General features: G+C 68.3%; 56 protein-coding genes, 1 tRNA gene and 1 riboswitch (1 of these 58 running past the window's edge). Of the genes, 44 read left to right on the top strand and 13 right to left on the bottom strand.

Annotated elements, in window-relative coordinates; translation table 11 throughout:
- Positions 1-1,616: the 5' portion of a non-homologous end-joining DNA ligase gene (ligD, locus tag AC3WS6_RS13470; RefSeq protein WP_492501551.1), read on the bottom strand. The gene continues 367 nt to the left of window position 1, outside the view; 1,616 of the gene's 1,983 nt are visible here — the first part of the coding sequence; the start codon lies at positions 1,614-1,616; its stop codon lies off the left edge, out of view.
- A gap of 58 nt (positions 1,617-1,674) precedes the next feature.
- On the opposite strand from ligD, the gene ku reads away from it, so the two are divergent.
- On the top strand, positions 1,675-2,529 hold the full coding sequence (gene ku, locus AC3WS6_RS13465) for a non-homologous end joining protein Ku (RefSeq protein WP_492501550.1): 855 nt from the start codon (positions 1,675-1,677) through the stop codon (positions 2,527-2,529).
- A gap of 42 nt (positions 2,530-2,571) precedes the next feature.
- Here the strand turns inward: ku and AC3WS6_RS13460 are convergent, their stop codons facing one another.
- Positions 2,572-3,342, bottom strand: a complete 771-nt coding sequence (locus tag AC3WS6_RS13460; protein ID WP_492501549.1) for a DedA family protein — start codon at positions 3,340-3,342, stop codon at positions 2,572-2,574.
- Positions 3,343-3,408: 66 nt separating this feature from the next.
- Positions 3,409-3,490: transfer RNA gene (locus AC3WS6_RS13455), tRNA-Leu, on the bottom strand.
- Between the two features lie 120 nt (positions 3,491-3,610).
- On the opposite strand from AC3WS6_RS13455, the gene AC3WS6_RS13450 reads away from it, so the two are divergent.
- Genes AC3WS6_RS13450 through AC3WS6_RS13420 form a run of 7 tightly spaced genes read left to right on the top strand, consistent with a single transcriptional unit; the run spans position 3,611 to position 8,080 of the window.
- A complete protein-coding gene (locus tag AC3WS6_RS13450; protein ID WP_492501548.1) occupies positions 3,611-4,795 on the top strand; it encodes a TadA family conjugal transfer-associated ATPase in 1,185 nt (394 codons plus the stop codon).
- Positions 4,792-5,649, top strand: coding sequence for a type II secretion system F family protein (locus AC3WS6_RS13445; RefSeq protein WP_492501547.1), 858 nt, complete (start codon positions 4,792-4,794; stop codon positions 5,647-5,649). The genes AC3WS6_RS13450 and AC3WS6_RS13445 overlap by 4 nt, the downstream gene beginning before the upstream one ends.
- Positions 5,646-6,584 (top strand): type II secretion system F family protein, encoded by a 939-nt coding sequence (locus tag AC3WS6_RS13440; protein ID WP_492501546.1) that lies wholly within the window; start codon positions 5,646-5,648, stop codon positions 6,582-6,584. The genes AC3WS6_RS13445 and AC3WS6_RS13440 overlap by 4 nt, the downstream gene beginning before the upstream one ends.
- 23 nt (positions 6,585-6,607) lie before the next feature.
- On the top strand, positions 6,608-6,805 hold the full coding sequence (locus tag AC3WS6_RS13435; protein ID WP_492501545.1) for a hypothetical protein: 198 nt from the start codon (positions 6,608-6,610) through the stop codon (positions 6,803-6,805).
- Positions 6,806-6,832: 27 nt separating this feature from the next.
- Positions 6,833-7,240, top strand: a complete 408-nt coding sequence (locus AC3WS6_RS13430; RefSeq protein WP_492501544.1) for a TadE family protein — start codon at positions 6,833-6,835, stop codon at positions 7,238-7,240.
- Positions 7,233-7,664, top strand: coding sequence for a TadE/TadG family type IV pilus assembly protein (locus AC3WS6_RS13425; protein WP_492501543.1), 432 nt, complete (start codon positions 7,233-7,235; stop codon positions 7,662-7,664). Before AC3WS6_RS13430 ends, AC3WS6_RS13425 begins: the two co-directional genes overlap by 8 nt.
- Positions 7,661-8,080: a pilus assembly protein TadG-related protein gene (locus tag AC3WS6_RS13420; RefSeq protein ID WP_492501542.1), complete on the top strand. Its 420-nt coding sequence runs from the start codon at positions 7,661-7,663 to the stop codon at positions 8,078-8,080. The genes AC3WS6_RS13425 and AC3WS6_RS13420 overlap by 4 nt, the downstream gene beginning before the upstream one ends.
- 38 nt (positions 8,081-8,118) lie before the next feature.
- On the opposite strand, the gene AC3WS6_RS13415 is transcribed toward AC3WS6_RS13420, so the two are convergent.
- Positions 8,119-8,670 (bottom strand): NUDIX hydrolase, encoded by a 552-nt coding sequence (locus tag AC3WS6_RS13415; RefSeq protein ID WP_492501541.1) that lies wholly within the window; start codon positions 8,668-8,670, stop codon positions 8,119-8,121.
- Positions 8,667-9,896 carry an MFS transporter gene (locus tag AC3WS6_RS13410; RefSeq protein ID WP_492502311.1) on the bottom strand — a complete coding sequence of 410 codons (1,230 nt, stop codon included), beginning with the start codon at positions 9,894-9,896 and terminating at the stop codon, positions 8,667-8,669. The genes AC3WS6_RS13415 and AC3WS6_RS13410 overlap by 4 nt, the downstream gene beginning before the upstream one ends.
- A gap of 125 nt (positions 9,897-10,021) precedes the next feature.
- On the opposite strand from AC3WS6_RS13410, the gene prfB reads away from it, so the two are divergent.
- A complete protein-coding gene (prfB, locus tag AC3WS6_RS13405; protein ID WP_492501540.1) occupies positions 10,022-11,131 on the top strand; it encodes a peptide chain release factor 2 in 1,110 nt (369 codons plus the stop codon).
- A 10-nt stretch (positions 11,132-11,141) separates the two neighbouring features.
- On the opposite strand, the gene AC3WS6_RS13400 is transcribed toward prfB, so the two are convergent.
- Together AC3WS6_RS13400 and AC3WS6_RS13395 are read right to left on the bottom strand one after the other, a co-directional pair.
- A complete protein-coding gene (locus tag AC3WS6_RS13400) occupies positions 11,142-12,191 on the bottom strand; it encodes a DUF2510 domain-containing protein (RefSeq protein ID WP_492501539.1) in 1,050 nt (349 codons plus the stop codon).
- A gap of 35 nt (positions 12,192-12,226) precedes the next feature.
- Positions 12,227-13,591: a DUF2510 domain-containing protein gene (locus tag AC3WS6_RS13395; RefSeq protein ID WP_492501538.1), complete on the bottom strand. Its 1,365-nt coding sequence runs from the start codon at positions 13,589-13,591 to the stop codon at positions 12,227-12,229.
- A gap of 138 nt (positions 13,592-13,729) precedes the next feature.
- On the opposite strand from AC3WS6_RS13395, the gene ftsE reads away from it, so the two are divergent.
- The 3 genes from ftsE (at position 13,730) to smpB (ending at position 16,282) form a co-directional block, all read left to right on the top strand.
- A complete protein-coding gene (ftsE, locus tag AC3WS6_RS13390) occupies positions 13,730-14,788 on the top strand; it encodes a cell division ATP-binding protein FtsE (protein WP_492501537.1) in 1,059 nt (352 codons plus the stop codon).
- The gene (gene ftsX / locus AC3WS6_RS13385; RefSeq protein ID WP_492501536.1) at positions 14,785-15,699 is read left to right on the top strand and encodes a permease-like cell division protein FtsX; all 915 of its coding nucleotides are present in this window, start codon (positions 14,785-14,787) and stop codon (positions 15,697-15,699) included. The genes ftsE and ftsX overlap by 4 nt, the downstream gene beginning before the upstream one ends.
- A gap of 106 nt (positions 15,700-15,805) precedes the next feature.
- Positions 15,806-16,282 carry an SsrA-binding protein SmpB gene (gene smpB, locus AC3WS6_RS13380; RefSeq protein ID WP_492501535.1) on the top strand — a complete coding sequence of 159 codons (477 nt, stop codon included), beginning with the start codon at positions 15,806-15,808 and terminating at the stop codon, positions 16,280-16,282.
- Here the strand turns inward: smpB and AC3WS6_RS13375 are convergent, their stop codons facing one another.
- Together AC3WS6_RS13375 and lexA are read right to left on the bottom strand one after the other, a co-directional pair.
- Positions 16,283-18,145, bottom strand: coding sequence for a S9 family peptidase (locus AC3WS6_RS13375; protein WP_492501534.1), 1,863 nt, complete (start codon positions 18,143-18,145; stop codon positions 16,283-16,285).
- Between the two features lie 47 nt (positions 18,146-18,192).
- Positions 18,193-18,879 (bottom strand): transcriptional repressor LexA, encoded by a 687-nt coding sequence (gene lexA, locus AC3WS6_RS13370; protein ID WP_201470218.1) that lies wholly within the window; start codon positions 18,877-18,879, stop codon positions 18,193-18,195.
- Positions 18,880-19,159: 280 nt separating this feature from the next.
- Here lexA and AC3WS6_RS13365 point away from each other — a divergent pair, with 280 nt between their 5' ends.
- From AC3WS6_RS13365 to hisH, 4 genes are all read left to right on the top strand, one after another.
- On the top strand, positions 19,160-19,522 hold the full coding sequence (locus AC3WS6_RS13365; RefSeq protein ID WP_492501533.1) for a LysM peptidoglycan-binding domain-containing protein: 363 nt from the start codon (positions 19,160-19,162) through the stop codon (positions 19,520-19,522).
- Between the two features lie 74 nt (positions 19,523-19,596).
- Positions 19,597-20,691, top strand: coding sequence for a histidinol-phosphate transaminase (locus AC3WS6_RS13360; RefSeq protein ID WP_492501532.1), 1,095 nt, complete (start codon positions 19,597-19,599; stop codon positions 20,689-20,691).
- The gene (gene hisB, locus AC3WS6_RS13355) at positions 20,688-21,305 is read left to right on the top strand and encodes an imidazoleglycerol-phosphate dehydratase HisB (protein WP_492501531.1); all 618 of its coding nucleotides are present in this window, start codon (positions 20,688-20,690) and stop codon (positions 21,303-21,305) included. Before AC3WS6_RS13360 ends, hisB begins: the two co-directional genes overlap by 4 nt.
- Positions 21,302-21,940, top strand: coding sequence for an imidazole glycerol phosphate synthase subunit HisH (gene hisH / locus AC3WS6_RS13350; RefSeq protein ID WP_492501530.1), 639 nt, complete (start codon positions 21,302-21,304; stop codon positions 21,938-21,940). The genes hisB and hisH overlap by 4 nt, the downstream gene beginning before the upstream one ends.
- A 147-nt stretch (positions 21,941-22,087) precedes the next feature.
- Here hisH and AC3WS6_RS13345 read toward each other — a convergent pair whose 3' ends face one another.
- On the bottom strand, positions 22,088-23,131 hold the full coding sequence (locus AC3WS6_RS13345) for a MinD/ParA family ATP-binding protein (RefSeq protein ID WP_492501529.1): 1,044 nt from the start codon (positions 23,129-23,131) through the stop codon (positions 22,088-22,090).
- A gap of 614 nt (positions 23,132-23,745) precedes the next feature.
- Between AC3WS6_RS13345 and priA the strand changes: the two genes are divergently transcribed.
- The gene (gene priA / locus AC3WS6_RS13340; protein WP_492501528.1) at positions 23,746-24,492 is read left to right on the top strand and encodes a bifunctional 1-(5-phosphoribosyl)-5-((5-phosphoribosylamino)methylideneamino)imidazole-4-carboxamide isomerase/phosphoribosylanthranilate isomerase PriA; all 747 of its coding nucleotides are present in this window, start codon (positions 23,746-23,748) and stop codon (positions 24,490-24,492) included.
- Positions 24,476-25,315 carry an SseB family protein gene (locus AC3WS6_RS13335; protein ID WP_492501527.1) on the top strand — a complete coding sequence of 280 codons (840 nt, stop codon included), beginning with the start codon at positions 24,476-24,478 and terminating at the stop codon, positions 25,313-25,315. The genes priA and AC3WS6_RS13335 overlap by 17 nt, the downstream gene beginning before the upstream one ends.
- Positions 25,316-25,350: 35 nt before the next feature.
- Here the strand turns inward: AC3WS6_RS13335 and AC3WS6_RS13330 are convergent, their stop codons facing one another.
- Positions 25,351-25,749: a DUF1844 domain-containing protein gene (locus AC3WS6_RS13330; protein ID WP_201470210.1), complete on the bottom strand. Its 399-nt coding sequence runs from the start codon at positions 25,747-25,749 to the stop codon at positions 25,351-25,353.
- Positions 25,750-26,004: 255 nt separating this feature from the next.
- On the opposite strand from AC3WS6_RS13330, the gene infC reads away from it, so the two are divergent.
- The 22 genes from infC to argH all read left to right on the top strand — a co-directional run bounded on the left by infC (position 26,005) and on the right by argH (position 49,796).
- Positions 26,005-26,631, top strand: coding sequence for a translation initiation factor IF-3 (gene infC / locus AC3WS6_RS13325; protein WP_492502310.1), 627 nt, complete (start codon positions 26,005-26,007; stop codon positions 26,629-26,631).
- Positions 26,632-26,703: 72 nt separating this feature from the next.
- Positions 26,704-26,898: a 50S ribosomal protein L35 gene (gene rpmI, locus AC3WS6_RS13320; RefSeq protein ID WP_025105280.1), complete on the top strand. Its 195-nt coding sequence runs from the start codon at positions 26,704-26,706 to the stop codon at positions 26,896-26,898.
- A 31-nt stretch (positions 26,899-26,929) separates the two neighbouring features.
- Complete coding sequence (gene rplT, locus AC3WS6_RS13315) at positions 26,930-27,316, top strand: 50S ribosomal protein L20 (protein ID WP_045252681.1); 387 nt, start codon at positions 26,930-26,932, stop codon at positions 27,314-27,316.
- Positions 27,317-27,417: 101 nt separating this feature from the next.
- On the top strand, positions 27,418-28,230 hold the full coding sequence (locus tag AC3WS6_RS13310) for a TrmH family RNA methyltransferase (protein WP_492501526.1): 813 nt from the start codon (positions 27,418-27,420) through the stop codon (positions 28,228-28,230).
- Positions 28,231-28,315: 85 nt separating this feature from the next.
- Positions 28,316-28,984 (top strand): response regulator transcription factor, encoded by a 669-nt coding sequence (locus AC3WS6_RS13305; RefSeq protein WP_492501525.1) that lies wholly within the window; start codon positions 28,316-28,318, stop codon positions 28,982-28,984.
- Between the two features lie 7 nt (positions 28,985-28,991).
- Positions 28,992-30,368, top strand: a complete 1,377-nt coding sequence (locus AC3WS6_RS13300) for a sensor histidine kinase (RefSeq protein WP_492501524.1) — start codon at positions 28,992-28,994, stop codon at positions 30,366-30,368.
- A complete protein-coding gene (locus tag AC3WS6_RS13295; RefSeq protein ID WP_492501523.1) occupies positions 30,365-31,342 on the top strand; it encodes a TAXI family TRAP transporter solute-binding subunit in 978 nt (325 codons plus the stop codon). The genes AC3WS6_RS13300 and AC3WS6_RS13295 overlap by 4 nt, the downstream gene beginning before the upstream one ends.
- Positions 31,343-31,695: 353 nt before the next feature.
- Entirely contained in the window at positions 31,696-32,445 is a 750-nt protein-coding gene (locus tag AC3WS6_RS13290; RefSeq protein ID WP_492501522.1) for an amino acid ABC transporter ATP-binding protein, read from the top strand.
- Between the two features lie 46 nt (positions 32,446-32,491).
- The gene (locus AC3WS6_RS13285; RefSeq protein ID WP_492501521.1) at positions 32,492-33,400 is read left to right on the top strand and encodes a glutamate ABC transporter substrate-binding protein; all 909 of its coding nucleotides are present in this window, start codon (positions 32,492-32,494) and stop codon (positions 33,398-33,400) included.
- A 58-nt stretch (positions 33,401-33,458) separates the two neighbouring features.
- Entirely contained in the window at positions 33,459-34,115 is a 657-nt protein-coding gene (locus AC3WS6_RS13280; RefSeq protein ID WP_492501520.1) for an amino acid ABC transporter permease, read from the top strand.
- Positions 34,112-35,053: an amino acid ABC transporter permease gene (locus AC3WS6_RS13275; protein ID WP_492501519.1), complete on the top strand. Its 942-nt coding sequence runs from the start codon at positions 34,112-34,114 to the stop codon at positions 35,051-35,053. Before AC3WS6_RS13280 ends, AC3WS6_RS13275 begins: the two co-directional genes overlap by 4 nt.
- Before the next feature lie 48 nt (positions 35,054-35,101).
- Positions 35,102-36,142, top strand: a complete 1,041-nt coding sequence (gene pheS, locus AC3WS6_RS13270) for a phenylalanine--tRNA ligase subunit alpha (RefSeq protein WP_492501518.1) — start codon at positions 35,102-35,104, stop codon at positions 36,140-36,142.
- The gene (gene pheT / locus AC3WS6_RS13265) at positions 36,142-38,646 is read left to right on the top strand and encodes a phenylalanine--tRNA ligase subunit beta (protein ID WP_492501517.1); all 2,505 of its coding nucleotides are present in this window, start codon (positions 36,142-36,144) and stop codon (positions 38,644-38,646) included. Before pheS ends, pheT begins: the two co-directional genes overlap by 1 nt.
- 148 nt (positions 38,647-38,794) lie before the next feature.
- A complete protein-coding gene (locus tag AC3WS6_RS13260; RefSeq protein ID WP_492501516.1) occupies positions 38,795-39,763 on the top strand; it encodes an NAD-dependent epimerase/dehydratase family protein in 969 nt (322 codons plus the stop codon).
- Between the two features lie 24 nt (positions 39,764-39,787).
- Positions 39,788-39,881: riboswitch (TPP riboswitch) on the top strand.
- The gene (gene thiM / locus AC3WS6_RS13255) at positions 39,872-40,720 is read left to right on the top strand and encodes a hydroxyethylthiazole kinase (RefSeq protein WP_492501515.1); all 849 of its coding nucleotides are present in this window, start codon (positions 39,872-39,874) and stop codon (positions 40,718-40,720) included. (Overlaps the previous riboswitch by 10 nt.)
- Positions 40,717-42,867 (top strand): bifunctional hydroxymethylpyrimidine kinase/phosphomethylpyrimidine kinase, encoded by a 2,151-nt coding sequence (locus AC3WS6_RS13250; RefSeq protein WP_492501514.1) that lies wholly within the window; start codon positions 40,717-40,719, stop codon positions 42,865-42,867. The genes thiM and AC3WS6_RS13250 overlap by 4 nt, the downstream gene beginning before the upstream one ends.
- Before the next feature lie 244 nt (positions 42,868-43,111).
- Positions 43,112-44,164, top strand: a complete 1,053-nt coding sequence (gene argC, locus AC3WS6_RS13245) for an N-acetyl-gamma-glutamyl-phosphate reductase (protein WP_492501513.1) — start codon at positions 43,112-43,114, stop codon at positions 44,162-44,164.
- On the top strand, positions 44,161-45,318 hold the full coding sequence (gene argJ / locus AC3WS6_RS13240; protein WP_492501512.1) for a bifunctional glutamate N-acetyltransferase/amino-acid acetyltransferase ArgJ: 1,158 nt from the start codon (positions 44,161-44,163) through the stop codon (positions 45,316-45,318). The genes argC and argJ overlap by 4 nt, the downstream gene beginning before the upstream one ends.
- Positions 45,315-46,232 carry an acetylglutamate kinase gene (gene argB, locus AC3WS6_RS13235; protein ID WP_492501511.1) on the top strand — a complete coding sequence of 306 codons (918 nt, stop codon included), beginning with the start codon at positions 45,315-45,317 and terminating at the stop codon, positions 46,230-46,232. The genes argJ and argB overlap by 4 nt, the downstream gene beginning before the upstream one ends.
- Complete coding sequence (locus AC3WS6_RS13230; RefSeq protein WP_492501510.1) at positions 46,229-47,440, top strand: acetylornithine transaminase; 1,212 nt, start codon at positions 46,229-46,231, stop codon at positions 47,438-47,440. Before argB ends, AC3WS6_RS13230 begins: the two co-directional genes overlap by 4 nt.
- A complete protein-coding gene (argF, locus tag AC3WS6_RS13225; protein ID WP_492501509.1) occupies positions 47,437-48,366 on the top strand; it encodes an ornithine carbamoyltransferase in 930 nt (309 codons plus the stop codon). The genes AC3WS6_RS13230 and argF overlap by 4 nt, the downstream gene beginning before the upstream one ends.
- Positions 48,366-49,796, top strand: coding sequence for an argininosuccinate lyase (gene argH, locus AC3WS6_RS13220; RefSeq protein ID WP_492501508.1), 1,431 nt, complete (start codon positions 48,366-48,368; stop codon positions 49,794-49,796). The genes argF and argH overlap by 1 nt, the downstream gene beginning before the upstream one ends.
- A gap of 114 nt (positions 49,797-49,910) precedes the next feature.
- Here the strand turns inward: argH and AC3WS6_RS13215 are convergent, their stop codons facing one another.
- The gene (locus tag AC3WS6_RS13215) at positions 49,911-50,498 is read right to left on the bottom strand and encodes a DUF1349 domain-containing protein (RefSeq protein WP_492501507.1); all 588 of its coding nucleotides are present in this window, start codon (positions 50,496-50,498) and stop codon (positions 49,911-49,913) included.
- Positions 50,499-50,557: 59 nt separating this feature from the next.
- On the opposite strand from AC3WS6_RS13215, the gene AC3WS6_RS13210 reads away from it, so the two are divergent.
- From AC3WS6_RS13210 to AC3WS6_RS13195, 4 genes are all read left to right on the top strand, one after another.
- A complete protein-coding gene (locus AC3WS6_RS13210) occupies positions 50,558-51,202 on the top strand; it encodes a SatD family protein (RefSeq protein ID WP_492501506.1) in 645 nt (214 codons plus the stop codon).
- Complete coding sequence (locus AC3WS6_RS13205) at positions 51,199-52,005, top strand: hypothetical protein (RefSeq protein ID WP_492501505.1); 807 nt, start codon at positions 51,199-51,201, stop codon at positions 52,003-52,005. Before AC3WS6_RS13210 ends, AC3WS6_RS13205 begins: the two co-directional genes overlap by 4 nt.
- Positions 52,006-52,067: 62 nt before the next feature.
- A complete protein-coding gene (gene tyrS / locus AC3WS6_RS13200; protein ID WP_492501504.1) occupies positions 52,068-53,369 on the top strand; it encodes a tyrosine--tRNA ligase in 1,302 nt (433 codons plus the stop codon).
- Between the two features lie 92 nt (positions 53,370-53,461).
- Positions 53,462-54,259: a DUF4184 family protein gene (locus AC3WS6_RS13195; protein WP_492501503.1), complete on the top strand. Its 798-nt coding sequence runs from the start codon at positions 53,462-53,464 to the stop codon at positions 54,257-54,259.
- On the opposite strand, the gene AC3WS6_RS13190 is transcribed toward AC3WS6_RS13195, so the two are convergent.
- On the bottom strand, positions 54,244-55,572 hold the full coding sequence (locus tag AC3WS6_RS13190; protein WP_492501502.1) for a CoA transferase: 1,329 nt from the start codon (positions 55,570-55,572) through the stop codon (positions 54,244-54,246). The two genes, AC3WS6_RS13195 and AC3WS6_RS13190, sit on opposite strands and share 16 nt — an antisense overlap.
- Positions 55,573-55,985 lie beyond the last annotated feature (413 nt).

Here is a 55,985-nt window from a genome sequence, read left to right as displayed (position 1 = left end):
GTGTGCTTGAGCTTGAGCCACGCGGGGGACCGCTGACCCGCCCGGTAGCGGGATGCCGGATCCTTCACCACCACGCCCTCGAGGCCGAACTCGTCGCTGGCGGCCAGTGCCGCGTCGACATCGTCGAACACGGGAGGGACCTGCACGGGCGCGTCGAGATCCGAGACGACCTCTTCGAGCAGCGTGCGTCGTTGCGACAGCGGCATGGCGCTGAGATCGTGCCCGTCGACCCGCAGCAGGTCGAAGATCATGTAGACGATCGGCGTACGCACGACCTCTCGTTCGATCTCACGCGGCCGGGTGAGGTGCATGCGATTCTGCAGCAGCGAGAAACTCGGCCTGCCGTGAGCGTCGAATGCGACGATCTCTCCGTCGACGATCGCGTCGCTGACGGGCAGGAAGGGTGCTCCGTCAGCGGTCAGCTCGGGATAGCGGGCGGTGATGTCGGTGCCGCTGCGGGCATGCAGCAGCATCCGACCGTCTGCCCAGGAGCCGATCGCACGGATGCCGTCCCACTTGACCTCCACCCAGGACGGTGAGCTCAGACCGCGGGCGATCGCGGGAGTTCCGTTCTCTGCGAGCATGGGCGAGAGCGGCGCGGGGGAGATCCGTGCCGATGTCGCGACCGTCGCAGACCCGCGGGGGCGGTGTCGCGCGGCGCCCGGACCGCTCGCCGCAACGACACTCGACGTCTCAGCCTTTCGTGCGGGCGGTGCAGGAGGGGTGTGCTCCGTGCGCAGTGGCGCGATCGGGTCGATTCCGGCCTGGGTGCGCTCGAGCACTGTCGCGAAGTCGAGCTGTGCCAGCTCGGGGTCGTCGAGTTCCTCCCACGTGCGCGGAGCAGCAACCCAGGGCTGGGAACGACCTCGCATCGAGTACGGCGAGATCGTGGTCTTCTTGCCGTTGTTCTGGCTCCAGTCGAGGAAGACCTTGCCGCCGCGGACGGATTTCGCCATGGTGCTCGTGGCGAGATCCGGATGCTCGGTCTCGATGAGTCTGGCGATCTCCTTCACGACGGACGAGATCTCATCGCTGGTCTGCGCGCCCGGGAGTGCCGCGTAGAGGTGGATGCCCTTGCTGCCGCTCGTCACCGGCACGGGATCGAGTCCGATGTCCGTCAGCAGCGTCCGTGCGATGCGCGCGACCTCGGCGCACTGTGCGAGGCCGACGCCGGGGCCGGGGTCGAGATCGAGCACCAGGCGGTCGGGATTGCCCGGCAGCCCGTCGGCGGCGAAACGCCATTGCGGCACGTGGAGTTCGATCGCAGCGACCTGAGCGAGCCAGACCAGGGTCGGCACGTCCTCGACGAGCGGGTAGTCCTTCGTCCCGTCGGAGTGGAGGATGCCGTGCCGAGGGATCCAGCTCGGAGCGCCCGGCTCGAGCTGCTTCGTGAAGAACGCGTCGGCGGGAGCATCCGCGGTCCCGACACCCTCGACCCAGCGCTTGCGGGTGACGGGGCGTCCTGCGAGCAGCGGAAGCAGGTAGGGCGCGATCGCGGTGTAGTAGGCGATGATCTCGCCCTTCGTGGTGCCGGTCTCGGGGTACACGACCTTGTCGAGGTTGGTGATGCGCAGCCGACGACCGTCGATCTGCACGTTCTGAGCCTCTGCGACCATGACGCCAGCGTAGTCAAGGTACTGGCCGCGACCGGGGCGGCTGGTGTTCACTGGGGGCATGAGAACGATCTGGAAGGGTGCGTTGACCTTCGGCCTCGTGAACGTGCCGGTCAAGGTGTACTCCGCGACGGAGGACCACGACGTGCCGCTGCATCAGGTGCACGAGAAGGACGGCGGTCGCATTCGCTATCAGCGCACGTGCGAGGTGTGCGGCGAGACCGTGGCCTACGCCGACATCGATCGTGCGTACGTCGAGGAGGGGCAGACCGTCGTGCTCACCAAGGACGACCTGGCGGCGCTGCCCGCGGAGAAGAGCCGCGAGATCGACGTCGTCGAGTTCGTGCCTTCCGATCAGGTCGATCTGCTGACCCTCGACAAGCCGTACTATCTCGAGCCCGACTCGAAGTCTCCCAAGGCATATGTGCTGCTGCGCAAGACGCTCGAGCAGACGGATCGCACCGCCATCGTGCGGTTCACGCTGCGTCAGAAGACGAGGCTCGCGGCCCTCCGAGTGCGCGGCAAGGTGCTGGTGCTGCAGACGCTGCTGTGGGCCGACGAGGTGCGCGAGGCGGAGTTCCCGGCGCTCGACGAGGACGTGCGGATCTCGAAGAAGGAACTGGAATTGTCGGCCTCCCTGGTCGACAGCTACTCGGCCGACTTCGAGCCCGAGTCGTTCGTCGACGAGTACCAGAAGGAGCTGCGCACCCTGATCGACGCGAAGATCGAGGCGGGTGACACCTTCGACGTCTCCGAGACGTTCGGCGAGGACGAGGGTGAGGCCAAGAGCGGCGAGGTCATCGACCTCATGGAGGCGCTGCGCGCCAGCGTCGCCCGCACCAAGGCGGCGCGGTCGGATTCGTCGGCGACCAAGACCAGCACCAAGAAGAGCGCGAGCAAGAAGAAGGCGGGCTGAGTCTCAGCCCGCCTTGCTCGCACTGCGATCAGCGTTCCGAGATCAGTGCTTGCCGTCGCCGTCGAAGTCGGGAGCGCGGTCGAAGACATCGGGGTTCAGCGCGAGTTCTTCGGCCTCGGCCGCATCGGTCTCTCCCTCGCCGGCTGCGGCCTCCTTCTTGGCCTTGTGACGCTCGGAAAGGTAGTGCCAGAGGGTGACGAGCGCGGTGCCGCCCACGGCGGCGAGCAGGATCAGATCGATGTAGCTCTCGACGAAGTGCGCGACGGGCGGGATGAAGCCGATCAGGTAGCCGAACATCGTGAGACCGAAGCCCCACAGGATCGCGCCGATCAGGTTGTAGAGCGTGTAACGCCGCCACGGCATGTGGCCCACGCCGGCCGCGACGGGCGCGAACGTGCGGACGATCGGCACGAAGCGGGCGAGGATCACGGTGATGCCGCCGAAGCGCTCGAAGAACGCGTTCGTGCGCTCGACGTTCTTCTTGCTGAAGAGGCCCGATTCCTTGCGTTCGAAGACGGCGGGCCCGCCCTTGTGGCCGATCAGATAGCCGACCTCGCCTCCGACGAACGCCGCGAGACCGATCAGCAGCGCGACGAGCCACACGTTGATGCCGAACACGCCATGCTCAGAGCCCGCGAGGGGATGCGACAGCAGCCCCGAGATCACCAGCAGGGTGTCGCCGGGGAGCAGGAATCCGACCAGCAGGCCTGTCTCGGCGAACACGATGAAGCACACCACGAGAAGCGCCCAGGGGCCGGCGGACCCGATGATCGTGGCGGGGTCGAGCCAGGGGATGAGAGCGGCGTGATGCATGGGTTTCCCGTCGTCGTGCGCTGTGCGGCGGTCAAGTCGTCGGCCGCGGGGGACGCGACAGATCGGTGCGGAAGGTGGGACTTGAACCCACACGCCCTAGGGCACAGGAACCTAAATCCTGCGTGTCTGCCAATTTCACCACTCCCGCGCGGTGATATGAGTCTACTGATCGGGTGATCGCGCGTTGCTGAGCATCCGCCCGCAGAGGCGGCCAGGGCGTTGTGGATAACTCGGGAGGCGAGACGACGATTGTTGCGAGGATGCACGGGTGATCCTTCCGGCCGTCCTCGTCTCCGAACGCGTGCGCCAGCGTCTGCGCAGCGAGGGGACCGACCCGGCGCTCGACGGCGACGCGGCGCGGTTGCTCGCGGTCGCCGAAGTCCGACGGTTCAACGACGTGGCGCTTGCGCGCGGCGAGGCGATGATCGATGACGAGGCCGCGTGCGTGCGCGACGTGCTGGCTGCCGTCAGCGGATTCGGCATCCTGCAGCCGCTGCTGGACGACCCCGACATCGAGGAGATCTGGGTGAACGGCCCCGAGAGCGTCCACATCGCACGGAACGGCATCGCGGAGTCGATCGAGCTGCACCTGACGGATGCGACGCTGCGCGACCTCGTCGAGCGGATGCTGCAGGCGACAGGGCGTCGGGTCGACATCAGCCAGCCGTTCGTCGACGCATCGCTGCCGGACGGGTCGCGCCTGCACGTCGCGATCGCCGACATCGTGCGCGGCTCGTGGGCGGTCAACATCCGCAAGTTCCTGCCCAGGTACCGCTCTCTCGAGTCGCTCGTCGCGAAGGGGATGCTGCCGCATCACGTGGCGGAGATGCTGCGACAGGCGATGCGCGACGGAGACAGCGTGGTCGTGTCGGGAGCGACGCACGCGGGCAAGACCACCTTTCTCGGTGCGCTGCTCGCGTCGTGCGCCGAGACCCAGCGGATCGTCACCGTCGAGGAGACCTTCGAGTTGGCGGTCGACGGCCCTGACGTCGTCTCGCTGCAGGGGAGGCAGACGGGGCTCGAGGGCACCGGCGAGATCACGCTCCGCAGGCTCGTCAAGGAGGCATTGCGCATGAGGCCGGATCGACTGGTCGTGGGAGAGGTGCGTGACGCCGAGGCGCTGGACCTCGTCCTGGCACTCAACACCGGTGTGCCGGGAGCGGCCACTGTGCACGCGAACTCCGCGCAGGAGGCACTCGACAAGCTCGCGCTGCTTCCGCTGCTGGCCGGACGCAACATCGACCGGTCGTTCATCGCCCCGGCCATCGCCGGGGCCGTCGATCTCGTCGTGCACTGCACGCGGGATGCCGCAGGAGTCCGACGGATCGCCGAGGTGATCGCGCCGACCGGAGCGGTGATCGACGGCCGCATCCTCGCGCGATCCCTCTACGCGCGCGACGACCAGGCATCCGCCCCTTCCGCGCAGTGGCGGCGCAACGGTGTGGACGCATGACGGTACTGCTCGGTGCGGTGCTCGCCGCGGGGATGCTCCTGTCCGCCGCGCCGTGGCTCTGGCCGCCCCGTCCTCCGTCGTCGCACGAGGCGCGACACGGCCCTCTTGCGCGGTCTCTCGCAGAAGCCGGGCTCGGCGCGGTGCGCCCCCGGTCGCTCATCGCGGTCATGCTGGCCGCGGCCCTCTGCGCAGGGTCCGCGGTGTGGCTGCTGGCCCCCATCCCTGTGCTGGCCGCGCTCGCGTTCGGCGCCGGGGGCATCGGGCCGGTGGTCGTGCTGCGGTCCCGCCGGCTGAGACTCCGCCGGGCGCGTCGCCAGGTCTGGCCGGATGTGTGCGATCTGCTGATCGCCTCGATCCGCGTCGGGCTGTCGCTCCCTGACGCGGTGGCCAGCCTCGCCGAATCGTCTCCCGCGATGATGCGTCCCGCATTCATCGACTTCGCCAGAGACCTCCGCGCGACCGGTCGGTTCGAGTCGAGTCTGGATCGCCTCAAGAACGCCCTGGCCGACCCGATCGCCGATCGGATCGTCGAGACCTTGCGAATGGCTCGTCAAGTGGGCGGCACCGAACTCGGGAGCGTACTGCGTGCTCTCTCGACCTCGGTGCGCGCAGACGCTGCCCTGCGCGGCGAGGTCGAGGCGCGACAATCGTGGATCCGTGGCGCCGCGGTCCTCGGTGCGATCGCGCCGTGGGTGATCCTGGGCCTGCTCGTCATGCGGCCTGAAGGGGCCGAGGCGTACAGCACGCCGGAGGGAATGGGCGTCATCTGCGTCGGGGCGCTCGTCTCCGTCTTCGCTTACCGCGTCATGATCCGGATCGGGCGATTGTCAGAACCCGGGCGGTGGTTCGGATGAGTCCGGTCTCTGCGCTCTCGTTCTCGCTGCTCCTCGGGGGAGGCCTGGCCGGGGGCCTGTTGTGCATCCTCTGCGCGCTTCCGCGCTGGGCAGCGACTCCGCTGGCGCTCAGGATCGCTCCGTACGTGCGCGACGTCGTCTCCGACACCCAGCTGCCACCCGGAGCACTGCCCGCGGTTCGTATGCTCCCCGTCGGCAGCAGGGCGATCTGGAGCCGTCTGCACTCGACCTGGGAGCAGGTTCTCGGAGGGAGAGCACTGCTGGAGCGGCGACTCGCGCAGGCTGGGAGCGAGCTCGGCGCGGTGACGTTCCGCGGTCGCCAGCTCGGATGGACCGTCGTCGGTATCGGCGCGGGCGCCGCCGCCGTCATCATCCTCGTTCTGACGGGGCGGATGATCGCGCCGGTGTCGCTGTTGCCTGTTCTCAGCGGAGTGGGGGCCGCCGTCGCTTACGACATGCAGCTCACTGCACGCGTGGGCATCCGCAGGAGCCGACTCACCGACGAGCTCCCCACCACGCTCGAGTTCCTCGCGCTCTGTCTCTCGGCCGGAGAAGGGTTCCTCGACTCTCTCCGCCGCGTCGCCGATGTGGGATCGGGCGCTCTCACGGTCGAGTTCCGCGGAGTCGTGATCGCCGTCAGCACGGGGTCCTCGCTCGCTGAGGCGCTCGCCGAGTTGGCGACCCGGTTGCAGCTCCCGGGGCTGTCCAGAGCCGTCGACCAGGTGATCGCCGCACTCGAACACGGCGCGCCGCTCGCAGCAGTCCTGCACGCTCAGGCCGGCGATGCCCGTGAAGACGCGAAGCGGGTGCTGATCGAACAGGCGGGACGCAAGGAGATCCTGATGCTCCTGCCGCTGGTGTTCCTCATCCTTCCCCTGTCCGTGCTCTTCGCGATCTACCCCGGACTGTTCATCCTGCGACTCGGCATCGGCTGAGCGCCCAACGAAAGGACGATCCCATGAACCTTCTCCGACGCCGATGGGGTGCCACGGCAGCGTGGGCACGAGAGCTCTATCAAGATGAGCGCGGCGACGTGCCGGGCTGGGTTCTCGTCACACTCATGACGGCGGGACTCGTCGTCCTGATCTGGGCGGTCGCCGGTCCTGCGCTCAGTGAGCTGTTCCAGCAAGCCATCGCGCGCGTGTCGGGGATCTGATCGGTGACCGGCGGGAGACGCGCCGTGATGGCGAGTGACGCACCCCGCGCGTTCGCCGGCGACCGCGGTTCGAGCCCGGTCGAGTTCGTCCTCGTCGGCGGTCTCCTCACCGTGCTCACCCTCGCGGTGATGCAGCTGGCGCTCGCCGTCTACGTGCGGAACGTCGTGCACGACGCTGCGGTGGAGGGCGCGTATGTCGCGGCGCTCGCAGACGCGGATCCGGCCGACGGTGTGGACCGCGCACGCGAGGTGATCACTCGTGCCGTCGGGGCGCTCTACGCCGAAGACGTCGTCGTGGTGCAGGAGCAGGTCCTCGGTGCGCAGATGGTGAAGGTCGCCGTCACTGCACCTCTCCCGGTGATGGGCCTTTTGGGACTGCCCCACGCGCTGACCGTGGAGGCAGATGCGCCGAAAGAGACGTTCGGCAATGGATGACGAGGGGTCGGCCGCGCTCGAGTTCATCGCTGTGGGAGTGATCCTGCTCGTGCCCCTGGTGTATCTGATCATCGCCCTGGGCGCCATTCAGGAGCAGACTCTCGGCGTCGAGGCGGCGGCTCGTCACACAGCACGCGCGATCGCTCTGGCGCCGGACCCTGACACGGCGGAGGCTCGGGGCGAGCGGGTCCTCACGAGCGTGATCGAGCAGTACGGCCTGGACGACGCGACACTGGAGATGTCGACGGAGTGCCCCGGGACGGACGGAGAGTGTCCACAGCCGGGGGCGACCATCGTGCTCACCGTCACCGCCCGCGTCTCCCTCCCGCTGATCCCTGCGATCCTCGGGCTGCAGGAGGCGGCAGCGGTCACGGTACAGGGGTCGGCCGTGCAGAAGGTCTCACGGACCTGGGGGGCGAGGTGAGCAAAGAGATCCGGGGGAGCGAAGAAGGAAGCGTGCTGCTGCTGACGCTCGGGTATGCCGTGCTGGCGCTCGCTCTGACCTTCGTGTGCGTGTGTGCGACCGATCTCTACATCGCTCAGAAGCGACTCGACTCGCTCGCCGATTCCGCAGCGCTCGCCGGGGCGGACGGATTCGTCCTCACCGTCGACGGCGACGAGCCGCTCGCCCGACTCACGGACGACAGGGTCGGAGAGCAGGCGGAAGCCGTGATCGATGCCGCTCCACAGGCGGCGTCGCTCGTGTCCGCGAGCGCTCCCGAAGGGACATCTGCGCGGGTGTCGGTCGCGGCATGGTGGCATCCCCCTCTTCTCTCACTGTTCCTGCCGGACGGGATCGAGCTGCGGTCGACGGGCACCAGTCGCACTGCCGTGCAGTGAGCGATCCCACGCGCTCGGGGTCGGCGACTGCGGCCCTCTCAGACGGTCACGGCGCGTGCGAGCATCTCGCGAACGCGTGCGGAGAACCCTTCAGGGACATTCGCCGGAAGCGAGTCGACGGGCCACCACCGCACGTCGCCCGACTCGCTGCTCACGGTGAGGGGCGCGTCCGTCGGCGCCGTCACGACGACGCCGACATCGAGGTGCGACGCGCAGCGCCCGAATGCCGCAGACAGGGCGTGATGATCGAGGTCGTACACGAGCGATGCTCCGGGGTGCTCCGCAGCGATCCCGGTCTCCTCTTCGAGTTCGCGGAGAGCCGCGTCGACGACTGAGGTGTCGTCTTCGAGATGGCCTCCCGGCTGCACCCAGAATCCGCCCTTGCCGTGGAAGACCAGCGCGATCCTCGTCAGAGCGGGGTCGAAGACGAACGCTGACGCCGTGGCGTGAGCCGGGCCGTCGTCGCGGCCGATAGGGCCTGCATCATCGGCGAAGTGTCGCGCGAAGTCCCTCAGCGCCCTGTCGTCGCGAGACGATCGAGGGCTGAACTCCATGACCAGTCGGCGCATGTCCGCGCCCAGAACCGTCATTCCTTCTCCTTCGCCCTCGGCACGAAGCGGGGGATCCACCGCACGAACCCCGCTGCCCCGAGAAGTCCGATCACGCCCATCGCCGCTGCGGCGAACGGCAGGGAGGCGACGGCGACGATACCCGACACCAGGAGCGGGGCGATCGCACCTCCCGTATCGGTGAGGGTCCGCCAGGAGCCGAGGAAGGCCGCCGGGTCTCGCTGAGGGGCGACGTCGGCCCCCAAGGTCAGCAGGATGCCGCTCGAGAGGCCGTTTCCTACTCCGAGCATCGCGGCGAACATGCCGAACCACAGCACGGCGGCATCGAGGTCGTGCGTCAGAGAGAGGGCGAGGAACCCGGCACCCATGAGGAGCATGGCGGGCATCGCGGCCCAGAGCCTGCCGAAGCGGTCCATCACCTGGCCGCTCGCGTAGAACAGCGCGAAGTCGATCGCCCCCGAGACGCCGACCACGAGCGCGATCGTCGAAGAGTCGAGGCCGAGCGAGAGTCCCCAGAGCGGCAGGACGACCTGGCGTGCCGAGCGCACAGCGGACAGCGATGCCGCGGCGATCCCCAATCGCCCGAGAACGCTCCGTTGCAACCACATGGTGCGGAAGACTCCTGCGCGCTCAGCGACGGGGATCGATCCGGAGACGACTTCGCCGGAATCCTCCGACAGTGCCGCCGTGCGAATCGGACTCGCCCTCGGGATGGTCTTCTCGGGATCAGGTCCGAAGAGCACGAGCAGCACCATCACGACGAGGCAGCCGAGGAAGAACCAGATCGCGGCGGTTTCGGAACCGAACAACTGCAGCAGCCCCGCAGCGACGAACGGCCCGATGAAGACACCGAGGCGGAAGCTGCCGCCCAGCAGCGAGAGCGCGCGAGCACGGAAGGCGAGCGGGACCCTGGTCGTCATGAAGGCATGGCGCGCGAGGCCGAAGGCCGCGGCGCAGAACCCCAGGAGGAAGACGGATGCCGCGAGCACGGTCAGCGACGGGGCGAAGACCATGCCCACACCCGCCGCGATCGCGACGGTTCCGGCGATGACCATGGTGAACCGCTCACCGATGCGCGACACCGCCCACCCGGCGGGCACGTTGCCGCACAGCTGGCCGATGACCAGCGCCGAGGCCACGAGCGCGGCGAACGCCACGTCGGCACCCATCTCGGACGCGATGACCGGGATGAGCGGGATGACGGCACCCTCGCCGAGCGAGAAGAGCACGGTGGGCAGGTACACCATGGGTCCGAATCGCCTGAGGACCGTGGAAGCATTGCTCACTCACTTCACGCTACTCCGTCGCCGCGCGGGCCAGAGGCGAAGCAGGGTCCCCGCCCGCGCAGGCGGCACGTTAGGCTGGACGCGACATGCTCGAACTCGATCTCTCCGCCGACATCCAGGCCCTGCGACTCACCTACGGTGACATCCGCGAGGTCATCGATGTCGAGACCCTCCGCTCCGACATCGCGCGCCTCAGCGAGGAAGCCGGCGTGCCGGACCTCTGGGACGACCCCGAACGCGCCCAGAAGGTGACCAGCGCTCTGAGCCACCGCCAGTCGGCACTCGCTCGCGTCGAAGGCATCGGGCGTCGTCTCGACGACCTCGAGGTCCTGGTCGATCTTGCGAACGAGATGGGTGATGAGGACTCGGCCGCCGAAGCACGCGCCGAGCTCAACGCGCTCACCGAGATCATCAATCAGCTCGAGGTCCAGACGCTGATGGACGGAGAGTACGACGAGCGCTCCGCCATCGTCACGATCCGTTCGGGTGCAGGCGGCGATGACGCCACCGACTTCGCCGAGATGCTCATGCGCATGTACCTGCGCTGGGCCGAGCGCCACAAGTACCCCGTGAAGGTCCTCGACACCTCCTACGCCGAAGGCGCCGGCATCAAGTCGGCGACTTTCGAGATCGACGCCCCCTACGCCTTCGGCACCGTGTCGGTCGAGGCAGGAACGCACCGCCTCGCCCGCATCAGCCCCTTCGGGTCGGCTGACAAGCGCCAGACGTCGTTCGCCGCCGTCGAGGTCATCCCTCTGATGGAAGAGGCGACCGAGGTCGACATCCCCGAGAACGACATCCGGGTCGACGTCTTCCGCTCGTCAGGTCCTGGCGGGCAGTCGGTCAACACCACCGACTCCGCCGTGCGACTGACACACCTCCCCACCGGCATCGTCGTCTCGATGCAGAACGAGAAGTCGCAGATCCAGAACCGCGCCGCCGCCATGCGCGTTCTCCAGACCCGACTGCTGCTGCTGCAGAAGGAGGAGGAGGCTGCGAAGAAGAAGGAGCTCGCCGGTAACATCACCGCGAGCTGGGGCGACCAGATGCGCTCGTACTTCCTCTACGGCCAGCAGCTGGTGAAGGACCTGCGCACCGGACACGAGTCGGGCAACCCGGCTGCCGTGTTCGACGGCGACCTCGACGGCTTCATCTCAGCAGGCATCCGCTGGCGCAAGCGCAAAGAGGAGGACTGATCCCCGTCGCTCAGCGGGCCGATCCCCGGAACGACTCCGTCACCTCGCCGTTGCTGTAGGCGATGCACTGGATGGTTCGGTCCTTGAGTCGGTTCCATGATGCCTCGGTGGGCACGAACCAGTAGTTGTCGAGTTCGGAGTCCGCGTACGGGATGCCGATGTAATCGGCGAAAGCCGCATCGCAGCGTTCCGTCGCCAGAGTCTGCAGAGCTTCGTCACCGGGGAAATCGCCATCGGTCGCGTCGAAGATGTAATAGACCTCGTCGGTATGGGGCTGGTCGCACGCCACGACAGGAAGCTCGGACACCTCGTCGCCCCATTCCATGAACGGGATGCACTGACCCACGGCCAGTTCGTCGAAGGTGACGGTCTGTGCACCCGGGGGAGGGGTGGAGATCGTCGAGGGGGAGGGCGCGGGCGTCGGCTCTTGCGAGGGCGATGGAGACGGCTCGCCCGTCGTCACGGACGAGGGCTCGCCGCGAGGCTCGGTCGCAGTCGTACTCAGCGTGAGCAACGCCACGGCTACGGCCAGGACTGCGCCCAGGATGCCGAGAGCGACCCCGACGATCCCCGGCCACTTCGCGCCCGGGAGGAAGATCGAGACGAGCGACGCCACGACGCCGACCGCCAGAAGGATCCAGCCGACGGGGGCGATGACCGGGACGCACGAGAGAACGACGCCCGCGGCCGTCAACGACAGACCGATGATGCCGAGCACGGAGATCCGGGCCTTCGCCGCCGCAGACGGATCGGACGAGCCCGGCATACCCCCGCCGGTCGCTGGGCCCGGGTAGGGGCCGGGCGCACCGGGAGAGACGCCCGCAGACGCTCCGCCGATCGTCACGTTCGCTGCGGGTGCCGCAGGATTCGCGGCGACGTAGGGAGGCTCGAATGTCGGACGCGGATCCGACGCCGTCTGCGAGGGCGGTGTCGGCGTGGAGACCGGTGCCGGAGTCACCGCGGCCGGGGGCGCCTGCATCGTGTGCTCGGTCCAGCCGGCCCCGTCCCACCAGCGCAACCGTCCGGAACCGTCTTCGTACCAGCCTGCGGGTGTCGTCATCATCGACTCCGTTCCGTGTGGAGCGATCCGCCGGCTCAGCCGGCGGTCGGGGTGATCGAGATCCGCGCGATCTCCCGCAGGGCCTCGTCGGTGATCACGAAGAGGTACGACTCGCTCTCGGCGACGTCGAAAGTGATCGGCCCGCTCGTCGTCTGTCCGGGATCGAGCAGCTCATTGGGGGCTCCCGTGACGAAGAGGTCGAGATCGCCCTCGGTGCCGTCCGCCGCCTGGAGCGATGTGAAGAGGGGGTTCGCGGGAGTCACGCCGTCGATGCCCGTCCATGTCGTCTCGATCGTCAGGTACCCGCCGTTCGTCGGGGGGACACCCGTGCCGACGTCCGTCGTCCAGGTCGCCTCGGTGACGGTGACCTCTCCGCTTCCGCCGAGGAAGCGGAGAGTCACGGTGTCGCCGATCGTTCCCACTTCCACCTGTACTGTCTCGTCGCTGTCATCGGCATCGGCGCTCGGCGACGGAGCGGGTGTCGTGTCGGACTCGCTCGACGGTGGCGGAGTGGGCAGGTCCCGGATCGCCTCGGAGACAGCGGCGATCGCGAAGAAGAAGCTCAGGATGACGGCGAGAATGCCGCCCACGATCGACACGATGAGGCCCGTGATACCGGGCCACTTCCTGCCCTTGAGGAAGAGCGAGATCAGCGACGCGAAGAAGCCGCCGACCAGCATCAGCCAGCCGATCAGGGCGATCCACGTGAGCGGGATGCACGCGAGCACCGTGCCGAGTGCCGCGAGGCCGAGGCCGACGAGCCCGAGCACCGAGAGCCCCGCCGGTCCGGAGGGCGCCGACGGCGCTGCGACCGGATAAGCGCCGGGCGCTCCGTATGCGGGAGCAGCGCCCGGATACGGTGAACCGGCGTAGCCCGGCGCGCTTCCGGGGGAGGCGGCCTCCGCGCCGGGAGATGTCGGAGTCGCACCGGGGTAGGCGGGAGCGGCGTAGCCGGGTGCGGAGTAGGCGGGAGGGGAGTAGGCGGGAGGGGAGTAGGCGGGAGGCTCCGGTGCGGTGTTCGCGTACGGCGGCACAGGTCCGGCGGGTGCGGACGTCTCGGACGCCGGCGCCCCATCTGTCGACGGATCGTCTGTCGACGGTACGTCGACAGACGGGCTGTCTGTCGACGGGCTGTCTTCCGGACCGGATGCACCCTCCGACGAAGGTGCGTCCCACGTGGCGCCGACCTCGACCGCGGCGACGGACTGGATCGCGTCGTGCGTCTCGGCGGATGCCGCCGACTCGGACGCGGCGTTCTCCTCGGCTGTCCCCACGTCGGATGAGGCGTCGTCGGTGACGGGGGCATCGACAGCGGGGGCGAAATGCTCCGTCCACTGCGCGCCGTCCCACCAGCGCTGCCGGCCGGATCCATCGTCGTACCAACCTGCAGGCGTGGTCATCGCATCCCCCTCGGAGTCGTCGTCCACGCTGGGGCGTGGATCCGCACCTCCATGTATAGCAGTGGGGTCTGACGTGGAAGCCGTCGGCGGGGTGTCGCTCGCGACCAGAGGAACCCGCGCGCTTACGCTCGTAAAGTCATGATTCGGTTCGAGAACGTCACGAAACGCTATCGCGGGACCTCCAGGCCCGCACTGTCCGGCGTCGATTTCGAGGTCCAACGGGGCGAGTTCGTCTTCCTCGTCGGGGCATCGGGGTCGGGGAAGTCGTCATGTCTGCGACTCATCCTGCGCGAGGACGTGCCAAGTACCGGTCGCGTCGCCGTGCTGGGACGCGACCTGCGGTCGCTGGCGAACCGGAAGGTCCCGTACTTCCGTCGCCACATCGGCTCGGTCTTCCAGGACTTCCGCCTGCTGCCGTCCAAGACCGTGTACCAGAACGTCGCGTTCACGCTCCAGGTGACGGGCTCGTCGCGCGGCTTCATCCAGCAGGCCGTGCCCGAGGCGCTCGCGCTCGTCGGACTCGACGGCAAGCAGAAGCGGATGCCGCACGAGCTCTCCGGCGGAGAGCAGCAGCGCGTCGCCATCGCCCGCGCGCTCGTCAACAGGCCTCAGGTGCTCCTCGCGGATGAGCCGACCGGAAACCTCGACCCTGCCACGTCCGTCGACATCATGCAGCTGCTCGCCCGCATCAACGCCGGCGGTACGACCGTGCTCATGGCCACCCACGAAGCGGCGTTCGTCGATCAGATGCAGCGCCGTGTCATCGAGCTGCGCGACGGCGAGATGGTGCGCGATGAGGTGCACGGCGGTTATGGCGACACATCGAACATCCCGCGACTTGTGCCCGAAGAGGTTCGCGGTGCAGCCGCGGCCGCGGCGCTCACGGCCGTGCAGGAGGTGCAGCGTCAGACCGCCGATCTGTCGGTGGTGCGCGCAGCACTCGCCGAGGAGCTCCATGCGCAGCGCCGGGCGGAGTCGCCCGCTGCCGACGCCGTGCCGACCGCATCCGAGACGCCCGAAGCGCAGGCTGCGCCCATCGAGCCCAGGATCGAGGATGCAGAGCCTGTCGCGCCGACTCCGGTCGCCTCTCGCACGCATCCGATAGTGGTCCCGCAGGTCGACGTCGCAGAGCTGGGAGTCGCCGATCGTCTCGGCCTCTCGGACGACGGCGCAGAGGAAGTGGGGCCGACCTCATGAGAATCGGTCTCATCCTCACCGAGGCTCTCGTCGGTCTTCGGCGCAACATCTCGATGGTCATCTCCGTCGTGCTCGTGACGTTCGTGTCTCTGACGTTCGTCGGCGCGGCCATCCTGATGCAGGCGCAGATCGGCACCATGCGCGGCTACTGGACGGAGCGTGCGCAGGTCGCCGTGTACATGTGCAGCGACATCTCCGAGTCGCCGACGTGCATCGACGGCGGCGCGTCGGAGGACCAGGTGGATGCCGTGCGCAGTCAGCTCGAGGGCGAGGCGCTGGCCCCGCTCATCAGCGAGGTGACCTTCGACTCCAAGGAAGACACCTACGCGAAGCTCGTCGACCAGCTCGGCGAGGACCAGGCGAACCTCATCAGCGCCGATCAGGCCTTCGAGGTCTTCTTCGTGACGATGAAGGACCCCGGCCAATCTCAGGTCATCTCCGAGGCCTTCAACGGCGTCACCGGTGTCGAGCAGGTGCAGGACCAGCTGCAGTACCTCGAGCCGCTGTTCTCCGCACTCACCGTCGCGACGTACATCGCCGTCGGGGTCGCCGTGCTCATGCTCATCGCCGCGATCCTCCTGATCGGCACGACCATCCGGCTCTCGGCGTATGCACGGCGCAAGGAGATCGGGATCATGCGCCTCGTGGGAGCGTCGAACCGCTTCATCCAGACGCCTTTCGTGCTCGAGGGCGTGTTCGCGGCATTCCTCGGGTCGGTTCTCGCCAGCGCAGCTGTGGTCGCCGGCGTGCATTTCGGAGTCGAAGGGTACTTGCGCGGCCGTGTGCCGTTCATCACCACCTGGATCTCGATGAGTGACGCCGCGCTCGTGGTTCCGGTACTGATCGGGATCGGAGTCGTACTCGCCGCGCTCTCCGCAGGCTTCGCGATCCGCCGCTGGCTTCGCACCTGACTGGGCGCCGCTCGTGCTGTCGCGGGACGCATCCGGGCTCAGGTATATACTGAAAGGCTGCTCGCGACACCCCTGTCGCTGAGCTCATCGACGCACAGGAGACATCATGCCCAGGGAACGCGGGGAGAAGGTCATCGCGACCAATCGTCGCGCACGTCACGACTACAGCATCGAGAAGTCGTACGAGGCGGGGATGGTGCTCACCGGCACCGAGGTGAAGTCGCTACGTCAGGGGCGCGCGAATCTCAGCGACGGATACGCGTTCGTCAAGGGCAACGAGGTGTTCCTCGATTCCGTGCACATCCCCGAGTACTCGCAGGGTCACTGGACGAACCACTCGGCCAAGCGCATCCGCAAGCTCCTGCTGCATCGCGAGGAGATCGCGAAGCTGCAGCATGCGGTGTCCGCCGGCGGCTACACCCTCATCCCGCTCAAGCTCTACTTCTCCGACGGCCGAGCGAAGGTCGAGATCGCTCTCGCGAAGGGAAAGCGCGAGTTCGACAAGCGCCAGACCCTTCGCGAGCGTCAGGACACCCGCGAGGCCGAACGGGCCATGCGTCTGCGCAACCGCGTCGGAGAGTGATCAGTCGGCGGGGGTGAAGCCGAAGACACGCCCCAGGAACGCCAGTTCGCGTCGGAGCGAGTCGATCATGGTCTCCGCGGATCGGAAGCCATGGCCCTCTTCCGGGTACAGCACGTACTCGTGATCGACTCCCCGGGAAGCGAGGGCGTCTCGGATCGCCTCGGACTGCGATGCGGGTACGACACGATCGACGCCTCCCTGCAGCAGGAGCACCGGGACATCGATCCGATCGACGTGGGTGAGGGGCGAGCGCTCGATGTAGAGCGCCTCGGCCTCGGGAACCGGACCGACGAGACCGTCGATGTATGAGGCTTCGAAGTCATGTGTGTCCGCGACGAGCATCCGCAGGTCTGCGACGCCGTAGCGGCTGATGCCCGCAGTGAACGTGCCGCCGCGCACGAGCGCGCAGAGCACCGTCCACCCTCCGGCGGATCCGCCCCTGATCGCGATGCGCGCCGGGTCTGCGAACCCGATGTCGACGAGACCCTCGGCTGCCGCGATCACGTCATCGACGTCGGCCACACCCCATTCGCCGTCGAGACGCTCTCTGTAGGCCCGGCCGTACCCTGTGGAGCCCGCGTAGTTCACGTCGAGAACGCCGATCCCGCGACTGGTGAAGAAGCTGATCGCCGGCGAGGCTGCGCCTGTCACGTGGGCCGTCGGGCCGCCGTGCACGAGCACGATGTACGGAGGAAGCTCGTCGTGCGGGGGAGTCTCGTGCGGGTGGGCGGGCGGGTAGACGAAGGCGTGCACGGGCCCGCGCGGCCCCTCCACCGCGATCATGGACGCGGGCGGTGCCCAGGTCGGGTCAGACGGGCCTCCGCCGGTCACGGTGATGACCTCACCGGTGTCGACGTCGACGCACCAGACTCCGGGGGCACCCGCCGAGCTGGTGCCGGACAGCAGCACGGTGGTCCCCGCGACGTCATCGACACTGATGTGGCCGTCGGCGGGGAGCGCGAGAGGATGCGCGGACCCGGACGCGTCGATCAGCACGACCTGGTCGCGGCCCTCGGTGCGCACAGCGACGACCCGGCCGTCGGCAAGCGGGCGGTACCAGCGATTGCCGAGCACCCAGAGGCCGTAGCCGGTGTCGGCGTCATCGGTGGCGGCGAAAGGCTCGGCCGGGCCGAGCGCGGAGACGCCGCGCAGCGCCTGACGGTGCAGGGCCCATCTGCCGGACGGATCGTCGGAGTAGAGGAGCTGGTCGTCCTCGGTCCACTCGGGTTGCAGAGCGGCGCGCGTCGGAAGAGTCGTCGTGTGCTCGCCGTCGGAGACCACGAGCGCTGCACTCTCCCACGGCATCCGGCCCGCGTTCCACTGGACCCACGCGAGCCGGGTGCCGTCGGGCGACAGGGCAGGATGCGCGTAGAAGTCCGCTCCGCTGATGAACGTGCGGATACGCCGGTGGTCGTCGGCTGCGGAGCCGTCGAGCGGGATCTCCACGATGGCTCGCGTATGCGGTTCGGCATCGAGATCCTCTCGCACCGCGAACAGGCGTCCGCCGGCGAGGCGGAGGCCACCGTAGGAGGGGCCTGCGGGCGTCAGCGGCAGGATCACACCGGTGCGCGACATCCGCCTGACCCGTTGGTCTGCCGCATCGACGAAGTAGAGGGTGCCCGCGGGGTCCGCGGTCCAGGACCCGCCACCGTATTCGTGCACCCTCGATCGGGCGCTCCACGGTGCGGGGAGGACCACCTGTCCCGCAGAACTGCGTACGGCGACTCGCCCGCCCTCGGTCGGAACCGACTCTGCCCACCAGATCTCGTCACCGACGAACGCAGCGCCGTCGTATCGCGGGGACGACGCCGCGACGGATGCGGGAGAGAAGGGCGAGGACCAGGAGCCATAGGGCGACGACATGCTTCGACCCTACGGTCAACGCGGCCGGCACCGCATGTGCGGTGCGCTCAGACGGCGCGGAGCACGGCGACGATCTTGCCGAGTATCACGGCCTCATCGCCGAGGATCGGCTCGAACGCCGAGTTGCGCGGAAGCAGCCAGGTGTGGCCGTCGCGGCGCCGGAGAACCTTCACGGTGGCCTCCCCATCGAGCATCGCGGCGACGATCTCACCGTTCTCGGCGCTGCCCTGCGAACGCACGACGACCCAGTCGCCGTCGCAGATCGCCGCGTCGATCATGGACTCGCCCGACACCTTGAGCATGAACAGATCGCCCTTGCCGACCAGCTGTCGGGGGAGCGGGAAGATCTCTTCGACCTGCTGGTCGGCGGTGATCGGCACGCCTGCGGCGATCCTGCCGACGAGGGGCACGAGAGCGGCATCGCCGACGGGCGTCGCGATGTCGGCGGGGTTCTCGCCGCTCGCGCCGGGAAGATCGATCAGCACCTCCATCGCGCGCGTCTTGCCGGGGTCACGGCGCAGGTACCCGCTCAGTTCGAGCTGGCCGAGCTGATGCGTGACGCTCGAGAGCGACTTGAGTCCGACCGCATCGCCGATCTCCCGCATGCTCGGCGGGTAGCCGTAGCGGCTGATCGACGTCTGGATGACCTCGAGGATCGCCATCTGCTTCGGGCTCAGGCTCTTCCGACGGCGAGTGCGCGGAGCCTCTGACTCGGTGGCGGCGTTGTCGCTCATGATGCTCCTCAGGTGTCGACCCGGCGTCTCGGTTCGAATGTCGGTGGCCCGTGGTGGGGTGTTGCTATCGAAACCGTATCCGAGAAACGCAGCGATGGGGAATATCTGTTCGAGCGTGTCGGTTCTTTTCCGGAGCGGGTTTCGAAGAAGTCTTGACACACATTCGAATTCGAAGATACCTTCGGAACGTAGCTTCGCATTCACGGCTCCCGGCCGAGTCGCGAATGCGAACGCTACGCCACCTTCACCGCCCAGCGCGGGAGCAGCAGAGGAGCACGACATGAGCACCATCACCTTCAGCACCGCAGCCATCGTCCCGGCAGTGCCGACGACGCGCCTCCGGCTGACGGCGCGCGGTCGTCGAGTCGTGCTGGCGCTGGCGGCGCTGCCGCTCGCGGCAGGCGTCGCCTTCGGCGCACTCAGCGGCGGCAATGCGATCGCCTCGAACGACGATGTCGCGGTGGCGTCTTTCGAGACCGTCACGGTGATGCCGGGGGACACGCTCTGGTCGATCGCCGAGAGCATCGCGCCGAAGGCAGATCCGCGCGACGTGATCGGTGACATCACGCGACTCAACCTGCTCCAGGGTGGCGCTCTGCAGATCGGCGAAGAGCTGGCCATCCCGGCGCAGTACTCGGAGTGACCATCGGCGCCGTGCCGACCAGCCGCACATCTTCGATGTCACGCTGAATGACTGCCCTCCAGACGCGGCCTACCATGGGAAGGGTGACCGTTTCACTTGCAGACCTCCCTCTTCGTGACGACCTCCGCGGACTCACCCCATACGGTGCCCCGCAGGCTCCGCTCCCGATCGCTCTGAACGTCAACGAGAACACGCACCCCGTTCCCGATGCTGTCTCGAGCGACATCCTCGACGACATCGCCGTGGCTCTGCGTGACGTGAACCGCTATCCCGACCGCGAGTTCACCACTCTGCGAGAGGCGTTCGCGCGTTACCTCGGCCACGGCCTCGAGCCGGAGCAGATCTGGGCCGGGAACGGCTCGAACGAGGTTCTGCAGCACATCATGCAGGCGTTCGCGGGGCCTGGGCGCACCGTCTACGGGTTCGCGCCCACGTACTCGATGTATCCGCTGATCTCGCAGGGGACGGGTGCCCGCTGGGTCGCCGGCGCGCGCCAGCCCGACTACACGATCACCCCCGACGAGGCGGCCGCACAGGTGGCCGCTGCGGATCCCGACGTGATCCTGCTCTGCTCGCCGAACAATCCGACGGGCACCCCTATGGGGCTCGATGTGATCGAAGCCGTATACGAGGCGTCACGGGGCATAGTGGTCGTCGATGAGGCCTATCAGGAGTTCGCCCCGCGCGATGCTCCTTCAGCCCTCTCTCTGCTCGATGGGCGGCCCCGTCTCGCGGTGTCTCGCACGATGAGCAAGGCGTTCGCGTTCGCGGGCGCCCGCGTCGGGTATCTCGCTGCGGATCCGGCGTTCATCGATGCTCTGCGTCTGGTGAGGCTGCCCTATCACCTCAGCGCCCTGACACAGGCTGCGGCTGTCGCCGCGCTGCGGAATGCCGACGTGATGCTCGGGATGGTGGACGAGATCGTCGAGCAGCGCGATCGCATCACGGCGACCCTCGAGGCGCTCGGCTACACGCCGCATGAGACCTGGTCGAACTTCGTGCTCTTCGGAGGGGTGTCCGACCCCAAGGCTGTGTGGCAGCAGCTGTACGACCGCGGCGTGCTGGTGCGCGACGTGGGCATCCCGGGGCACCTCCGGGTCACCGCCGGCACGGAAGCGGAGACCACCGCGTTCCTCGATGCGCTGGCCTCGATAGGATCGGCTTCATGAGCAGCACCACTCGCACTGCACGCGCGGCCTCGCGCGTCCGCAGCACCTCGGAGTCCACCGTCGAGCTCGAGCTGAATCTCGACGGCACTGGCGCGAGCCACATCGACACCTCGGTGCCGTTCTTCGACCACATGCTCACGGCTTTCGCGAAGCACTCGCTCACCGATCTGACGGTGCGAGCCTCCGGCGACACTCAGATCGACGCGCACCACACTGTCGAGGACATCTCGATCGTGCTCGGTCAGGCGATCCGCGAAGCGCTCGGCGACAAGTCCGGCATCTCACGCTACGGCGACGCGCTCGTTCCGCTCGACGAAGCTCTTGCGCAAGCGGTGGTCGACATCTCGGGGCGTCCTTACCTCGTGCACACGGGCGAGCCCGCAGGGTTCGAGCACCACCTGATCGGCGGGCACTTCACCGGTTCGCTCGTGCGTCACTCGTTCGAGGCGATCACGTTCAACGCCGGCCTCACCGTACATGTGCGCGTGCTGGGCGGACGTGACCCGCATCACATCGCCGAGGCCGAATACAAGGCCTTCGCCCGCGCATTCCGCCAAGCCAAGGCGCTCGATCCCCTCGTCGACGGCATCCCCTCGACCAAGGGCGCGCTATGAGTCGCGCACCCAAGGTCGCGGTCTTCGACTATGAGTCGGGTAACGTCCACTCCGCGGTGAAGGCGCTCGTCGCCGCGGGCGCCGACGCCGTGCTGACGCGCGATCGCACGGAGGCGCTCGAGGCCGACGGTCTCGTCGTGCCGGGGGTGGGCGCGTTCCAGGCTGTGCGAGATGCGCTGTACGCCCACGGCGGCGACGAGATCATCGACCGGCGGCTCGCCGGCGGTCGTCCCGTGCTCGGAATCTGCGTCGGCATGCAGGTTCTCTTCGCGCACGGGGTGGAGCGGGGCCACGACTCCGAGGGTCTCGGCGAATGGCCGGGCGCCGTCACAGAGCTCAACGCTCCGGTACTGCCCCACATGGGATGGAACACGGTTACACCCGGTACCGAGTCGGTGCTCTTCAACGGCATCGAGAACGAGCGGTTCTACTTCGTCCACTCGTATGCCGCGCAGTCGTGGGAGCTCGACGTCATCCCGCCGTTCCCGCAGCCGGTGCTGACGTGGGCGACATACGGCGACCCCTTCCTGGCCGCCGTCGAGAACGGACCGCTCTCGGCGACGCAATTCCATCCGGAGAAGTCTGGCGAGGCAGGCATCCAGCTGCTGCGCAACTGGGTCGACAGCCTGCGCTGACCCCCGCCGGCCGGCGCGGAAAAGGCGACGGCCCGCGCGGAAAAGGCGACGGCCCGTGCAAGACAGGCGACGGCCTGCGCGCAACAGGCGGACTCCCGCTGACGCGACGACCGGTCGGCGCGCGCTTCGAGCTCGATCCTTCGTGTGTCAGAAGCCGCGTGCGACCGCGGCGGCGGCCGACAGCCACGCTCGCTGCGTCGGGTCTGCGAGGGCGCGCAGTCGCAGGTGTCCGTCGACCATCTCTCGATCGAACGGGATCGCGACGACTTCACGGGCCAGCGAGCTGTAGCCTCCGACGACGTCTGCGACGTCTGCCGGTGATGCCTTCGGATCTGCCTGGCTGACCACCACGACGGACTCGCGGGCGAGGCGCGCAGACCGTTCGTCGCGGTCCTCGAGCGCCTCAAGGAGCAGGGCCCCGGCTTCCGCGTGATCATCCCGCGTCGTGGTGGCCACGACGAGCTGATCGGCGAGATCGATCATCCGCAGCCACATCGGGTCGGACTCGTCGTTGCCGGAGTCGATGATGATCAGGCGATAGAACTTGGCTGCTACCGCGTGGATCGAATCGACGTCCGCGGGGCTGAGACGATTCTCGTGTGCGAGTCGGATGGGCTTCGAACGGAGGACGTCGTACTTCTCCTGCGGCTGGTGATGCACGAAGTGTGCAAGATCGGCCGACTGGCCCTGGGCGCCGAGGAGGCGCTGGGTCTGCGGCAGCAGCTCGAGCAGGGTGCGATCGTGCGCGCCCGTCTCTGTGCGCCAGCCCAGCGTGCCTCGCGTCTGGTTGTTGTCCCAGGCGAGGACCCCTGCTCCTCCGTACTGGGCGAAGACGGCCGACAGAAGCACGGTGGTGGGGGTCTTCCCGGCGCCGCCCTTGCCGTTGACGACGGCGACTGTGCGAGGACCAGGCCAGTGCATACCGACCGCGTGCTCATCGTCGCGGATCGCGCGCTCTCGAGCGTTCGGCCCGAGTGAGAAGCCCACGCGGTTGAGCAGGCCACGACCACCGACGCGAGCCGGCTCCTCCCGGCGTTCCTGTTGGAGGAAGGACGGGCGCTCGACGCCCTGCTCCCGCTGCACGCGCCGCGACGACGCGGCGGGAGCTGCGGATGCTGCCGGCGTGGCGGGCGAGGCGGGCGAGGCGGGTGCGGTGGGCGAGACCGCCGGGGTCGATGGAGTCGATGGCACCGCGGCGGCACCGAGCGGTGGGTCAGGCAGCGGGGAAGGCTGCGGTGGCGCAACGGGCTCGGCGTCGAAGGCGGGGGCCGGCGCAGCGCTCGGAGCGTCGCCGGGCGCGCGGGGGGCTGGGGGAATGCTGACGGGCGCGGTGCGGGGGACGGGCGGCACGGGTGTTGCGGATTCCGCGGAAGAGGCGGTGCGTGACGCCGACTCGGCAGAGAAGGGCTGGGCATCCGGTCGTGGAGGAACCGGAGGCGCGACGACCGGCGGGGGAGTGATGCGGGCTGCTGATGCTGCTGCGCGGGTGGCCGGAGCGGGTGTCGGCGCGGGCGGCGCTACAGGCACGGACGGACGGTCGCTCGCATTCGAGGCGGGTGGCACAGGCGGGATGGACTCCGGAGCCTCGGGAGGCATCGGGTTCCCTCGCCGAAGAGGTCCACCGCCTCGGGGTTCCGCATCGCGCACCATGGGGTATCTCCTCACCGACCGGACAGGTGTGTCTTCGAGGCTACCGCGTGGCGCCCTGTGTTCTCAGCGGTCATCGTTTTGGAGTGGGCGGATGCGAAGGCTAATGTCGACTCTCGTGCCGACGAATCGGCCCTTCCATCTCACCTGAGGACGTCATGAACGACTTCGCGCAGTCTCCCTCGCTCACCCTTCTCCCCGCCGTCGATGTCGCCGGCGGCAAGGCTGTCCGGCTCACCCAGGGGGAGGCGGGCACGGAGACGAGCTACGGCGACCCGCTCGACGCGGCGGGCGAATGGGTCGCGCAGGGCGCAGAGTGGATCCATCTGGTGGATCTCGATGCGGCTTTCGGGCGCGGCAGCAATGCGTCCATCCTCCGCAAGGTCATTAAGCAGTTCCGGGGCGTGAACATCGAGCTCTCCGGTGGTATCCGCGACGATGCGACGCTCGAAGCCGCCCTCGAGAGCGGCGCGACGCGGATCAACCTCGGCACCGCAGCGCTGGAGAACCCGGAGTGGGCCGCCGACGTGATCGGTCGCTACGGCGAAGCGATCGCGGTGGGCCTCGACGTGCGTGGCACGACCCTCGCCGCTCGCGGCTGGACCAAGGACGGCGGTGACCTCTGGGAGGTTCTGGACCGTCTGGAGGATGCCGGCTGCAGCCGCTACGTCGTCACCGACGTCACGAAGGACGGCACTCTCCAGGGCCCGAACCTCGAGCTTCTGCGTGAGATGACGTCCCGTACGCCGAAGCCCGTCGTCGCATCAGGAGGCATCTCCAGCCTCGACGACATCGCCTCACTGCGCGAGCTCGTTCCGCTCGGGGTCGAGGGAGCGATCGTCGGCAAGGCGCTGTACGCCGGTGCCTTCACGCTGGCTGAGGCTCTGGATGTCGCAGGGCACTGACGACGCCTGCGGGCACGGTCACGATCCGGAGAAGCCGGGAGACGAGGGGCTGCACGGCTCGGTGTCGGGCGGTCGCGGCGACTCCGCCGGTGTGCCCTGGGAAGGGCGCAGCTTCGAGTCGAATCCGCACGCTGCCGACGACGGGTCTGCGGACCCCGCACTCCTCGCTGCTCTCCTTCGGTTCCGCTCCGGTGACGGATCCCAGAGCGAGGTCGTGGATGCGTTCCGCACAGCTCGTGTGCTGATCCCCCTCATCGCGGAGAAGGGCGAGGAGGGCGTCGCGCCCAGCGGGCTCGCGGTGGACAAGACCCAGGAGCTGTCGATCGTGACGGTGGCGGCGCCTGACGGCCGCCGTGTGCAGCCCGTGTTCTCCTCGGTCGACGCCATGCGGCGATGGGATGCCGGAGCGCGTCCGATCCCGGTCGACGCGACGCGTGTCGCGCTCGCAGCCTCCGCCGAGGACACCGATCTCATCGTGCTCGATCCGACCTCCGAGACCGAGTTCGTCTTCCGCCGCCCCGCCGTGTGGGCGATCGCGCAGGGGCATAGCTGGGAGCCGAGCCATCTGTCGCCCGAGGTCTTCGCCGCTCTTCAGGAGAGCGTCGCGCACGAACTCGCGGTGATCGACGTGTCAGTCGCCTCGGGTGATCCCGACGCGCGCCTTCGCGGTCCCGAGCTGATCGTGGTCCTCGAACTCGTCGACGGCCTCGAACGCGACGTGCTCGACGCCGTGCTGGCACGCCTGGCGCAGCGCTGGTCCGCGGATGACCGCATCGCGGTGCTCGCCGATTCGCTCACGGTCAAGCTCCGCCGTTCGGTCTGACGCCCTCGGATCAGCGCTGCGTCCGATCGTGCGGCCTAGTTGACAGGCCCCGTCCACTTCTCGCCCGGACCCTTGCCGATCGGGTCGGGGATCGTGGATGCCTCGCGGAACGCGAGCTGCAGCGAGCGGAGGCCGTCACGCAGGGAACGTGCGTGCATGTCGCTGATCTCCGGCGCTCCGGCCGTGATGAGTCCCGCCAGGGCGTTGATGAGCTTGCGCGCCTCGTCGAGATCGAGCTGCTCCGCGGCGCTGGGGTCGTCCGCGAGGCCGAGCTTGACGGCGGCCGCGCTCATCAGGTGCACGGCTGCGGTCGTGATCACCTCGACTGCAGGCACATCAGCGATGTCCCGAGTCGCGGACGATGCCGCCTCCTCCTGCCGCGCCCAGCGCTCTTCGCGCTCGCGTGCTGCCTCGTCCGATGCCTGGTTCGTCACTTCGCCTTGCCTTCTGTTAGACTGTGTCGGGCTCCGGAGCGTCATGCTCCGGTACGAAAGAGGATTCACTTCCCACCCGCGCTTGCCGTTCCAGGCTACCGGGTCTTGCACTCCACCGGATCGCGTCGCCAGATGCATCCGGCAGGTAGGGTGCAGAGCCGGCGTCTGAATGCCGGTGGGTGGGGACGATTCTGATTTCGCCCGGGATGCCGACAGCATCCTGGTGGCCGAATCCCATCGTCTAAGGAGCTACGCATCAGCGATCCCCGCACCAATGAGCGCATCCGCGTCCCCGAGGTCCGCCTCGTCGGACCTGCGGGTGAGCAGATCGGCGTCGTCCGCATCGAGGCGGCGCTGCGCCTCGCGCAGGAAGCCGACCTCGACCTCGTCGAGGTCGCACCGAACTCGAAGCCGCCCGTGGTCAAGATCATGGACTACGGCAAGTTCAAGTACGAAGCTGCCCAGAAGGAGAAGGAAGCTCGCCGCAACCAGGCGAACACCATTCTCAAAGAGGTCCGCTTCCGATTGAAGATCGAGGCGCACGACTACACGACGAAGCTCAAGCGCGCCGAGGGCTTCCTCAAGGCCGGCGACAAGGTGAAGGCCATGATCCTGTTCCGCGGTCGCGAGCAGTCGCGCCCCGAGCAGGGCGTTCGTCTGCTGCGCAAGTTCGCGGAGGACGTCGCGGAGCTCGGCACCGTCGAGTCGAACCCGACCATCGACGGTCGCAACATGGTCATGATCGTGGCTCCGCTGAAGAGCAAGTCCGAGGCGAAGCAGGAGCAGAACGCCGCTCGCGACGCCCAGCGGGCTGACAAGAAGCAGGCCGCCCGCGACGCGAAGAGCGACACGGATGCACCTGTCGAGGCCGCAGCGGAGTAACTCCCGCCCCAGAACTCCCGCACCGCGGGTTGACACCGTCGCCTGAGAAGGCGCCATACGAAGGAAGAGAAGATGCCGAAGCAGAAGACCCACTCGGGTGCTAAGAAGCGCTTCAAGATCACCGGCAGCGGCAAGCTGAAGAAGCAGCAGGCCGGCATGCGCCACAACCTCGAGCACAAGTCGAGCCGTCGCACCCGTCGTCTGAACCAGGACCAGGTGCTCGCGAAGGCCGACTTCAAGGTCGCCAAGAAGCTTCTCGGTCGCTGAGCGCCCGAACTCAGAATAGGAACACAGGAAAATGGCAAGAGTCAAGCGGGCGGTAAACGCCCACAAGAAGCGTCGCGTCATCCTCGAGCGCGCCTCCGGTTACCGCGGTCAGCGTTCGCGCCTCTACCGGAAGGCCAAGGAGCAGGTCATCCACTCCCTGGTCTACTCGTACCGGGACCGTCGCAAGCGCAAGGGTGACTTCCGTCGCCTCTGGATCCAGCGCATCAACGCGGCTGCACGCCAGAACGGCATCACGTACAACCGCTTCATCCAGGGCCTCGGCCTGGCGGGTGTGACGGTCGACCGTCGCATGCTCGCCGACCTCGCGGTCAACGACGCCGCCACGTTCACGACTCTGGTCGAGACGGCGAAGAAGGCTCTGCCTTCCGACGTCAACGCGCCGAAGTCGGCCGCGTAAGCAGCATTTCAGTCAGAGGACGTCCTCCTTCGGGAGGGCGTCCTCTGTCGTTCCCCCTCGGGGTGCGCAGCGAGGCCGTCTCGGAACTCTAGACTGAGATCGTGCTGGAGAACCCCCGCTCCCCCCGAGTCCGTTCCGTCGCGAAGCTGACCAAGCGCAGCGCGCGTGCAGAGACAGGCCTGTACCTGCTCGAAGGCCCACAGGCGGTTCGCGAGGCGCTCACCTACAGTCCTGAGGCGATCGTGGAGCTCTTCGCGACGCCGCACGGGTGGGAGAAGCACCCTGATATCCGCGCGAAGGCGACGGATGCTGACATCGACGTCGAGTACGTCACCGAGTACGTGCTCAACGCGATGGCCGACACGGTCACGCCGCAGGGGATCGTGGCGGTCGTGCGACAGACCCCGACGTCGGTCCGCGACATCTTCGCCGCGTCTCCGCGGCTCGTCGCGATCTGCGAGGAGATCAGGGACCCCGGCAATCTCGGCACGATCATCCGGGCGGCCGACGCCGCCGGCGCGGACGCGGTGATCCTCACCGGTCGTACCGTCGACCCGTACAACCCCAAGGTCGTGCGTGCGACGACCGGCTCGCTGTTCCATGTGCCGGTCTCGGTGGGGGCGGAGCTGCCGGATGTCATCGACAGCGCCCATGCTGCGGGGCTCCGGATCCTCGCCGCCGATGTGAAGGGCGACGACCTGCTTCAGGCGCGCGCGGAAGGCGTTCTCGCCGAGCCCACCGGATGGCTGTTCGGCAATGAGGCGCGTGGCCTCGAAGACGATGCTCTGGAGCTCGCCGATCGGGTGCTCAGGCTTCCGATCTTCGGCAAGGCCGAATCCCTGAATCTCGCGACAGCCGCCAGCGTGTGCCTGTACGAGAGCGCTTTCGCGCAGCGGGCGTCCGCATCCGCGTGACCCGCGCAGCCTGAGGGGTCGGGGACCGCGCTCCCGCGCTGGTAGGTTTGTCCCCTGCACCAGCAGCAGAAGGGGACCGGAGTCGATGCGGATTCTGATCGTGGAGGACGACGAGCGTGTCGCCGCCGCCCTCGATGCTTTTCTGATCCGTTCCGGGTACGCGACCGCACGAGCGGCCGACGGTGCATCCGCTCTGCAGATGATCGGTGCGGACACCGAGGTGGTGCTCCTCGATCTCGGACTCCCCGATGTCGATGGCATCGATCTGTGCCGGCGCATCCGGGGCCGCAGCGATGTGCCGATCGTGATCGTGACCGCGCGCAACCAGGTGACCGAGCGGATCAAGGGTCTTCGAGCGGGTGCTGATGACTTCGTCGTCAAGCCCTATGACGTGCATGAGCTCCTCGCCCGCATCGAGGCGGTCACGCGGCGTTCGCGCCCGGTGCGTCCGGAATCCGAGGTCAACGTTCTCCTTCACGACGGAGCCGTCGAGATCGATCTCGTGGGTCGGCAGGTACTGGTGGATCGGTCGCCGATCGAGCTCACGCGCAAGGAGTTCGACATCATGGCCGTGCTCGCTCGCTACCCCGGAGTCGCGGTGCCCAAGGAGCGTCTCATCCGTGAGGTGTGGAACACGGACTGGCGCGGATTCGGGCACTCGCTCGAGGTGCATGTCGGCGCGATCCGGAAAAAGACGGGTCAGCGCGGGGTCATCGAGACCGTGCGCGGCGTCGGCTACCGCCTGGTCGGGTGACGGGGCCGTGCGCAGGCGTCTGATCATCGTCTTCCTCGTGCCGCTCGTGGCGATCCTGGTGTCGCTCGGCGGGGCCGCGGCGTGGAGCGCCACGCGCAGCGTGCAGCAGGCCTTCTACACGCAGCAGCTGGGCGATCTCGGATACTTCGTCACGAGCGCGCGCCAGGCGCTGCGGTCGGGAAGCGCGACGGTCATCGACGCCGAGGTGCGGCGTTTCCGAGAGGTGTACGACATCGACGTGGTGGTTTTCGATCCGTCCGGCACGGTGTGGGCGGCGAGCGAGGGCAGCGCCGCGGAACTCCCGGACGATCAGGCGGCGCGTGTCGGGCTCGCGCTCTCGGGGCGACGATCCGAGCCGCCTGCGCCGGTCCTGCCGTGGAGCGCCACGCGCTCCACTGTCATCGAACCGGTCTTCGACGACGGCGATGTGATCGGCGCAGTGATGGTCTCCGCCGACGTCGGCGCCCCGAGGGCGGAGATCATCCAGCAGATCGTGCTGCTCTCGGCCGTGGCCGTGTTCTCGATCGGTGCCGGCGTGCTGCTGGTCTTCCATCTCGCTCGGTGGGTGCTCGCTCCGGTGCGGCGACTCGATGAGGCGATGGTGGCGATCGAGCGCGGTGAGATGGACACGAGGGTGGCCGAGGACACCGGTCCGCCCGAGCTGCGACGCATGACTCGAGTGTTCAACGGCATGGCCGACGAGATCGAGCGAGTCATGACCCGCCAGCAGGAGTTCGCGGTGAACGCCTCGCACGAGCTGCGCAACCCGTTGAACGCGCTGCTGCTGCGTGTCGAGCACCTCGCGACCGGACTCGGCCGTGACTGGCAGCACGATGTCGAGGAGACGCGCGAGGAGGGGCGCCGGATGACGCGCATCCTGGAGACCCTGCTGGGTCTCGCCCGCGGTGGTCGTGCGGACACGACCGTCTCGGCTGTCGACCTCACCACACTCGCCGGTCGGCGGGTGGAGGCCTGGACTGAGGTCGCGGCGCAGAAGAGGATCACGATCCGCTTGCAGGGGAGTTCTTCGGTGATGAGCGTGACCGACCGGACGATCGTGGAGAGCGCTCTGGATGCGGTGATAGACAACGCGGTCAAATACTCTCCCCCCGAGTCGGCGATCGAGGTCGAGGCGATCCGGGACGACGGGGTGTGTCTCCTCACCGTGCGAGACAACGGTCCCGGGCTCGCTCACGACGAGGTCGACGCGGCGACAGGCAGATTCTGGCGCAGCGACGACGCCGCCGACAAGCCCGGAACAGGGCTGGGGCTCGCCATCGCGACCGACCTGCTCGAGGCGATCGGTGGCGGAGTGAGTGTCGAATCCCCCGGAAGCGGGGGACTGCTCGTCGCGCTGGTTCTGCCGGACGGGGCGGCGGGATGACGCGGCGCAGGTGGATGCAGGGCCTCCGACGACTCGTCGCCGCGGCGCTGATCGTGGGAGCTGTGACGTCGGTGAGCGCCTGCGCGAGTCGTTCGGCGGAATGGACCGAGGGCGAGCACGCGGTCGCCGGCGGAGGTGCAGACGGGGTCTACTTCGCGTACGGCGACGGCCTTGCCGAAGAGCTGTCGGCGTCGCTCGACGTGCCGATCGTCGTCGAGGAGACCGCAGGCTCGGTGGACAACCTGTTGCGGGTGGCGGCGGGGGAGGCGCTGGTCGGATTCGCTCAGGGCGATGCGGCAGCGGACGCCGTGGCCGGCGCCGGGGCTTTCGGCGAACCGCTTCCCATACAGGCCGTCGCGCGACTGTACGACGAGTACCTGCACGTGGTCGTGCGGGCAGAATCAGACATCCATGAGCTCGCCGATCTCGTGGGCCGCGGGGTCTCTCTCGGCGCGGAGAACTCGGGCGTGAATGTGATCGCCGGTCGTGTGCTCGACGCCGCCGGGGTCGATGCCACCACGCTGCAGGACCGGCGGTTGGATCTCGCGGAGTCGATCGACGCGCTCGAACGGTCCGAGATAGACGCGTTCTTCTGGGTCGGCGGGATCCCCACCCCGGGCATCGCCGCCCTGGCCGAGGAGATGCCGCTGCGTCTGCTGGCCGTCGAGCAGGGCTGGGTCGACGAGGTGAACCGGCTGCACTCCGATGCCTATCGTTCGTCCGACCTCCCCACCGGGCTCTACGGGCTGGGGGAGTCGGTGACGACACTCGCGGTTCCGAACTATCTCGTGACCTCGGTCGACACTCCACCCGGGGTCGTGCGCGACATCGTGGCGGGACTGTTCGACGCCCGAACGCGCATCGCTCAGCGCGTGCCGATGGCGGCGCTGCTCGATCGGACCCAGGCGATCTTCACCGGTCCGGTGCCCCTGCACCCCGGAGCGGTCGCGTACTACCGCGGACAGCGCGACTGAGCCCTCAAGAAATCCTCAAGAGACTCTCCTCGCGCCACCGGGCTCTGCCAATGTGGTGATCGATCGCAGACGATTCGACGGAGAATTCAGATGCCACAGAGCCTTCGCCCTTCATGCAGGCGGATGCTCGGCTCTTCGCTCGAGTCCGGAGGCGATCGCATCCGATCGGAGGCTTGCCGTTCCCGTATCCCTCGGGGGAGGAGCGAGACGGCAGGAACGCCCCCACGGTTCGCGGGGGCGGACCGTGGGGCACTCCCTCCCCGGACCCCAACCTCTTGTATCGGCCATTACGAACGTGTAAATCTCGAAGAGTCTGCCTGGAGGCGATCCGATCGCCTGGGTAGTTTGGAGCAATGATGACCTCTGGTGAACCCCTCGTCGTAGTGGACAACGTGCAGAAGCACTATGGCGACTTCCAGGCGCTGACGGACATCGATCTGACCGTCAACCGCGGTGAGGTCGTCGTCGTGATCGGCCCCTCCGGTTCGGGCAAGTCGACCCTCTGCCGCACGATCAACCGGCTCGAGACGATCACGAGCGGCACGATCAGCATCGACGGCAAAGCGCTGCCCGCCGAGGGTAAAGGGCTTGCGAACCTGCGCGCCGACGTCGGGATGGTCTTCCAGTCGTTCAACCTCTTCGCGCATCTGACGATCCTCGAGAACGTCACGCTCGGCCCCATCAAGGTGCGCGGCATGAAGAAGGCCGATGCCGACAAGGAGGCGATGATGCTGCTCGAGCGCGTCGGCGTCGCGCAGCAGGCGTCGAAGCTTCCCGCTCAGCTCTCCGGCGGACAGCAGCAGCGCGTCGCGATCGCGCGAGCCCTCGCCATGCAGCCCAAGGTCATGCTGTTCGATGAGCCGACCAGCGCGCTCGACCCCGAGATGATCAACGAGGTCCTCGACGTCATGGTCGAGCTCGCCCGCGACGGCATGACGATGATCGTCGTGACGCACGAGATGGGCTTCGCGCGGAAGGCCGCCAACCGCGTCGTCTTCATGGCGGACGGGAAGATCGTCGAAGAGGCGACTCCCGAGGAGTTCTTCACGAATCCGAAGAGCGATCGCGCCAAAGACTTCCTCTCCAAGCTCCTCACGCACTGACGAGCGCCATAGACCTTTGCACACACAGCACATGAAGGAGACGCACATGCGACGCACACGGACACTGGCAGGAATCGGGATCGCGACGGTTGCACTGTTCGCGCTGACCGCCTGCAACAGCGGCAGCCCGTCCAGCCCCGGCGCCGGAACCGGCAGCGATGAGGGTGAGGACTCCACCTGGTTCGAGGTCGCCGACGACGTGCAGCTCGAGGGCAGCCCGACGTTCGACGCCATCCAGGAGCGCGACAAGGTCGTCGTCGGCGTCAAGGAGGACCAGCCCGGTCTCGGCTACCTCGACGTGACGACCGGTGAGCGCACCGGCTTCGACGTCGACATCGCCCGCTGGATCGCCGCATCGCTCGGCTACGACGAGGACAAGATCGAGTTCAAGCCGATCGCCTCGGCCAACCGCGAGCAGGCGATCACCAACGGTGACATCGACTACTACGTCGGCACCTACTCGATCAACGACAAGCGCAAGGAGCTCATCGACTTCGCGGGTCCGTACTTCATCACCGGTCAGGGCCTCCTGGTCGCCGCCGACGCGGATGACGCCGAGGCTCTCGAGGACTTCAACGGCAAGACCGTCTGCTCGGCGACCGGCTCGACGCCGATCCAGAACATCAAGGCGAACTTCCCCGAGATCAAGACGCAGGAGTACGACCTGTACTCCGCCTGCGTCCAGGACCTCATCGATGGCAAGGTCGACGCCGTCACCACCGACCAGGCGATCCTGATCGGCTACGCGGCCCAGTACCCGGATGACGTCAAGGTCACGGGCGGCCTCTTCACGGAGGAGCGCTACGGTGTCGGCCTCACGAAGGGCGACGACGCGCTGCGCACGCACATCAACGAGCTCTTCACCGACGGTGGCGACATCTGGCAGGCGATCTTCGACGCGAACCTCGGCTCCAGCGGCATCGAGGTCGAACAGCCCGAGGTCGACGCGTACTGATCGACATGGGCGGCCCCCTCGGGGGGCCGCCCATTCACTCTGAAGAAGGGAGGGTGGCGTGGACGTCATCTTCGGCAACCTCGACCTGTGGGGACAGGCGGTCAGCAACACGCTGATCGTGTTCTTCGCGGGCGGGATCATCGCGCTGATCCTGGGCCTGATCGTCGGGGCGATGCGCGTCTCCCCGGTGCCCATCGCCCGTGGCGTCGGCACGGTGTACGTGAACACCGTGCGCAACACCCCGCTGACCCTGGTGTTCTTCTTCTTCGTCTTCGGCTACCCGCAACTCGGGCTGCCTGAACTGTCGAACCTCGTGCTCGGCATCCTCGCCATCGGCATCTACACGGCGACCTATGTCGCCGAGGTGCTGAGGGCAGGCATCAACACGGTGCCGGTCGGCCAGGCCGAGGCCGCCCGAGCGATCGGGCTGCCCTTCGGTCAGGTGATGGGGCTGGTGATCCTCCCGCAGGCCTTCCGCTCGGTCGTCCCGCCGATGATGAGCGTCTTCATCGCGCTGCTGAAGAACACGACCGTCGCGGCCGGGTTCTCGGTCGCCGAGCTCGCGGCCCTCCGATCGACGATCAACGATTCGGCCGACCGTCCGGGCAACCCGATGGAGGTCCTCCTGTGGGTCGCCGTCGTGTTCGTCGTCCTGGTGCTGCTGTTGAGCTGGCTGCAGCGATATCTCGAGAACCGTTGGAGGATCGCGCGATGAGCTCTGTACTGTATGACGTCCCCGGACCCCGGGCGATCGCTCGCAACCGGATCATCGCGGTCGCCACGGTCGTCCTCGTCCTGGCGGCGGTGGGCTTCGTCGTCTTCCGCATGGTGGAGACGGGCCAGTTCTCGGCGGAGAAGTGGTACGTGTTCACGTTCTCCAACGTGTGGATGGGCATCTTCAGAGCGCTGGGCAATACGCTCGCGGCCTTCGCGCTCGCCGCGGTGCTCAGCGTCGTCCTCGGCTTCGTGCTGGCCATCGGACGGCTCTCCGATCATGCGTGGGTGCGGATCCCCGTGACAGCCATCACCGAGCTCTTCCGTGCGGTTCCGGTGCTCGTGTTCATGATGCTGCTCTACTACGGGCTTCCCGTGGTCGGAATCAAGATGGATCCCTACTGGGCCGTCGTGATCGCGCTGATGGTCTACAACGGCTCCGTGCTCGCCGAGGTGCTGAGAGCCGGCATCGAGTCGCTGCCCCGGGGACAGAAGGAGGCGGGGTACGCGATCGGACTCCGCAAGAGCGGCGTGATGCGTCTCATCCTGTTGCCGCAGGCGATCCGGGCGATGCTCCCGGTCATCGTCGCCCAGCTGGTCGTCACGATGAAGGACACCGCCCTCGGCTTCATCATCACCTACCCCGAGCTGCTGTACTACGCGAAGCAGCTGACGTCGCAGCAGGGCCGGCCCATCCTGCAATCCGCCTTCGTCATCGGCGGCATCTACATCGTCATGTGCCTCATCCTGTCGGGCATCGCGAAGTGGGTCGAGATCCAGACCCGACGCTCGCCGAAGGTGAAGGCGATCCACGCGGCCGACGATCCTCGCCAGCACGGCGACGGCACCGACACCGAGCTCATCACCCTGCAGCGTGGAGGCAGCGGGTTCGGCGGCGCCGGGGGAGTGGGCGGGCTCGACAGCTCTGATCCGAAGTGACGTCTCCCGGCGCGGGGCGATCGCCCCGCGCCGGTAGACTCCTATCTCGTGTCTGAGTCTCCCGAAATCACCCCGGAAGCAGTCGAGGCCGCCGTCGCGGCGGCACTCGCAGCGATCACCGCAGCCGCCGATACGACCGAACTGAAAGCAGCACGCGCCGCACACGTCGCCGACGGCTCTCCGCTGGCCGTGCTGAACGCCTCGATGCGTCAGGTGGCTCCCGAGAACAAGGCCGCCTTCGGCAAGCTGGTGGGTCAGGGGCGCGGCCAGGTCACGAAGGCCCTCGCCGCCAAGGAAGAAGAGCTCGCCGCAGCCGAGGTCGCGGCGCGTCTCGAGTCCGAGCGCATCGACATCACCGCCGTTCCCTCACGGGCGCACGTCGGCGCGCGGCATCCGCTGACCCTGCTCAGCGAGCAGATCTCCGACATCTTCGTCGGCATGGGGTGGGAGATCGCGGAGGGCCCGGAGCTCGAGCATGAGTGGTTCAACTTCGACGCCCTGAACTTCGACGTCGATCACCCCGCCCGCCAGGAGCAGGACACCTTCTACGTCGACCCGCCCTCGCGCCACCTCGTGATGCGCACGCACACGAGCCCGGTGCAGGTGCGCTCGATGCTCGACCGTGAGGTGCCGATCTACGTGCTGTGCCCGGGCCGGGTCTACCGGACCGATGAGTTCGACGCGACGCATCTCCCTGTCTTCACCCAGTTCGAGGGCCTTGTCATCGACAAGGGCATCTCGATGGCACACCTCAAGGGCACCCTCGACCACGTCGCGCGCCAGCTCTTCGGACCGGAGGCGAAGACGCGCTTCCGTACGAACTTCTTCCCCTTCACCGAGCCGTCGGCCGAGCTCGATCTGTGGCACCCGACCTTCAAGGGCGGCGCACGCTGGATCGAGTGGGGCGGCTGCGGAATGGTGAACCCGAATGTGCTCCGGGCAGCCGGGATCGACCCCGACGTGTACAGCGGCTTCGCGTTCGGCATGGGAGTCGAGCGCGGCCTCATGTTCCGCAGCGATGTGCAGGACATGCGGGATATGGCCGAGGGCGATGTCCGATTCAGCGAACAGTACGGGATGGTGGTGTGATGCGCGTCCCGCTTTCGTGGCTGCGTGAGTACGTCGATCTGGCAGCGGATGCGTCGCCTGAGGACGTTCTGGCGGCGATGGTCACCGTCGGGTTCGAAGAGGAGGACGTCCACCGCTTCGAGATATCGGGGCCCGTCGTCGTCGGACAGGTCGTGTCTCTCGAGGCCGAGCCGCAGTCGAACGGCAAGACGATCAACTGGTGCCAGGTCGATGTCGGAGAGGCGAACGGCGGCATCCGCGGGATCGTCTGCGGCGCGCACAACTTCGTCGCCGGCGACAAGGTCGTCGTGACGCTGCCCGGCGCCGTGCTGCCTGGCCCGTTCCCGATCGCCGCCCGCAAGACCTACGGCCACGTGTCGGACGGCATGATCGCCTCCGCGCGTGAGCTGGGCCTCGGCGACGAGCACAATGGGATCCTCGTCCTCGCGGACCTCGGCATCGATGCTCCTGTCGGCACCGACGCCATCAATCTGCTCGGGCTCGACGACGTCGCGGTCGAGATCAACGTCACTCCCGACCGCGGGTACGCGTTCTCGCTGCGCGGTGTCGCCCGCGAGTACTCGCACGCCACGGGGGCGCCGTTCCGCGACCCCGCCGAGCGCGACTTCGCCGAGCTCCAGCCCGGCACGGGTCACACGGCGATCGTCGACGACGCGGCCCCCATCCGCGGGCGCGTCGGCGCGAGCGAGTTCGTCACCCGCGTGGTCCGCGACGTCGACCCGTCGCGGCCGACCCCGCCCTGGATGATCGCGCGTCTGTCTCTCGCGGGCATGCGCTCCCTCGGCATCCTGATCGACATCACGAACTACGTGATGCTCGAACTCGGGCAGCCGCTGCACGGATACGACCTCGACAGGCTGACGGGCGGCATCACGGTGCGCCGTGCGACGCCCGGCGAGAAGATGACGACTCTCGACGGCCAGGAGCGGAAGCTCCATGTGGAAGACCTGCTGATCACCGACGAGTCGGGCCCCATCGGTCTGGCCGGCGTGATGGGCGGCGGCACTACCGAGATGAGCGATACGACACGCAATGTGCTCATCGAGGCCGCGACCTTCGACCCGGTGACCATCGCGCGCACGGCGCGCCGTCACAAGCTGCCGAGCGAAGCGTCCAAGCGCTTCGAACGCGGCGTCGACCCGCTCGTGCCGTTCGTCGCTGCTCGCCGTGCAGCGGATCTCATGGTCGAGCTCGCCGGCGGCACGCTCACCGACGAGGGCGGCGCGCTGTTCGCCGAGGTCTTCGTGGCCGACATCGAGCTGCCGCGCGGATTCGTGCAGGCGCTCATCGGTGTCGACTACTCCGACGATGAGGTCGTCGGCGCACTCACGACCATCGGCGGCGAGGTCTCCGAGTCGGATGCCGGCTGGACCGTCATCCCGCCGACCTGGCGTCCCGACCTCACCGACAGGTGGTCTCTCGCGGAGGAGGTCGCCCGCATCCACGGACTCGACCGCATCCCGTCCGTGCTGCCGACGCCGCCGTCGGGCCGGGGTCTCACCCCACATCAGCAGGGTCGTCGCCGTGTCTCCGACGCGCTGGCGGCTGCCGGTCTCGTCGAGACCCCCTCGTTCCCCTTCACGACCGAGGCGCAGAACGATCTGCACGGGTCGGCGTCGGGTGAGCATCTGCCGAGCATCCGGCTCGCGAACCCGCTCGACGGCTCCGCGCCGTTCCTGCGTCGGTCGCTGATCCCCGGCCTGCTGCAGACCGCGCACCGCAACATCTCGCGCGGCCTCACGGACCTCGCGCTGTTCGAGACGGGGGTCGTGTTCCTGCCCGAACCCGGCGTCGAGTACGGCACCGACGAGGTGCCGCCGCTCGGCGTGCGTCCGTCGGACGAGACGCTCGCCGCGCTGAACGCCTCGATCCCGCCGCAGCACCGTCACGTCGCGGCGCTGTTCACGGGGAACGTCGTGGCGCGTCAGCCCGGTCGCCCCGCTGAGTCCTACGGCCTCGCAGAGGCGTTGGACGCCGCCCGGGTCATCGCGGCCGCCGCCGGAGTCGACATCGACGTGGTTCAGGGCGAGCGCGCGGCGTTGCACCCGGGGCGCACGGGAGTGCTCTTCGTGGGCGATGTCGAAATCGGGTACGTCGGTGAGCTCCACCCCGAGGTGGCGGACGGAGCTGATCTGCCGGGCCGCGCGATCGTGCTCGAGCTCGATCTCGACGGGATTCTGTCGATGGGTGGCGGACGCGCTGTCGCCGCCTCGCTCTCGACGTTCCCCGCGGCGACTCAGGACGTGTCGCTCGTGCTCGGTGCGCAGGTGAGCGCCGGAGAGGTGCGCGCCGCGCTGACCGACGGTGCCGGGTCGCTTCTCGAGGCGATTCGTCTCGTCGACGACTACCGCGGCGAAGGCGTGGCGGAGGGCCAGAAGAGCCTCACGTTCGCATTGCGCTTCCGCGCAGACGATCGCACCCTCACGGCGGCCGAGGCCACCGAGGCCAAGCTGGCCGGCGTCGCCGTCGCAGCCGAGCGCTTCGGCGCGACGCTGCGCGACTGACAGTCCCGCACGCGAACTGCATCCCGCCGCGGTGAACCCCGCCGCGGGATGCAGTTCGCATGTCGGAGACTCCGCGAGACGTCAGCACGGCATCCGCCGTGAGCGGAAGACCCTTCCCCTTGTGCTCAGATGCTGATCACATGAGTGCATGACAGATGTGCTGATCCTGGGTGGAACGGGCTGGTTGTCGAGCCGTATCGCCCGACGGATGCTGGTGAACGGAGCGACGGTCATGTGCCTCGCGCGGGGCGGGCGCCCCTCGCCGGAGGGGGCGAGTCTCGCACTGGCCGACCGGGATGATCCCACGGCGTACGACGCCGTGGCAGGTCGTGACTGGGATCACGTGATCGACGTCTCGTCCGATGCCGGTCACGTCGGGGCGGCTCTGTCCGCGCTGGCCGAGAGAGCGCGCAGGTGGACCTTCGTCTCGTCGGTGTCGGTCTATTCCGATGATGCGACGATCGGCGCTGACGAGACGGCACCGCTGCACGCGCCCGCAGAGCCGGGCGATGAATACGACTACGGCGCGCAGAAGGTGGCGGCGGAGAACGCAGTGCGCTCCGCCTTCGGCGATCGCGCGCTGATCGTCCGGCCGGGACTGATCGTCGGAGAGGGCGACCCCAGCGACCGCTTCGGCTACTGGGCGGCCGCCTTTCTGCGCGCGGAGGACGATCGCGTGCTCCTCCCTCGTACCGAGGGGCGCAGTGCGCAGGTCATCGATGTCGACGATCTGTCCGAGTTCATCGCGACGACGACGGCAGGAGGCACGGTCAACGCGGTCGGCGACCGCTGTTCATTGGCCCATGTGCTCGACGCCGTGCGCCGAAGCGCGGGGCATCGAGGCGACACTATCGAGGCCGACGATTCCTGGCTCCGGGACAACGGGGTCGCGTACTGGGCGGGGGAGCGCTCGCTGCCGCTGTGGCTCCCTGCGGAACTGACCGGCTTCATGACACGGTCGCACGCGCGCTACTCCGCCGCCGGGGGAGCACTGCGCTCGCTCGACGACACCGTCGCGACCGTGATGGCGGACGAGCAGGACCGCGGCCTCGATCGGAACAGGCGTGCGGGCCTGACTCGAGACGACGAACGGATGCTTCTGCGGCGACTCGCGTGAGCCGGGCCCATCGATAGACTTCGAACGAGTGACACGGGGTGCCGCATCCGCGGCTGAGAACAGACCCGTCGAACCTGATCTAGTTCGTACTAGCGAAGGGATGTCGCAATGAGCGATCGTCTGCGTCCGGAATCCGAATCGACCATCGTGGCCTCTGCCACGGACCTCCTGTCCGCGCTGAGGGCGGCACCGCCGTTGACCCACTGCATCACGAACGCCGTGGTGACCGGCTTCACGGCCAACGTCCTGCTGGCGCTCGGTGCCGCCCCGGCGATGGTCGACATCGTCGACGAGGCGGGGCTGTTCGCGGGCGTCGCCTCCGGGGTACTGATCAACCTCGGCACTCCGACCCCCGAGCAACGCGCCGCGAGCATCGAAGCCGTCGCCGGTGCCACGGCCGCGGGCACTCCCTGGGTGCTCGACCCGGTCGCCATCGGAGCGCTGCCCGTGCGCACGACGCTCGCGCACGATCTCGTCGCATCGGGACCCACGGCGATCAGGGGCAACGCCTCCGAGATCCTCGCGCTGGCAGGGCTCAGCGCCGGCGGGCGAGGAGTCGACGCGACCGACACCACGGATGCCGCTTCCGACGCCGCACTCGCGCTCGCCGCACGGCACGGCTCGGTGGTCGCCGTCTCGGGTGCCGTCGACCTCATCACCGACGGGCGCCGTGTCGTGCGGATCGCGAACGGCGATGAACTGCTCACCCGGGTCACCGGGGGCGGGTGCGCACTGGGTGCCGTGATGGCCGCCTTCCTCGGCGCCGCACGCGCGGCCGGAACGGATCCGCTGACCGCCGTCGCCGCGGCGAGCCTGGTGTACACCGTCGCCGCGGAACGCGCCGCAACACGGGCCTCGGGTCCTGGCAGCTTCGCGGTCGAGCTCCTCGATGCGCTCGCCTCGATCGGACCGCAGAACATCGCCGCTGCGGCGCGGGTCGAGGAGCGCGCACTGTGATCGCGGACCTCTCGCTGTATCTGGTCACGGATCCGGAGCTCTGCGGCGAACGCGGTGTCGTCGAGACCGTGCGTCGTGCCGTCGACGGCGGTGTGCGCATCGTGCAGCTGCGGGACAAGAACGCCACGGATGCCGAGACGACGGCGCAGCTCGTCGAGCTCTCGCGTGTGATCGACGGACGTGCGCTCCTCGTCGTGAACGACAGGCTCGACGCTGCCCTGGCCGCGCGGGAGCAGGGTGCGAAGGTCGACGGTGTGCATCTCGGGCAGGGCGATGCCTCGGTTCTGCGCGCGCGGGCGGCTCTGGGTGCCGAGGCGCTCATCGGCCTGACGGCGAACAGCCACGAGCACTTCGACGCTGTGCGCGCGCTGCCGCCCGGCACGGTCGACTATCTGGGAGTCGGCGTCATCCGCCCCACCCGCACCAAGCTCGACCACCCGCCGGCTCTCGGCATCGAGGGGTTCCGTGCTCTCGTCGAGACCACCGCCCTCCCGTGCGTGGCGATCGGAGGAGTGGGCATCGATGACACCGCGCCATTGCGGGCTGCCGGTGCGGCCGGGCTCGCCGTGGTCTCGGCGCTGTGCGCAGCCTCGGATCCGGCCGAGGCCGCCCGCGCCTTCGTGCGTCGTTGGCGTGCGGCCGGCACGCCTCGGGTGCTCAGCATCGCCGGGAGCGACCCGTCCGGCGGGGCGGGGATCCAGGCCGACCTCAAGTCGATCGCCGCGAACGGCGGCTACGGGATGGCGGCGCTCACAGCCCTCACCGCCCAGAACACCACCGGTGTGCGGAGTGTGCATGTGCCGCCCGCCGTCTTCGTGCGCGAGCAGCTCGACGCGATCTCCGATGACATCGTCGTCGACGCGGTCAAGATCGGGATGCTGGCGAATGCCCAGGTCATCCGCGCCGTCGCGGACTGGCTCGACACGGTGCGGCCGCCGATCGTCGTCCTCGATCCCGTCATGGTCGCCACCAGCGGCGACAGGCTGCTCGATGAGGATGCCGAGGCGGCGCTTCATGATCTGCTCCGGCGCGCTCACATCGTGACCCCCAACCTCGCCGAGCTCGCCGCGCTGGCCGGGCGCACGATCTCGGGGTGGGACGACGCACTCGCCGCCGCGGAGGAACTGTCGACGGTGATCGGGGCAGCGGTTCTCGTCAAGGGCGGGCACCTCGTCGGCGATGAGGTGCCCGACGCACTCGTGGACGTCGCAGCGGGAGTGCGTCGGGAGTATCCGGGCTCTCGGATCCGCACCTCGAACACCCACGGCACGGGGTGCTCGCTCTCGTCCGCACTGGCCACCCGTCTTGCTCGCGGCGAGACGACTGTCGACGCGGTCGCCTCGGCCAGGGCATGGCTGCGCGAGGCACTGCGCGAGAGCGTGACAATGCGCATCGGACGCGGTCACGGGCCCGTCAGCCATTTCGCGGGTCTGTGGGAGCGCGGCGGGCTCGAGACGCGACCGACCGCGGAGGAGATCCGCACCGCGTGGTGGGCGCGCACAGCAGAGGTGCGGGAGGGGATCGACGACCTCCCCTTCATCCGCGGCCTGGCCGACGGCACGCTCGCTCGGGAGCCCTTCCTGTTCTACCTCTCGCAGGACGCGCTGTACCTGCGCGAATACGCCCGCGTGCTCGCCGAAGCCTCACGCCTCGCGCCCACGCCGCACGAGCAGGCGTTCTGGGCGCGCTCCGCCGAGGGGGCGATCATCGGCGAGCTCGAGCTGCACGCGTCGTGGCTGACTCCGGGTGAGGGCGTCGATGCGGCGATGTTCTCGGCCGCTCCGGCTCCGGCGACCGTCGGGTACCTCGACCACCTGCGCTCGGTGGCCTTCGGCGGCGACTACGCCGAGCTCATCGCCGCGGTGCTGCCGTGCTTCTGGCTCTACACCGATCTCGGGCAGCGTCTGCACGCGGGGGAGTTCGGCGAGTACGCCCGGGATCCCCGGCATCCGTACGCTTCCTGGCTTGCGACATACGCCGACCCGGCGTTCGAGGATGCGACGGATCAGGCGATCGCCCTTGTCACCGCCGCAGCGGCGACCGCCACCCCGTCCACGCGGGATCGAATGCTCCGTGCCTTCGAGGTATCGAGCGCCCACGAGCTCTCCTTCTTCGCCGCACCGTTCGCCTCGGACGTCGCTCCGTGACGGAGCGGATTTGCGCATGCCGGGACGAGCGCGCTATCGTCGCGGCATGCCTTCGGCCGCCACCGCAACTCTGACGCTCGCTCCGAGCGTCATCGCCGTGCGCCGACGCCGCAGCGGCCGCCGACTCTAGGCGACCCTGCGCTTCTGCCTGCGTACGCACGGCGGTCGAGTGCCGGTGTCGCCGCCCCGGTTCCCGACACTGCACCCCGCGTTCGCCGAGGGGTCCGACCGTTAAGGTAGAAGAATGACGTATTCCGTCGCCGTCTCCGGCGCTTCCGGCTATGCGGGCGGCGAGATCCTGCGCCTTCTCGCGTCTCATCCCGACATCGAGATCCGCACCGTGACGGCACACTCGAACGCCGGTCAGCCCCTCGTGCAGCATCAGCCGCACCTGCGGTCGCTCGCGCACCTCACTCTGCAGGACACCACGCCCGAGACTCTCGCAGGTCACGACATCGTGTTCCTCGCCCTGCCGCACGGACAGTCCGGGCAGTACACCGATGCGCTCGACGACACGCCACTCGTGATCGACGCGGGAGCGGACCATCGACTGACCTCGCAGGCCTCCTGGGACGCGTTCTACGGTGGTGACTTCCACGAGCCGTGGGCCTACGGCGTCCCCGAGCTGCTCGTCGGCGGTGTCAAGCAGCGGGAGACCCTGCGCGGAGCGTCGCGCATCGCGGCTCCCGGCTGCAACGCCTCGACCGTGAGCTTGAGCCTCGCACCCGGCGTCGCCGCCGGAGTGATCGATGCGGGGGACATCGTCTCGGTGCTCGCCGTCGGCCCCTCGGGGGCGGGAAAGAGCCTCAAGACGAACCTGCTCGCCAGCGAGATCCTCGGCACCGCCAATCCGTACGCGGTCGGGGGCACGCACCGGCACATCCCAGAGATCCGGCAGGCGCTCGCCGCAGCATCCGGCGTTGTGCCCGAGGGCATCCGCATCTCGTTCACGCCGGTGCTGGTCCCGATGTCGCGGGGAATCCTCGCGACATCGACGGCTCCCATCGTCGACGGAGTCAGCGATGCCGAGATCCGCGCTGCGTGGGAAGACGCCTATGGCGACGAGACGTTCGTGCAGCTGCTGCCCGCAGGGCAGTTCCCTCGCACCGCCGACGTGCTCGGCGCCAACACCGCACTGATCGGCCTCGCGATCGATCGCGCGGCGAACCGCGTGACGGTCGTCACGGCGGCCGACAATCTCGTCAAGGGCACCGCAGGCGCTGCCATCCAGTCCATGAACCTCGCGCTGGGGCTTCCCGAGTCCCGCGCCCTCTCAGTGAACGGAGTCGCGCCGTGAGCGTCACCGCCCCCGCAGGATTCGAAGCGGCCGGAGTCGCCGCAGGTCTGAAGTCGACCGGCAAGCCCGATGTCGCGGTCGTCGTCAACCGCGGCCCGCGCAAGGTCGGAGCCGCGGTGTTCACGAGCAACCGCGCCAAGGCGAACCCGATCATCTGGTCACAGCAGGCAGTGGCCGACCGCGTGGTCGAGGCGGTCGTGTTGAACTCGGGCGGCGCGAACTGCTTCACCGGCAGCTTCGGCTTCCAGACGACGCACCAGACCGCTGAGAAGGCTGCCGAGCTGCTCGGCATCGGCGCCGGCGATGTGCTCGTGTGTTCGACGGGCCTCATCGGCGTCGGGGATGAGGTCTTCCGTGCCAAGGTCCTCGCGGGCACCGAGCAGGCGATCGCCGAGCTGTCGACGGACGGCGGTCAGATCGCGGCCGAGGCGATCATGACGACCGACAGTGTCTCGAAGACGGCCGTCATCACGCGCGACGGCTGGACCATCGGCGGCATGGCCAAGGGCGCGGGCATGCTCGCACCGGGACTCGCGACGATGCTCGTGGTCATCACGACGGATGCGGTGCTCGAGCCGCTCGAGGCAGATGCCGCGCTGCGATTCGCGACCGGCACGACATTCGACCGCCTCGACTCGGACGGCTGCATGTCGACGAACGACCAGGTCACTCTGCTGGCCAACGGCGCCTCCGGTGTCGCCCCCGAGCTCAAGGACTTCTCGACCGCACTCGCGGAACTGTGTCAGGAGCTCGCGGTCAAGCTGCAGGGCGACGCCGAGGGAGCCAGCCACGACATCACCATCGAGGTGCAGCACGCCGCGACCGAGGGGGAAGCCGTCGAGGTCGGTCGCTCCGTCGCGCGCAACAACCTCTTCAAGGCCGCCATCTTCGGCAACGACCCCAACTGGGGACGGGTGCTCGCGGCGATCGGCACCACGAACGCCCAGTTCGACCCGTACGACGTCGACGTCTGGATGAACGGCGTGCGGGTGTGCAGCGAGGGAGGCCCTGACCGTCCGCGTGAAGAGGTCGACCTCACTCCGCGCGCGACGCATCTCGTGATCGACCTCAAGGTCGGGGATGCCACCGCGACCATCCTGACGAACGACCTCACCCACGACTACGTGCACGAGAACAGCGCTTACGCCTCATGACCGACATCCAGGACACCACCCCGGACGTCGCCGCAGTCAAGGCCGCGACCCTCATCGAGTCGCTTCCGTGGCTGAAGAAGTTCCGCGACCAGATCGTCGTCGTCAAGTACGGCGGCAATGCGATGGTCTCGGACGAGCTGCAGGAGGCCTTCGCGCAGGACATCGCCTATCTGCGATACGTCGGCGTGCTGCCTGTCGTCGTGCACGGCGGCGGACCGCAGATCTCCGACATGCTGCAGCGTCTCGAGATCCCGAGCGAGTTCAAGGGCGGCTACCGGGTCACCAACACCGAGGCGATCAGCGTGGTGCGCATGGTGCTCACCGGTCAGGTGAACCCCCAGCTGGTTTCCAAGATCAACTCGCACGGTCCGATCGCGACCGGGCTGAGCGGCGAGGACGCGGGCCTGTTCGGCGGTCGTCGTCGCGGTGTCGTGATCGACGGCGAGGAGATCGACCTCGGACGCGTCGGCGACGTCGTGGAGGTCGACCCGACGCCGGTGCTGGATCACCTTGCGGCCGGCCGCGTGCCCGTCGTGTCGAGCATCGCGCCCGACCTCGATCACCCCGGCCAGTCGCTCAACGTGAACGCGGATGCGGCGGCGGCAGCCCTCGCCGTGGCGCTCAAGGCTCGCAAGCTCGTCATCCTCACCGATGTGCCGGGGCTCTACGCCGACTGGCCCAACCGCGACTCGCTCGTCTCGCACCTCACCTCGGAGGCTCTCATCGAGATGCTGCCGACACTCGAATCCGGCATGATCCCGAAGATGAAGGCGTGCCTGGATGCGATCGAAGGCGGCGTCGACGCCGCCGCCATCATCGACGGAAGAGTGCCGCACTCGGTGCTCGTCGAACTCTTCACCAGCAAGGGAATCGGAACAGAAGTGGTCATGGGAAGCGCAGGGACGAACGCATGAGCAATTGGCAGGATGACGCAGCGAGTGATCTGGTCCTCAACGCAGGGCCGCGCCTGGCGATGCTCACCCGTGGCGAGGGGTCGTACCTCTGGGACTCCGAGGGCAAACGCCACCTCGACTTCCTCGCCGGCATCGCGGTGACCTCCCTCGGCCACGCGCATCCGGTCTTCGTCGAGGCGGTCTCGAAGCAGGCGGCCACACTCGCGCACGTGTCCAACTACTTCGCGACGCCTTCGCAGCTCGCCCTCGCCGCTCGGCTGAAGCGCCTCGCCGGCGCCGGTATCGACGGGCGGGTGTTCTTCTCGAACTCGGGCGCCGAGGCGAACGAGGCCGCGTTCAAGCTCGCCCGTCTGCACGGCGGAACCGAGAAGCCGCGCATCATCGCGTTGGAGAACGGGTTCCACGGACGCACGATGGGGTCGCTCGCCCTCACGGCCAAGGCCGCCATGCGGGCGCCGTTCGAGCCGATGCCCGGGGGAGTGGAGCACGTCCCGGCGACCGTCGAGGCCCTCGAAGCCGCGATCGACGACCGGGTCGCGGCGGTCATCGTCGAACCGATCCAGGGTGAGGCCGGCGTGGTCGAGCTTCCCGACGGGTACCTGCAGGCCGCGCGCTCGCTGACGCTGAAGCACGGGGCGCTGCTCATCGTCGACGAGATCCAGACGGGCGCCGGACGCACGGGGGCCTGGTTCGGCTTCAGCCATGAGGGCATCACGCCCGACGCGATCACGCTCGCGAAGGGCATCGGCGGAGGCTTCCCGATCGGCGCTCTCGTCACCTACGGTGCGGCGAGCTCGCTCTTCACGCCCGGTTCGCACGGATCCACATTCGGGGGCAACCCGCTGGCGACGGCTGTGGCCGATGCCGTGCTCACCGAGATCGAGGGCGCCGGACTCGTCGAGAACGCTGCGCGCCGTGGCGAGGAGCTCCGCCAGATCATCCTCGGGCTGCAGTCGCCGCTCGTCACAGGCGTGCGCGGTCGCGGCCTGCTCATCGGTGTCGCGCTGAACGCCCCCGTCGCGAACGAGGTCGTCGCCGCCGCGCAGGAGCGTGGCCTCATCGTGAACGCCGCCAACCCCGAGACGGTGCGCATCGCCCCGGCTCTCACCATCGGAGACGCTGAACTCGCCGAGTTCCGCGAGCTCTTCGCCGCCTCGCTCGCCGACGTGCAGGCATCCCTCGCCGAATCCGGAAAGGCCCCCGCATGACCCGCCACCTGCTGCGTGACGATGATCTGACCCCCGCCGAGCAGGCCGAGATCCTCGATCTCGCCATCGAACTGAAGAAGGACCGCTGGGCGAACAAGGCCCTCGCCGGTCCCCAGACGGTCGCGGTGATCTTCGACAAGTCCTCCACGCGCACCCGCGTGTCGTTCGCCGTCGGTATCGCGGACCTCGGCGGTTCGCCGCTGATCATCTCGACCGCGAGCAGCCAGCTGGGCGGCAAGGAGACCCCGTCCGACACCGCACGGGTGCTCGAGCGCCAGGTCGCGGCGATCGTCTGGCGCACCTACGCGCAGGCAGGCCTCGAAGAGATGGCGGCCGGCACCACGGTGCCCGTCGTCAACGCTCTCTCCGACGACTTCCACCCGTGTCAGCTGCTCGCCGACCTGCTCACGATCCGCGAGCACAAGGGCGCCCTGAAGGGTCTGACCTTGACGTTCTTCGGCGACGGTCAGAGCAACATGGCGCACTCGTACGCGCTCGCCGGCGTCACTGCCGGCATGCACGTGCGCATCGTCTCGCCGGTCGACTACGCGCCCCGAGCAGACGTGGTCGAGGCCGCCGATCGCCGAGCCGCCGAGACCGGTGGATCCATCACGCTCTACACCGACGCCGTCGAGGCCGCTGCGGGCGCAGACGTCGTGGTGACCGACACCTGGGTGTCGATGGGAAAGGAAGAGGAGAAGCTCGCGCGCATCCGCGATCTCGGCGGCTACAAGGTGACGCCCGAGACCATGCAGCTCGCCGATCCCGAGGCCATCTTCATCCACTGCCTCCCCGCCGACCGCGGCTATGAAGTGGACTCCGAGGTCATCGACGGACCCCAGAGCGTGGTCTGGGATGAGGCGGAGAACCGTCTGCACGCCCAGAAGGCGCTGCTCGTCTGGCTGCTCGGCAAGAAGGACGCGTGATGGTCGACTCGAAGAACGAAGGAACCAACGAGGGAGCCCTCTGGGGTGCTCGATTCGCGAGCGGTCCCTCTCCCGAGCTCGTCGAACTCAGCAGATCGACGCATTTCGACTGGATTCTCGCGCCGTACGACATCGCGGGCTCGCACGCTCATGCGACAGCACTCGAGGCCGCAGGGTACCTCGAGCCCGATGAGGCGACGAGGATGCACGAGGGACTCGACGTCGTGGCGCTCAAGGTCGCAGAGGGAACACTGCTGCCCGTTCCGTCGGATGAGGACGTCCACGGCGCGCTCGAGCAGGCGCTGATCGCCGAGCTCGGACCCGAGCTGGGAGGACGTCTGCGCGCCGGGCGCAGCCGCAACGACCAGATCGCCACGCTCGTGCGCATGTATCTGATCGACCATGCCCGCGTGATCGCGCGCGATCTGCTCCGAGTCATCGACGCCCTCGTGGCGCAGGCCGAAGCGCATCCTGACGCGATCCTGCCGGGACGCACGCATCTGCAGCACGCGCAGCCGGTACTCCTCGCCCACCACCTGCAGGCCCATGGCTGGCCGCTCGTGCGTGAGCTCGAGCGACTGGTCGACTGGCGACGCCGCGCCGGCGTCTCGCCGTACGGCGGCGGAGCCCTCGCAGGCTCGACGCTCGGACTCGACCCCGCGTTGGTCGCATCCGAGCTCGGACTCGACCGCCCGGCCGAGAACTCCCTCGACGGCACCGCGGCGCGCGATGTCGTCGCCGAGTTCGCGTTCATCGCCGCCATGACCGGGGTCGATCTGTCGCGTCTCAGCGAGGAGATCATCCTCTGGAACACGCGCGAGTTCGGCTTCGTCACGCTGCACGACGGGTACTCGACCGGTTCGAGCATCATGCCGCAGAAGAAGAACCCCGACATCGCCGAGCTCGCTCGTGGCAAGTCAGGGCGTCTGATCGGCAATCTGTCGGGGCTGCTGGCCACGCTCAAGGGCCTTCCGCTCGCCTACAACCGCGACCTGCAGGAAGACAAGGAGCCGGTGTTCGACTCGGTGCAGACGCTCGAGGTCGTGCTCCCTGCATTCGCCGGGATGATCGCGACGCTGCGCTTCGACACCGATCGGATGGCGGCACTCGCGCCGCAGGGGTTCTCGCTCGCGACCGATGTCGCGGAATGGCTCGTGAAGCGTCGGGTGCCGTTCCGCGACGCGCACGAGATCTCGGGCGCGCTCGTGCGGGCCTGCGAAGAGCAGGGGATCGGCCTCGAGGACGCCTCCGACGAGCTGCTCCTCTCGGTCTCGCCGCATCTGGTCGCGGAGGTGCGCGAGGTTCTCACGATCGAGGGTTCGGTGGCATCGCGCACCGGCGCCGGAGGGACGGCTCCCGTCAGAGTCGCCGAGCAGCGAGCCGAGCTCGTGGCTCGCGCCCAGGCTGCCGCGCACGCGCTCGGTCTCTAGGGACAGACGGCAGACGGCGGATGCGACGACTCCGCACGTGTGGACGGAGCGCGGAGAGTCTCGGTGACTGCTCCGCGCTCCGTCCCTCTGTCCGCAGAACGTCAGTCGCCCGGATCAGTGCAGTGCGACGTCGGCGGCTGACTTCGTCCAGCGGGTGAAGCGCACGACCAGCCCCGCGCGGGTGGGGCCGGCGAGGAACGGACCGGCGGATGCTGCGGCGTCGCCGTCGAACGGTGCGACGCGTACCAGCTGCCAGTCGCCGTCGTCCGCTCGCGCGCGCACGATGATGGCATCCGGCCAGCGGCTCACGCGCACGGTGATCTCCCGGCCGTGCCAGTCGTCGACGTGGCCGACCGACCAGTCGGAACGAACATCCGTGACGACGGCGCCGAGGCCGAGATGATCGTCGGCGTACTCGATGCCCGCTTTGATCCAGTGTTCGTCGTCGACGCGGACGAACACTCCGGCCTGGTCGAACTGGCCGTCCCAGGGCGCCCGGAAGGAGACGTCCATGGCTTCGCCCACGGCCAGGGGAACCAGGAGCGCGTGCTCGGTATCGTGGACGAAGCCGTAGGCGGTGTGGCGCCAGGCGTCGCTGCCTTCGACCGCGGTGACGACGAGCTGACCCTCGTCGACGGAAGTGGAAGCGGGCTCGTTCGTCCAGGAGCCGTCGGCCCAGGAAATGATGTCTGATTCAGGCATGTCACGAGGATATAGCCAAATAAGGCATAACCACAACTTATGCATGATATGGTTATGGCATGGTCATCGCCGTACTCGCAGACATCGTCGGCTCCCGCAGGCTCGACGACCGCACGGCAGCGCAGCGCACACTCGACGACACCATCGTCCGCGTCGAGCGCGATGCGCCTCTGGCTCAACAGCCCTTGACCCCCACGGTCGGAGACGAGCAGCAGGGGGTCTATCGGCGCCTCGGCGACGCCATGATCTCGCTTCTGATGATCCAGCTCGCCCTTCCCGACGGGATCGCCTTCCGTTTCGGCATCGGCGTCGGTCCCGTCAGCGCCGTCGACTCGGTGCATGGCGAGCTCGCCGACGGACCGGGGTGGTACGCGGCCCGCGCCGCCATCGAGACCGTGCATACGAGGGAGGGCCGCGCCGTGCCGCGCACCCGAACATGGATTGTCGGAGCCCCCGGGCAGGATGAGGTCATGGAGAGCACGATCGCGGCATCGAACGCCTACCTCCTCGTCCGCGACGAGGTGGTCGGGGCCATGAACGAGCGAGAACGTCGTCTCACCTACGGGCGCCTGATCGGCCGATCTCAGCATGAGCTGGCTGCCGAAGAGGGCATCTCGCAGCCGAGCGTCTCGAAGTCGCTGCGGAGCGCCGGGAGCGCGGCGATCATCGAGGGCGTGTCTGCGCTGAGGGGAGCGAACGCATGATCGTCGCCGGGTTCCTGCTGCTCGCTGTGGGCTCGGCCGATCTCGTCCGCCAATTCGCGCCGCGTCGGTGGATCGGCTACCTCGCGGTGACGATCGTCCTGCTGTTGCTCGGCAGTGTGAGCGATGCGCTGCTGCCGATGCTCGCGGGGCTGGTCGTCGGCGCGCTGTGGGTCTGGTGCATGCCGACCGAGAGACCCGCCGTGCTCGGGTTCTGGCCCGCCGTGCTGCTCGGCCTGTCGAGCGTCGGCGCCGTGGTGTGGCTCGGCGCTCGCACGGATGCCGGTCTGATCGGTTCGGTATGGGCTCTGCGCTCGCCGTTCGGCGACGTGCCCTTCGATCTCGCGATCCTCACGCTCGGGGCCGGGGTGTTCCTGCTCGAGTCCGCGAACCTCGTCGTCCGGGCCGCTCTCGACGGCGAGCACACCTGGCGTCCCGCAGAGCTGTGGCGGATCGCCCCTGAGCCAGTCGAACCGAAACCGCTGTCTGTCGGGAGCACGACCCCCGAGACTGCCTCCGCCCAGAGCGCTCCCACCGAGATCCCGGCATCCGATCCTCGGGCCGGATTCAAGGGTGGACGTCTGATCGGGCCGCTCGAGCGCATCCTGGTGATGCTCCTCACGCTTGCTGCCGCCTACCCGATTCTGGCGGCGATGCTCGCCGCCAAGGGCATCGTCCGGTTCCCTGAGATCTCGCGCGACGGCGAGACCGGGGCGCGGGCGGAGTACTTCCTCGTCGGCAGCCTGGTGAGTTGGGTGATCGGGCTGGGGGCGGCCTTCCTCGTATGGTGGGCTGCTCACAGCTGACGACTCCGGTGCACCCGCGCCACGGCGAATGGGACGCACGCACCGCTGATAGCCTGGAGCGCGTGTCGAATTCCGATCTGACGACCGCCCCGCCGGCGATCGACCCCACGTTCGAGAACGTGTGGGACGAACTGCTGTGGCGCGGCCTCGTCCATGTGTCCACTGACCAGGAGGCGCTGCGCGCCCTTCTCGCGGGGGATCCGATCACGTATTACTGCGGCTTCGACCCGACGGCTCCGAGTCTGCACCTGGGACACCTCGTCCAGCTGCTCACTCTGCGTCGGCTTCAGCTCGCCGGACACAAGCCGCTCGGACTCGTCGGAGGATCGACCGGCCTCATCGGCGATCCCCGACCGACAGCCGAGCGCACGCTGAACACGCGAGAGACGGTCGCCGCGTGGGTGGACCGTCTGCGCGGGCAGGTCGAGCAGTACCTGAGCTTCGAGGGCGAGAACGCGGCCCGCATGGTGAACAACCTCGACTGGACGGCTCCGCTGTCGGCGATCGACTTCCTGCGGGAGATCGGCAAGCACTACCGGGTCGGAACCATGCTGAAGAAGGATGCGGTCGCGGCTCGTCTGAACTCGGACGCCGGCATCAGCTACACGGAGTTCAGCTACCAGATCCTGCAGGGTATCGACTTCCTGGAGCTGTACCGTCAGTACGACTGCGTGCTGCAGACAGGCGGCTCGGATCAGTGGGGCAACCTCACGAGCGGCACCGATCTGATCCACCGGGTCGAGGGCGTGTCGGTGCACGCGATCGGCACTCCGCTGATCACGAACAGCGATGGCACCAAGTTCGGCAAGAGCGAGGGCAACGCGATCTGGATCGATGCCGATCTCACCAGCCCGTACGCCTTCTACCAGTTCTGGCTCAGCACGGCCGACGCCGATGTCATCGAGCGTCTGAAGGTGTTCACCTTCCTCAGCCGCGCCGAGATCGAGGAGTACGAGGCGCTCGTCGAGTCCGAGCCGTTCCGGCGTGCCGCGCAGAAGCGTCTGGCGCTCGAGGTCGTCGCCATCGTGCATGGCATCGATGCGACGGCCGCCGTGATCGCGGCCTCCGAGGCGCTGTTCGGTCAGGGAGACCTGACCGCACTGGATGCGTCGACGCTGCGCACTGCGCTCGACGAGCTGCCGAACGCGACGCTCGCCCGAGGGGCGTCGGTCGTCGATGCGCTCGTCGCCACGGGGCTCGTCTCGAGCGCATCCGAAGCACGCCGCGCCATTGCTCAGGGCGGTGTGTCGCTCGATGGGGCACGTGTCGAAGACGATGCCGCCACTGTGGAGGGAACTCTGCCAGGAGGAGTGTCCGTGCTCCGTCGCGGCAAGAAGACCCTCGCAGGAGTCTTCCTGGGGTGAGGTCCTTTTCAGGTCGCCTGACGGCGGCCGTCTGAGAGTTCTCTGACGGCCGCCGTCAAAGCCTCCATCTCTCAGATCGACAGGAGCCACCGATGCCGTTCACGCCGAGTCACGCGGTGGTCGCGCTTCCGTTCATCCGCACCCCACTCGTCCCGGCCGCGATCGCGATCGGCGCGATGACGCCGGATCTTCCGCTGTTCATCCGGGGGATCGGGCTCGGGTACTCGTTCACTCACACGTTCGCCAACGTGGTCTGGACAGCGTCGGTGGCTTTCGTCCTGTTCCTGCTGTGGCGTGTCGTGCTGCGCCCAGCAGTCGGAGAGCTGTCTCCGCTCTGGCTGGCCCGTCGCCTGCCCGCGTGCTGGTCGCGGTCAGGCATCGGTGCGGCACGAGACGCCGTCGGCATCGGTGCGCCGAATCGGCTCTATCCGGTGATGCTGGCAGTCTCGTTGGTGCTGGGTGTGCTGACGCACATCGTCTGGGATCTCTTCACGCACGAAGGCAGGTGGGGCGTCGATGTGCTTCCCGCACTCGACGAGAGGTGGGGGCCGTTCACCGGATACAAGTGGCTGCAGCACGGGTCGAGCGTGATCGGGCTGCTCGTGATCGCCATCTGGGCTCTCCGCCGGCTGAACCGTGCCGAACCGCGCGAACACGTCGAGCGCGTCACGCCGCCGCCCGTCCGAATCGCGTGGTGGGTGTCGCTGCCTGTTGTACTGATCACGGCGTGGGCTGTGGGGTATGCGGCGTACGGGCCGTTCACCGAGGATTTCACGTATCAGCACCTCGCCTATCGGGTGTTACCGCCGGCGTGCGCAGTGTGGGGCGTGCTCACACTCGCGCTCTGTGCGGCCCTGCCGCTGTTCCGCCGCGTTCACCACCGGGGCTGATCAGATCCCCATCGATGAGGCGCGGTGAGCTCGAATCCCGGCAGCGCTGATCCCGCAGTGGTGATCCTCTGCCCTCCGATGTCGAACGCCACGGTGTGGACGGAGGGGTCCACGTCTCGTTCTGCTTCCGCCGCCGAGGATCTGGGCATCCCGAGCAGTTCGGCAGCCACTCTTCGCAGTGAGGTGCGCACCACCCAGCCGCCCCCGTCTCGACGTCGCCGTTCGAGCAGCGCGATGATCGCAGCCGCAAGGAGGTAACCGGCGCTGTGATCCAGCGCCTGCGCGGGCAGAGCCCCAGGGCGATCCCCATCCACCGACTCCACCAGGGCGATCCCGGACTCTGCCTGCACGAGACTGTCGAACCCGGCGCGATCCGGGTGTTCGATGCCCCACGCGCTGAGTTGGGCCACCAACAGACCCGGATGCTGCTCGAGCAGTGCGTCCGGCGAGAGACCGAGGCGATCGAGAGCCTGCGGTCGGTACCCGAGCACGACGACGTCAGCTGTGGCGAGCAGTTCACGCATCCGCTGCGCTCGGGCGTCGAGCAGCGTCGATCTCTTGCCGTGCCCGGTGTCGAAGTGCTGCCACTCGGGCTCGGCGAGCTGCGGAGGATCGATGCGCAGCACGTCGGCGCCCAGAAGCGCGAGAGTGCGCGTGCAGACGGGGCCTGCGATCACCCGGGTGAGGTCGAGCACGCGCACGCCGGCGAGTGGCAGAGGTGAGTCCCGATCGCGGCTCGGGGACCGGGTGTCTGATCGAGACGCGGCGGTTCTCCGGATGTGCAGCAGGGGAGTGGCGCGCAACCGCGCGTCGAGCGCGTCGTCCTCGGGCAGCACGGGAACCGCCAGCCCGCGGGCCCCGGTGATCCGCGCGACCGCGTCGACGGCCGGCAGCGTCAGCAGCGCGTCCCTGGCATCGTCGCCGGTGGCGCGGTCTGTGAGACCCAAGCCGACGAGCATCCGCTGCGCATGGTGGGGGTAGTTGCCGTGCGTGCGGATCCAGCCGTCGGCGACGCGGAAGAATCCCGAGTACGGCGACCAGACCTCCGGGGCGAGACCGTCGATGGTGAGAACCCGGTCGCTTCGGTAGGCCATGGCGATGCGGTCCGGGTCGGGCAAGGCGACGATGCCCGCGGCCAGACAGACCGAGCGCACACTCGCCCAGGCGAGATCCGATGTGGCGAGACGCGAGTGCAGCGGCACAGGGTGAGGTGACGGCCGCCCGTCATCGGTGCTCTCCTGCGCAATGCCGAGCGACGAGCACACACGGGACAGAAGCGCGGCAGCGGCGTCGTGATTCGTCGGATCGGTCACGCTGCGATCGTACTCGTGGCGGCGATCAGGGCCGAATGTCCGCCTGGACAGGGAAAACCCGGAGGAGTGCACGGAGCGAAACGCCCGGGGGTGGTGGCCCGATTTGCCAGAACCCCAGAATCCCCGTAACTTATTACTTGTTCGCCCCACAGGGAAGCGGAGGAGCCGAGAGCTTCACCCCCCTCAAGCGGAGAACCACCTCCCGCATCTACTCACTTGTGAGAACAGACGCCTGCGTCTAGGATGGGAGATCCACCCCGTCTGCGGCTGTCACAGGCTGCGCACCGGATCCAAGATCCGCGCGGCGCGCTGATTTGACAAGCGAGACGGGATGGCTAAGATAGAGAAGTTGCCCTTCGGGCCTGGTTGTGATGACTGGGTCGTGGGAGCATCCGATCCTTGAGAACTCAACA

The sequence above is a fragment of the Microbacterium sp. EB106-03-03-XG65 genome (assembly GCF_058791955.1).
The sequence above is the reverse complement of the archived record's forward strand: the minus strand, read 5'-3'. Positions and strand labels throughout refer to the sequence as shown.

Bases quoted from the DNA above. Each gene is read 5' to 3' on its own strand.
- ku (WP_492501550.1), top strand. From the start codon at position 1,675: ATGAGAACGATCTGGAAGGGTGCGTTGACCTTCGGCCTCGTGAACGTG.
- AC3WS6_RS13460 (WP_492501549.1), bottom strand. From the start codon at position 3,342: ATGCATCACGCCGCTCTCATCCCCTGGCTCGACCCCGCCACGATCATC.
- AC3WS6_RS13445 (WP_492501547.1), top strand. From the start codon at position 4,792: ATGACGGTACTGCTCGGTGCGGTGCTCGCCGCGGGGATGCTCCTGTCC.
- AC3WS6_RS13440 (WP_492501546.1), top strand. From the start codon at position 5,646: ATGAGTCCGGTCTCTGCGCTCTCGTTCTCGCTGCTCCTCGGGGGAGGC.
- AC3WS6_RS13435 (WP_492501545.1), top strand. From the start codon at position 6,608: ATGAACCTTCTCCGACGCCGATGGGGTGCCACGGCAGCGTGGGCACGA.
- AC3WS6_RS13430 (WP_492501544.1), top strand. From the start codon at position 6,833: ATGGCGAGTGACGCACCCCGCGCGTTCGCCGGCGACCGCGGTTCGAGC.
- AC3WS6_RS13425 (WP_492501543.1), top strand. From the start codon at position 7,233: ATGGATGACGAGGGGTCGGCCGCGCTCGAGTTCATCGCTGTGGGAGTG.
- AC3WS6_RS13415 (WP_492501541.1), bottom strand. From the start codon at position 8,670: ATGACGGTTCTGGGCGCGGACATGCGCCGACTGGTCATGGAGTTCAGC.
- AC3WS6_RS13410 (WP_492502311.1), bottom strand. From the start codon at position 9,896: ATGGTGTACCTGCCCACCGTGCTCTTCTCGCTCGGCGAGGGTGCCGTC.
- prfB (WP_492501540.1), top strand. From the start codon at position 10,022: ATGCTCGAACTCGATCTCTCCGCCGACATCCAGGCCCTGCGACTCACC.
- AC3WS6_RS13400 (WP_492501539.1), bottom strand. From the start codon at position 12,191: ATGACGACACCCGCAGGCTGGTACGAAGACGGTTCCGGACGGTTGCGC.
- AC3WS6_RS13395 (WP_492501538.1), bottom strand. From the start codon at position 13,591: ATGACCACGCCTGCAGGTTGGTACGACGATGGATCCGGCCGGCAGCGC.
- ftsE (WP_492501537.1), top strand. From the start codon at position 13,730: ATGATTCGGTTCGAGAACGTCACGAAACGCTATCGCGGGACCTCCAGG.
- ftsX (WP_492501536.1), top strand. From the start codon at position 14,785: ATGAGAATCGGTCTCATCCTCACCGAGGCTCTCGTCGGTCTTCGGCGC.
- smpB (WP_492501535.1), top strand. From the start codon at position 15,806: ATGCCCAGGGAACGCGGGGAGAAGGTCATCGCGACCAATCGTCGCGCA.
- AC3WS6_RS13375 (WP_492501534.1), bottom strand. From the start codon at position 18,145: ATGTCGTCGCCCTATGGCTCCTGGTCCTCGCCCTTCTCTCCCGCATCC.
- lexA (WP_201470218.1), bottom strand. From the start codon at position 18,879: ATGAGCGACAACGCCGCCACCGAGTCAGAGGCTCCGCGCACTCGCCGT.
- AC3WS6_RS13365 (WP_492501533.1), top strand. From the start codon at position 19,160: ATGAGCACCATCACCTTCAGCACCGCAGCCATCGTCCCGGCAGTGCCG.
- AC3WS6_RS13360 (WP_492501532.1), top strand. From the start codon at position 19,597: ATGGGAAGGGTGACCGTTTCACTTGCAGACCTCCCTCTTCGTGACGAC.
- hisB (WP_492501531.1), top strand. From the start codon at position 20,688: ATGAGCAGCACCACTCGCACTGCACGCGCGGCCTCGCGCGTCCGCAGC.
- hisH (WP_492501530.1), top strand. From the start codon at position 21,302: ATGAGTCGCGCACCCAAGGTCGCGGTCTTCGACTATGAGTCGGGTAAC.
- priA (WP_492501528.1), top strand. From the start codon at position 23,746: ATGAACGACTTCGCGCAGTCTCCCTCGCTCACCCTTCTCCCCGCCGTC.
- AC3WS6_RS13335 (WP_492501527.1), top strand. From the start codon at position 24,476: ATGTCGCAGGGCACTGACGACGCCTGCGGGCACGGTCACGATCCGGAG.
- rpmI (WP_025105280.1), top strand. From the start codon at position 26,704: ATGCCGAAGCAGAAGACCCACTCGGGTGCTAAGAAGCGCTTCAAGATC.
- rplT (WP_045252681.1), top strand. From the start codon at position 26,930: ATGGCAAGAGTCAAGCGGGCGGTAAACGCCCACAAGAAGCGTCGCGTC.
- AC3WS6_RS13305 (WP_492501525.1), top strand. From the start codon at position 28,316: ATGCGGATTCTGATCGTGGAGGACGACGAGCGTGTCGCCGCCGCCCTC.
- AC3WS6_RS13295 (WP_492501523.1), top strand. From the start codon at position 30,365: ATGACGCGGCGCAGGTGGATGCAGGGCCTCCGACGACTCGTCGCCGCG.
- AC3WS6_RS13290 (WP_492501522.1), top strand. From the start codon at position 31,696: ATGATGACCTCTGGTGAACCCCTCGTCGTAGTGGACAACGTGCAGAAG.
- AC3WS6_RS13285 (WP_492501521.1), top strand. From the start codon at position 32,492: ATGCGACGCACACGGACACTGGCAGGAATCGGGATCGCGACGGTTGCA.
- AC3WS6_RS13275 (WP_492501519.1), top strand. From the start codon at position 34,112: ATGAGCTCTGTACTGTATGACGTCCCCGGACCCCGGGCGATCGCTCGC.
- pheT (WP_492501517.1), top strand. From the start codon at position 36,142: ATGCGCGTCCCGCTTTCGTGGCTGCGTGAGTACGTCGATCTGGCAGCG.
- AC3WS6_RS13260 (WP_492501516.1), top strand. From the start codon at position 38,795: ATGACAGATGTGCTGATCCTGGGTGGAACGGGCTGGTTGTCGAGCCGT.
- thiM (WP_492501515.1), top strand. From the start codon at position 39,872: ATGAGCGATCGTCTGCGTCCGGAATCCGAATCGACCATCGTGGCCTCT.
- argC (WP_492501513.1), top strand. From the start codon at position 43,112: ATGACGTATTCCGTCGCCGTCTCCGGCGCTTCCGGCTATGCGGGCGGC.
- argB (WP_492501511.1), top strand. From the start codon at position 45,315: ATGACCGACATCCAGGACACCACCCCGGACGTCGCCGCAGTCAAGGCC.
- AC3WS6_RS13230 (WP_492501510.1), top strand. From the start codon at position 46,229: ATGAGCAATTGGCAGGATGACGCAGCGAGTGATCTGGTCCTCAACGCA.
- argF (WP_492501509.1), top strand. From the start codon at position 47,437: ATGACCCGCCACCTGCTGCGTGACGATGATCTGACCCCCGCCGAGCAG.
- argH (WP_492501508.1), top strand. From the start codon at position 48,366: ATGGTCGACTCGAAGAACGAAGGAACCAACGAGGGAGCCCTCTGGGGT.
- AC3WS6_RS13215 (WP_492501507.1), bottom strand. From the start codon at position 50,498: ATGCCTGAATCAGACATCATTTCCTGGGCCGACGGCTCCTGGACGAAC.
- AC3WS6_RS13210 (WP_492501506.1), top strand. From the start codon at position 50,558: ATGGTCATCGCCGTACTCGCAGACATCGTCGGCTCCCGCAGGCTCGAC.
- AC3WS6_RS13205 (WP_492501505.1), top strand. From the start codon at position 51,199: ATGATCGTCGCCGGGTTCCTGCTGCTCGCTGTGGGCTCGGCCGATCTC.
- AC3WS6_RS13195 (WP_492501503.1), top strand. From the start codon at position 53,462: ATGCCGTTCACGCCGAGTCACGCGGTGGTCGCGCTTCCGTTCATCCGC.